Source organism: Pseudomonas indica NBRC 103045, from assembly GCF_002091635.1.
Classification (GTDB): Bacteria; Pseudomonadota; Gammaproteobacteria; order Pseudomonadales; family Pseudomonadaceae; genus Pseudomonas_M; species Pseudomonas_M indica.
Genome location: NZ_BDAC01000012.1, coordinates 1 through 57,671 on the forward strand (window position 1 = coordinate 1; position 57,671 = coordinate 57,671).

A 57,671-nucleotide genomic window follows, 5' to 3' on the forward strand; every position below is an offset into this window, starting at 1 on the left:
GTGAAGAATTCCATCTAATCACTGTTGGGCGTAAAAGCAGATGGCATCTAAGATTCCTGAAGTAAAAGAAATGCTCGATGCTGGTAGTCGTTATCTCACGGGGAGCTGTTCAATTCAAGAACTGAACGGCTATGCCAGCCAGCTAGCCACGGTAGTGCGTTTCTTTGAAGCTCATCCCAAGATAAAAGAAACAGCGGATGAATGGACGGCCATGATTTACCGGCGGTGGAACGAGTGGAATGATGTTAAGGAGCCCTTATCCGAAGAGGAATTTCGAAAGTGGCTGAAAGATCAATTGCTCAAGTAATGTGCAGGCTACGCCCAACAAGGCGCTCAAATCGCTCACTTCGTTCGCTGGGACGGGCTAAAGCCCGCCCTTTAGCTAATCGTTATGTGTGAGATCAGGTGCATGACGGAAGAAGAGATAAGGCAGCTTCTTGAAGAAAATCGGACCTATCATCTACCTGAAGCAATCTTGGTACGAGAGTTCTCGCTTGGCCTGATTCGGGCTGATGACCCGATGTTCCTTCTTAAGGTGCCACAGCCCTACCGAGGCCAAGTCATAGAGTTCGGCATGAGCGTCACAAGTGAGTGGTACGAAATCTCCAACAACGGCACGCGCGACTACTCCGAACATGCGCCAAAACTGCATGAGCTAGTTGAACGCTTTCTTAGGTTCTGTACGAAAAGTCTAAGCGGGTAGAATCGGCGCCATGACAGGCTGGAGGCCCGCATGGCGAAGCGTTACGAACTCCCGGATGCAGCTTGGGAGCTGATCGTTGATCTGGTTTCCCCCGAACAGAAAATGGGGCGACCCCGCAGTGATGACCGACTGATGCTCAATGGCATCTTCTGGCTTCTGTGCTCAGGAGCAGCTTGGCGCGACCTGCCCGAGCGGTTCGGCCCATGGTCGACGGTGTATCAGCGGTTTCGTGACTGGCGGGATGACGGCACGTTCGACCAGGTTCTTGAGCGTCTGCACGTTCGCCTGAATCAGGAGGGGTTGATCGATCTGGATACTTGGATGATTGATTCCACAGCGGTGCGAGCAACCCGAGCCTCTTCTGGCGCCGGGAAAAAGGGGGGCCAGAAGAGCCGTTAGATCATGCCTTGGGACGCAGCAGAGGTGGCCTGACCACCAAGATCCATATGGTTTGCGATGCCAACGGCGTGCCTCTGCGTTTTTTGCTGTCGCCGGGTCAGGCCAGCGATATATCGAATGCTCAGGCACTGTTGGATCAGGTGCGCATCCCCGGCAAGCAAGGCCGGCCTCGCAAGCGCTGCCGCTGGTTGCTAGCCGACAAGGGCTACGATGCCGAGCATCTGCGCCAGTACTGCGACCGTTACCGCATGCAGCCGGTGATTCCGCAGCGCACCATGAAGCGCAACCCCAAGCCAGGACTGCCCCGGCTGTTTGATCGTCCGAAATATCGGCAGCGCAACATCATCGAGCGGATGTTTGGCTGGCTGAAAGAGAGCCGGAGAATTGGCACCCGTTACGACAAGCTCGCCAGAAGTTTTGGTGCGATGGTCACGCTGGCTTGCACGCTGCGGTGCTTACGGCAGTACTTTTCGTACAGAACTTAAGTCTTCGATTTTTTCAATTTTTGCAGGTAGCTTCTTGCTGCCTGAAATTCTGTAGTCGAACCTAAAATAGTAAAACACTCCAAGAAGTAGAAGTGACAGCGACACCAATGGAATCCAATTCTTAGATAAGAGCAATTTCCAGCCAATAAATGAGCAGTTCTCCCCGAGACATATAGGGAAATCAGCAGTAATAACAATTATTAAGAAGAAGAGAAGCCATAGCGACAGTATATATAGCTCTTCAAATCTTCCCTCTGCTCAATTTTTGGGTTGCTCTAACGCTGGAGTTAAGCGGCCAGCTTTAGCTGGTCCGCTTGAATGACTAGTTAGACTGACTAAGATTCATGTATCGGTCTTCAAGGTAGCGAAGAAGATCGTGTGGATCTACTTCGGCACGCTTGGAACGATTGCAGCTACTATGTGCCAACTGAATGTTGGAACTTTCGTTTCCACCGCCATAGCAGAATGGAATCTTATGGTCGACGTCCATTTCACTAAGTTCTAATGGCTGATTACACAGTGCGCACAATCCACCTTGTTTTCTGTGCAGGTCTCTAACAACATCAATAATCCATGGGCGTCTCTTGGCAGGCGCCAGATTCTGCAAAATCTGTGAGCATTCAATAAGATTTATCCAGAACTCATCATAAGCATTGCGGGCAATTAATGCTGCCCGGCTTTCAAGATCTTTTGGCTCAGTCATGCTTTGTTTGCCTTTAGCTGCTTAGCAATTCTTGTTTGATTGTTTCTTAGTCTTCGAAGCAGGCCTTTGGCCCGTTCATTGCTTTGCTGATATTCGGCGGCAGAAATTAGGGACTCGATCGAGTTGATCATGCTCTCAATCTGCCCCTTCATCAGTTGGAGTTCTTGTTCGTTCCTATTTTTGTAATCTCCGAAGTTGTCAAGCGACGAGGAGATATGCTGCTCCAACGTGTCGACTCTGGAATCTAGTGCGTTGAGTCGATTCTCTATTTCAGCAAACTTCTTTTCAATTTCTTCAGGCGCCATATCAAAGTTCCTTGTTTCTTGATTGATACACAGCAGGTATTGTGATCTGTCTAACGTTTGACATGAGAGGCGCTGCCCGACTTGCCGGATAGCGTCCTCTCGATGGAAGGGTTAGGCTTCACGCAACCGTGCGCTTGGTAGCGGCGAGGACAGCTCTGCGGTCTTTACGAAACTGCGTAGGCCGTTGGATCGGGTATGCCCGCAAGACTGAAAGCATTTCTCCGCTCAACGCAAGCTGGACAAGCACCGCAGTGAAGTCTCGTTGGTTGACTACACGAGCGAGTAACTTCGAGCGGGACCCCGAGACTGCTCGCCAGCTGTAAAACTTCGGCTTTAGTCTTTTCTAGGAGAGGAAAGTTGAAGTCGAACTGAACGCTCTGCACCTCGCGAATTGCACTACCCCAAGTCTTCAGGTACGCCTTGGTCGCTTCAGGTCCCGGCGCATCCCCGCCATGCATACCAGTCACAAAGGTGTCAATTCCAGCAGACACACAATATGTGGCAGCGAGCCCGAATAATCCGTGCGGACAGTTTGCACCGCGGTCACCGCCAGCAAAGCTGATCGCGAGAGATGGCTCAGGCGTCAGGCCAAGAAACCAGTGCTTTAGCCCAGAAACATTAACCACCTCCAGTGGCACACCGATTGTGCGGCACACCTGTCGTGCAGAAGTGAGTTCGTAGTCAGCGCTGAGTTGGCCAATGTCAAAAAAGACTGCGCTAGTCTGAAAACTTTTGGCAGTCAGAAAGAGCGCTGTGGCCGAATCTGCTCCGCCAGAGAGCATTACCAAGGCTTTCTTCATTGAGGACCTCCTAAATCGCTAAGGGAAGAGCAGCTTAGCTCTGCTGTTCTCAAAATGAAGTAGCTAGAACATACAGGGGCTAACTCATTTTGAGGATGCCTTTGGCGCCCGCTTCTGACAAAGCGTCCGACCGTTGCTTCTTTGAACTCGATCGTGCATGACTGATGAAGCCTAACGTTTGGTTAAGGGGCGGGCTTTAGCCCGTCCCAGTGAGCGAAGCGAACGGTTTGAACCAGTTGTTAGCCGCTACTTCTCCTCAAGCTTGCCTGTCATTGCCTTTGCTATGAGCTCAGTAATGTAAGAGTCTCGCGCTCTGGTTCTGCCAGTACTTGGTCGATAGTCCCCATTCTCGTACATGCGCCATTCTGCATTCAGAAGACGCTCATCCAAGTGATTTAGGTTCAAATTGAGCCAATTGCATAGCTGCTGGAAACTGTCCGCGGTGGCTTCACCTTTGCGCTCTGTCAGCACCATTTGTAGATCAATAGGATAATTTCTATCTTCTGCCGCCATTATTGCGCTTCTAGCGGTTGCCAGAAGTTCTTGGCCAGTGAAAGTGAAAACATTGTCAATCACGTCATGCCGAAGGCCGTACTCAATTCTCGTGCGCTTGGAATGCGACCAGTATCTATCCTCAAGCAAATTTATTCTTTCTCGATAAGTCCTAAGGATCTCGCTCTCTGCAAACTCTCTTGTATCAGAGGCTAGCTCGTCGAATGTTTTAAGTTTTATGTTGGTTTTGTCCGCGGCTTCGATGGCACCTTTCTGAAAACCCGCCATAGAAACAATGAAGCCCCGATCAGCGCCGATATCATCAACAATTGCTCTGAGGGCCAGTACCTGATTTTTTTTAACTTTTTCTTTCCAGAATTTCGCCTCAATTAGCCATACCAGATCCTCCCCGAGATATCTGGTTTGCACATAGACATCGATATCGTGACATGTTCTGACACCTTGTATGCGAGCGTTTGTTCGAGCCTCTGCGCCCAAAGACACAAAGTGATCTTTTATCCGTTCCTGAAATTGGAACCATTCTTCTGACATCGCTAAATCTCAAGGTGTGGCTAACGTCTGACATAAGCGGACGACAAAAAGCGTAGCTTTTTGGCGGTCCGCTTGATGGAAAAGTTAGGCGTCACTGGCAGACGCTATCTCTCCAGCATACACATCGACTTCCTTCGCAGACCGGCCTGGAAGTGGAAGGGCAACACACGCCACCGGGGCCACTAGCACAACCTCCGCAAGGACCAACGTATCCAAGCCGATTTGCAAGAACCTTAGAAGGCTGGATTTCCGCAGCACCTTTGAATTCTAGCTTCTGTTCCTGCTTTGCCGGCTCCTTAGTACTTGAAACTGCTTGTTGGCCGTCCGCGGAAATGGCGGAGAAGGAGATGAAGAAAAATAATGACAGCAATACAGCTTGAATCAGTTTCATTTTTCACTCCGAAGAATTGTAGAAATCTATTCGAATTTGATGCAGATAAAGCTACCTGCAAGTATTAGTTGCAATCCATTCCGTCCTTCCAGTGGCAACACGACTTGCATCATCCTGCCCCCCGCCGTACCTGCATTGGTCTTTACTCTGAGCCTGTTGCTGAGCAGAGTTTCTCGCATCTGCGCATGATGACGTAGACGTTACTGTTAAATCTGTGTACGCACGATCGGACCCATTGTCACGATCTTTACAGTGGATGCGGAGCACTGCTGTGTAGCTTGGCTGCGCAAATGCGGGGCTCACCACGACGCTACAAAGGGCAATAGCTGCAATTAGCTTCATTATTGACACTCCTTCTTCTTGCAGTACCTCGAATTGAGGCGTCGAGTTTTCGCCTAACAGCGATTAGATGGAATTCTTCGCTAATCCAATAGTAGTGAATTCTGTAATAACGCCGCATCTCCCCATCCACCACGCAGAAAAATTTAACAGCCAATTAACGAGTTAGGTCAGCAGCTCCTACCGCAAGCCGTATTCGCTTGACTTCTGCATTTCTCCCGATCATTCCTGCTATATAAAAATCCAGCAGCTGAATAGGGTGGATTCTAAATAGGCTCACTGGCAACTCCTGACCGTCAGCGGCCAAGCACCCTCCATCACATCCCGTATATATCGAATATCCCAAAACACACCCCCGTGAATTAATTCCTCTCTTCGCCACCCACCTCACCAGGAAAATTTCACCGACCAGCCATTCAAACTGCTGCCAACTGATGCCATCCAGAGCCTTGCCAAGTTGAGCGGCATTAGCCACGCCCCTCCAGCACCGACGGCGAGTGCGGCCAACAACGGAGGCGGAAGCACCCATTAGGAAGAAAGGTGGCAACAGGCATTGCTCAAGCTGGGCGAAGGCGCGGAAAACCTGCCCGGTCACCAGCGAACTGAATGCGTGGGGGTTGCTGATGGGTGCCGGTTGGCTGATGGCGATGGAGTGGAAGATGAACCAGGCACCAGCAGCAATCAGCACGCTGGCCCACCAGGGCAGGCGGCTGGCGATAGGGGAAAGGTCTTCGGTGGGTGTTGTTTTGCGGTGTTTCGCCATCCCTGCGTTCCCTGACTGGCCATCCATTGCTTGGCATAGTGCCACTACGGGGACTATAGACGCTGATTCGGATCGGTAAAGTGCCGTTTGGCTGATCGAGCACAAGCCTCGTGGAGGGCGTACAAGCGAATCGCATTGCAATCATACGGGACGCGCTTCAAGCGACGTGCGTGACGGAGTGGCCGCCCATCGACTCCATGCCGGAATGTCTCTTGTTCTTCTCTCTACCCCGGCCTATCCTGCGCCGGCCACGGTTGTCCGTGGCCGGGTTTGGCGACCCGGAAAGAATAGGCGCGATCCGCGCCTGGTAATGCATGTCTCTACAGCGCTCTATGGCCGGAATCGCGTGGGTCTTCGTCGAACTACGCAGGAGTCTTTTGCCATGGAAAACGCTTTCTCTCCCCTCACTCTTCACCGCTACGACCGCCCCTTGCGCGGTGTGATGATCGACGGCCAGCCCTGGTTCGCCGCCTGGGATTTCGCCCGGCTGATCGGCCATCGCCACCCCGAGCGCATCGGCCGGATGATGGAGGACGACCAGATTCGCAGCGTGCGTTTCGCCCTGGTCAGCGGCGAGACGGAAGATGTCGAGGTCATCAGCGAATCCGGCGCTTACCGGGCGCTGTGGCGCTACAACCACCCGGAAAACCGCAGCCTGCGCCGCTGGCTGACGCTGGAGGCGGTGCCGCTGCTGCGCGATGCCCGCGGCACGGGCCCTGCCTGCCCCAAGCGCACATTGTTGCAGTGGGGTACGCAGCAGGTCGGGTTGCTGGAGTGGCAAGGGGTGTTGTGGGTGCCGTTCGATGCGCTGCCGAGGTTCGCGGCGCCGATAGCGGAACGACGGCCAATGCGGCGTGGGTTGTTGGGGCGTTGGGGACGGTGACGGGCTCTCGGCGATAAGGGTGCCAAGGGCTGGAGTCCATTCGTTCCAGCCCTTGGGGGCACATTTCAACGGGCTTCGGCGTGGGGCGAGTTCATTCGCCCAGCCCACCTTCGCCGGGCGAATGAATTCGCCCCTACATGGAGGTCCGGCTTTGTCTTTGGGAGTGAAACGGGGCCACGCAAAGCTTCGCCAGCAGAGCTGGCTCCTACAAAAGCCGCCGTGCCTCGGGGATCGTGGTCCGTGCAGGGGCGAATTCATTCGCCTGGCCCACCCTCGCCGGGCGAATGAGTTCGCCCCTACGTAGTCCGGCTTTGCCTTTGGGAGTGAAACGGGGCCACGCAAAGCTTCGCCAGCAGAGCTGGCTCCTACAAAAGCCGCCGTGCCTCGGGGATCGTGGTCCGTGCAGGAGCGAGTTCATTCGCCCAGCCCTCCCTCGCCGGGCGAATGAATTCGTCCCTACGTAGTCCGGCTTTGCTTTGCGGGAGTGAAATTGGGCTACGCAAAGCTTCGCCAGCAGCGCTGGCTCCTACAGGTGAGGGGCTACGGGCGGTCAAGGGTTGATCACCTCCGCGTGGTGACAGGCCACTTGGCGCGCATCGAGCAGGCGCAGTTCCGGCACTTCCACCGCGCAGCGCTCGGTCGCGTAGGGGCAGCGCTTGTGGAAGGCGCAGCCGGTCGGCGGGTCGAGCGGGTTGGGCAGTTCGCCCTGGATCTTGATCTTCGGTTTGGCCGGGTCGGGGTGGATGGTCGGGGTCGCGGAGAGCAGCGCCTGGGTGTAGGGGTGCAGCGGGCGGCTGTAGATGCGCTCCGCGTCGCCCATTTCCACCGGGCGGCCGAGGTACATCACCAGGATCTGGTCGGCGACGTGCTGCACCACCGACAGGTTGTGGGAGATGAACACGTAGGCGGTGTTGAACTGCTCCTGCAGGTCCATGAACAGGTTGAGCACCTGCGCCTGGATGGACACGTCCAGCGCCGAAGTAGGCTCGTCGGCGACCACGATCTTCGGGTTGAGCATCATCGCCCGGGCAATGGCGATGCGTTGGCGCTGGCCGCCGGAGAACATGTGCGGGTAGCGCTGGTAGTGCTCGGGGCGCAGGCCGACCTGCTGCATCATCGCCTGCACCCGCTCGCGGCGTTCGCTGCGGGACAGCGAGGTGTTGATCGCCAGCGGTTCGGCCAACTGGTCGCCGATTTTCTGCCGCGGGTTGAGTGAGGCGTAGGGGCTCTGGAAGACCATCTGCACGTCGCGGCGCAGTTGCTTGCGCTCGGCCTTGCCGGCGCCGGCGATTTCCTGGCCGGCGATCTGCAGCGAACCGGAGGTGGGTTCCTCGATCAGCGTCAGCGCGCGGGCCAGGGTGGATTTGCCGCAGCCGGACTCGCCGACCACCGCCAGGGTCTTGCCGGCGTCCAGTTCGAAGGACACGCCGTTGAGGGCGCGAACCGTGGCGTGGCCCTTGAACAGGCCGCGGGAGATTTCGTAGTGACGGGTCAGGTCGCGGGCGGTCAGGACGGCATTCATCAGGCCACCTCCGAAGACAGGTTGAGCGGATAGAAGCAGCGCACCGCGCCGCGCTCGTGGGCATCCAGCCCCGGCCGGCGCTCGCGGCAGTTCGCCTGGGCGTAGGGGCAGCGCGGCGACAGCAGGCAGCCATGCGGACGGTCGTAGCGGCCGGGGACGATGCCCGGCAGGGTGGCCAGCCGGCGCGCGCCCTGGCTGTGCTCGGGAATCGCCGCCAGCAGCGCCTCGGTGTAGGGATGGGTGGGCGCCTCGAACAGTGCCGGCACCTGGCCGACCTCCACCGCCTGGCCGGCGTACATCACGCAGACGCGGTCGGCGGTTTCCGCCACCACGGCGAGGTCGTGGGTGATCAGCACCAGGGCCATGCCCTGGTCGCGCTGCAGGTCGAGCAGCAGGTCCATGATCTGCGCCTGGATGGTCACGTCCAAGGCGGTGGTGGGTTCGTCGGCGATCAGCAGCTTGGGTTCGCCGGCGATGGCCATGGCGATCGCCACGCGCTGGCTCATGCCCCCGGAAAGCTGGTGCGGGTAGGCATCCAGGCGGCTGGCCGCGCCGGGGATTTCGACCCGTTCGAGCAGTTCCAGGGCCCGCTGGCGCGCGGCCTTGCCGGACAGGCCGAGGTGCTGGCGCAGCACTTCTTCGATCTGGAAGCCCACGGTGTAGCTGGGGTTGAGGGCGGTCATCGGGTCCTGGAAGACCATCGCCAGGTCCTTGCCGACGATGCGCCGACGCTGTCGGCCCTTGAGCTTGAGCATGTCGGTGCCGTCGAAGCTGAGGCTGTCGGCGCTGACGATGCCGGGAGCGTCGATCAGGCCCATCAGGGCCATCATGGTCACCGACTTGCCCGAGCCGGACTCGCCGACGATGGCCAGCACCTCGCCCTTGTCCACGCGAAGATCGAGGCCGTCCACCACCGGGACGGCGTTGGCGTCGCCGAAGCGCACGCTGAGGTTCTTGATGTCGAGGAGGCTCATGCGGCGGGCTCCAGGAGGCGTAGGGGCGAATTCATTCGCCCATGGGAGGCACGTCGGGCGAATGAATTCGTCCCTACGGGGGAGGGTTTGGTGTCGTGGGAGTGAGGGCGAACCCATGAGGTACGGGATTGAGCCGCGATCCCCTCACCCCAACCCTCTCCCCAAAGGGGCGAGGGGGCTGTCCGAGTGGGGCGAAGGATTTGCACGTATACCCCCTCTCCCGGCTGGGGAGACGACTGCATGGATGCAGGAGGTAGAGCGACGCAGGATGCCAAAGCCGAGGGGGCGGGGTTCCGGTCGAACACAAAAACCATCATCCACCTCACACCGCATTCTTCAGCTTCGGGTCCAGCGCATCGCGCAACCCGTCGCCCATCAGGTTGATCGCCAGCACGCTGAGCAGGATGGTCAGGCCGGGCAGGGAGACCACCCACCAGGCGCGCTCGATGTAGTCGCGGGCGGAGGCCAGCATGGTGCCCCATTCGGGCGTCGGCGGTTGCACGCCGAGGCCGAGGAAGCCCAGGGCGGCGGCGTCGAGGATCGCCGAGGAGAAGCTCATGGTGGCCTGGACGATCAGCGGCGCCATGCAGTTTGGCAGCACGGTGACGAACATCAGCCGTGGCAGGCCGGCGCCGGCGAGACGCGCGGCGGTCACGTAGTCGCGGTTGAGTTCGCCCATCACCGCGGCGCGGGTCAGGCGCACGTAGGCCGGCAGGTGCACGATGGCGATGGCGAACACCGTGTTGTTCAGCCCCGGGCCGAGGATGGCGACGATGGCCACCGCCAGCAGCAGCGAGGGCAGGGCCAGCATGATGTCCATCAGGCGCATGATCGACGGGCCGAGCAGGCGCGGGAAGAAGCCGGCGACCAGGCCGAGCAGGATGCCCGGCAGCAGCGACAGCAGCACCGAGGACAGGCCGATCAGCAGCGACAGCCGCGAGCCGTGGATCAGGCGCGAGAGCAGGTCGCGGCCGAGTTCGTCGGTGCCGAGGATGAACTGCGCCTGCCCGCCCTCCAGCCACATCGGCGGGGTGAGCAGGAAGTCGCGGTACTGCTCGCTGGGGTTGTGCGGCGCCACCCAGGGAGCGAACAGCGCGCAGAACACCACCAGCAGCATGAACAGCAGGCCGCCCACCGCGCCTTTGTTGCGCGAGAACGCCTGCCAGAATTCCTTCAGTGGGGACGGGTACAGCGCCACCGGTTCGGCCAAGGGGGCCTCGGCGCGCAGAGGTTGGGTCGTTGTGTTCATGTGGCTTCCTCAGAACCTGTTCATGGCCTCGCGAGCTAGCGCGAGACAAGGAAAAATCCGTCGAGAGAGCGCAGTTTGCTCCGGCAAATGAGCATCTCGAGAAGGGTTTTGACGTGGTATCGCCGACGCGCAGCAGGTCATGGTCGGGTTCTCAGCGTTGGTGGCGGATACGGGGGTTGGCCAGGCCATAAAGGATGTCCACCGTGAAGTTGACCAGGATGACCAGGCAGGCGATCAGCAGGATGCCGTTCTGCACCACCGGATAGTCGCGGGCGCCGATGGATTCGATCAGCCATTTGCCGATGCCCGGCCAGGAGAAGATGGTTTCGGTGAGCACCGCGCCGGCCAGCAGGGTGCCGATCTGCAGGCCGAACACCGTGAGTACCGGGATCAGCGCGTTGCGCAGGGCGTGCACGAACACCACACGTGCCGGCGACAGCCCTTTGGCCCGGGCGGTGCGCACGTAGTCCTCGCGCAGCACTTCGAGCATCGCCGAGCGGGTCATCCGGGCGATCACTGCCAACGGGATGGTGCCCAGTACGATGGCCGGCAGGATCAGGTGGCGCAGGGCATCGACGAAGGCGCCTTCCTCCTCGCTGAGCAGGGTGTCGATCAGCATGAAGCCGGTGACCGGCTCGATGTCGTAGAGCAGGTCGATGCGCCCGGACACCGGCGTCCAGCCGAGGCCCACGGAGAAGAACATGATGAGGATCAGGCCCCACCAGAAGATCGGCATCGAGTAGCCGGTGAGGGAAATGCCCATCACCCCGTGGTCGAACAGCGAGCCGCGTTTCAGCGCGGCGATCACCCCGGCGAGTACGCCGAGGGTGCCGGCGAACAGCAGGGCGGCCAGGGCCAGTTCGACGGTGGCCGGGAACAGGGTGAGGAATTCGCTCCACACGCTCTCGCGGGTGCGCAGCGACTCGCCGAGGTCGCCCTGGGCAAGCTTGCCGATGTAGTCGAGGTACTGGGCGTAGAGCGGCTTGTTCAGGCCGAGACGCTCCATGGCCTGGGCGTGCATTTCCGGGTCGACCCGGCGTTCGCCCATCATCACTTCCACCGGATCGCCGGGAATCAGGCGGATCAGCGCGAAGGTCAGCAGGGTGACGCCGAAGAAGGTGGGGATCAGCAGCCCCAGTCGGCGGGCGATGAAACTTAGCATCTTGGCGAGTTACTCCTCATCGTTCGGAGCACGCCCGCGGGCGGGGTGCTCCTTCTTGTCGGCCAGGGCGGCGACCTCTCGGACCGCCGCCCGTGCCACCGCTACTCCACCCGTGTGGTGGCGAAGTTGTTGTTGGTCATCGGGTTGATGACATAGCCCTGGACGTTCTTCCAGCGCACGTTGAACAGCTTGGGATGCGCCAGCGGCACCCAGGGCACCTGTTCGTGGAACACCTCGTTGGCCTGCTGGTAGAGCCGGGTCCGCTCGGCGTTGTCGGTGACGCCACGGGCCTTCTGGATCAGGTCCTCGAACTGCCGGTTGCACCAGCGCGCATGGTTTTCCCCGGACTCCGCCGCCGCGCAGCTCAGGTTCGGGCCGACGAAGTTGTCCGGGTCGCCGTTGTCGCCGGCCCAGCCGAGGATGACCATGTCGTGTTCGCCGTTCTTGGCGCGCTTGAGCAGCTCGCCCCACTCCAGGGAGCGGATGGTCATTTCGATGCCCACCTTGGCCAGGTCGGCCTGCATGATCTGTGCCGCCAGGGCCGGGTTGGGAATAGTGATGGAGGTCCCGTTGCGAATGAACATCGTGACCTTCAATCCCTCCACGCCGGCCTCTTTGAGCAGCGCCTTGGCCCGCGCCGGATCGTGCGGCCAATCGCGCACCGCGTGGTTGTATCCCAGCAGTGTAGGCGGATACGGCAGCACCGCCGGGGTCGCCGCGCCGGGCCCGAACACGCTGGCCAGCAGGGCCTGCTTGTCGATCGCCAGGTTGATGGCCTGGCGCACCCGCACGTCATCCAGCGGCTTGTGCTGGGTATTGATCGCCACGTAGGTGGTGAGCAGCGCCTCCATCTCGTCCACCGTGAGGCGTTCGTCCTGCCTCAAGGCCGGTACGTCCTCCGGCTTGGGATAGAGCGCCACCTGGCATTCCCGGGCGCGGACCTTCTGGATGCGCACGTTGGGATCGGTGGTGATGGCGAAGATCAGGTTGTCGATTGCCGGCTTGCCGAGGAAGTAATCCGGGTGCGCTTTGTAGCGGACCTGCGCGTCCTTGGCGTAGCGGGCGAAGACGAACGGACCGGTGCCGATGGGGCGGCTGTTGAGGTCGTTGGTCTTGCCGGCCTTGAGCAACTGGTCGGCGTACTCGGCCGAGTAGATCGAGGTGAAGCCCATGGCCAGGTCGGCGAGGAACGGCGCCTCCGGGCGGGTCAGGGTGAAGCGCACGGTGTGGTCGTCGACCTTCTCCACCGACCTGATCAGGTCGCCCATGCCCATGGACTCGAAGTACCCGTAGCCGCGCGGCGAGGACTCATGCCACGGGTGCTGGGGATCGAGCTGGCGCTGGAAGCTCCAGACCACGTCGTCCGCGTTGAACGCGCGGGTCGGCGTGAAGTAGTCGGTGGTGTGGAACTTCACGCCCCGGCGCAGGTGAAAGGTGTAGGTCAGGCCGTCTTCGCTGATGTCCCAGCGCTCGGCCAGGCTCGGCATCAGCTCGGCGGTGCCGGGCTTGAAAGCCAGCAGGCGGTTGAAGATCGCTTCGCCGGCGGCGTCGTTGGTCACCGCGCCGGTGTACTGCACGATATCGAAGCCTTCCGGCGCGGCCTCGGTGCATACCACCAGGTTCTTCGCCAGGGCCGGCGCGCTGCCGAGGGCCAGGAGCAGGGGCAGGTAACGCAGGGTCGGATTCATGCTCGTCTCCTCGTTACAGCAGGTTGAAGGGGAAGGTGCTGACGATGCGCAGCTCGTCGAGGCTGCCGTCGACCTGGTTGCGGCTGGAGCGATGGGACATATAGCTCACCTTGAAGGTGCTGTCCTTGATCGCGCCGCTCTGCACCGTATAGGCACCGACCAACCCATACTCGTGATGCTTCTCGCCGTCCTGGGCGCGGACCTCGGCGTAGTTGCCGTAGGCGCCGTTGCGGTCGCCGTCGTAGTGGGTACCGTCGATGTCCCAGCCCTTGGCATACCAGAAGGTGGTGCTGAAACCGGGCACGCCGAAGTGCGACCAGTCGGTGGCGTAGCGGATCTGCGCGGACTTCTCGTTGGGGCCGTTGAAGTCGGAGAGCAGCGAGTTGGCCAGGTAGATGGCGGCGGTCTCGTGCACGTAATCGAAATATTCGTCGCCGTCGACCTGCTGCCAGGCCAGGGTCAGCGAGTGCGCCTGGTGGGCGAGGGTGAATGCCAGGCTCCAGGTGTTGTTGTCGATGTAGCCGGCCTTGCGGTCGCCGGCGTCGCGGGTGGCGTAGCCGTTGAAGGCGGTGCGCAGGGCGAGGGTTTCCTTGTCGCCCAGGTCGTGGGTCAGGCTCAGGTAGTACTGCTTCCACACATCCTCGAACAGGCCGCCGTAGACGGAGACTTCCAGGTGATCCAGCGGCGTGTAGGTGCCGCCCAGGTAGCTCATGCGGTCGGCTTCCACCTCGCGGGTGCCGTATTCGGTGGTGAAGTCTTCGTCGCCGGCGCCGGTACGCGGGCTGACCCGGGTGAAGCTGCCGCCCTGCAGGACCAGGCCGTCCAGCTCTTCGCTGGTCAGCGCCGCGCCGGTGAAGCTGGAGGGCAGGGCGCGGTTGTCGATGTAGCCGAACACCGGCGTGTCGACCAGGAAGCGGCCGACCTTCAGCTCGGTGCTGGAGGCGCGCAGGCGGACGTCGGCGATGCCCAGCTTCGACCACTCGTCCACGCCATGGCCGTTGCTGTCCGCCAGGGTCCGGTTGCCGCCGCCGGCGATGCGGCCCTTGCCGCGCTCCAGGTTGATCGCGCTGAACGCGCCGACGTCCAGGCCGAAGCCCACGGTGCCCTGGGTGTAGCCGGAGCTGTACTTGAGGATGGTGCCCTGCACCCAGGTCTTGCGGGCGTGGGTGCGCTCCGCGCCGCCGTCCTTGGGAATGCGGAAGGCGAAGCTGTCTTCGGTGTGTTCACGCGCATAGAAGTTGCGGGTGGACAGGGTCAGGCTCTGGCCCTCGACGAAGCCGGTGGCGCCGGCCTGGCCCTTGGGCGGCTCGGCGACGTCCGTCACCCCCTCCACCTCGGTGGAGAACACCGGGTTGTTCGTCGGTGGCGACGCCGTTTCCTCTTCCGCCAGGGCCGGCGCGGCGAGGGCGAGCAATGCGAGGCCGACGGTGGCCGGTCGATTCAGTGTGGTTTTCATAGCAGTCGCTCCTGTTTCTTGTGGTTTTTTCCAGGACAAGGACGAACTACCCGTTGCTCTTGCGGACCGCCGAGCGCGACTGCCGGCCGATAGGCCCTGCATTTCTCTGCGATCCGCTCACCGAAGCGATGCGCGGGGAGCAGCATCCTTGCGAATCTTTTAGGGCAGGTATGAAAAAACACGCGGTACTCCGGTCTGCTGCCGGATGTCGATAACGCGGGAGATGGGGCGGCACCTGGCGCCGCCCCGTCGGGTCAGGGCGCGTTGCTCACGCCGTAGAAGGAGTTGCGTCCGAACGGGCTGATCAGGAAGCCCTGAACGCTGGTGCGCATCGGCTGGTACACCGTGGAATGCGCGATGGGAGTGATCGGCACCTGTTGCTGCAGTACGTGCTGGGCCTGTTTGTAGAGCGCGGTGCGCTGCTCCACGTCGGTGACGGCCTTGGCCTGCTTCACCAGCTTGTCGTAGTCGGCGTCGCACCACTTGGAGAAGTTATTGCCATCCACCGAGTCGCAGCCATAGAGCGTGCCCAGCCAGTTGTCCGGGTCGCCGTTGTCGCCGGTCCAGCCGATCAGCATGGCGTCGTGTTCGCCGTTGTGCGCACGCTTGATGTACTCGCCCCACTCGTAGCTGACGATGCGTGCCTTGATGCCGACCTTGGCCCAGTCGGACTGGATCATCTCGGCCATCAGCTTGGCGTTGGGGTTGTACGGACGCTGCACCGGCATGGCCCAGAGGGTGATCTCGCTGCCTTCGGCGATGCCAGCCTGCTTCAGCAGTGCCTTGGCTTTCTCCGGATCGTAGGCGCGGTCCTTGATGGTTTCATCGTAGGACCACTGGGTCGGCGGCATGCCGTTCACCGCCAGTTGCCCGGCACCCTGGTACACGGCATCGACGATGGCCTGCTTGTCCACCGCCATGTCCAGCGCCTGGCGCACTTCCAGCTTGTCGAAGGGCGCGCGGGTGACGTTGTAGGCGATATAGCCGAGGTTGTAGCCGGGTTGGCTGGGCACCGTCAGCTTCGGGTCGTCCTGCAGGGCCTTGAGGTCGGCCGGGCGCGGGTTGAGGGTGATCTGGCATTCGCCGGCCTTGAGCTTCTGCGCGCGCACCGAGGCGTCGGTGTTGATGGAGAAGATCAGGTTGTCGATCTTCACGTCCTCGGGCTTCCAGTAGTCCTTGTTGCCGGTGAAGCGGATCTGCGCGTCCTTCTGGTAGCGCTTGAACACGAAGGGACCGGTGCCGATGGGCTTCTGGTTGAGTTGCTGCGGCTTGCCGGCCTTGAGTAACTGGTCCGCGTATTCGGCGGAATGGATGGCGGCGAAGTTCATCGCCAGGTTCTGGATGAAGGCGGCGTCCACAGTGTTCAGGACGAAGCGCACGGTGTGCTCGTCGACCTTCTCCACCTTGGCGATGGTCTTGTCCAGGCCCATGTCGGTGAAGTAGGGGAACTCGGAGGGGTAGGCCTTGCGGAACGGATGGTCCTTGTCGAGCATCCGCTGGAAGGTGAACAGCACGTCATCCGCATTGAATTCGCGGGTCGGCTTGAAATAGTCGGTGCTGTGGAACTTCACGCCCTGGCGCAAGTGGAAGGTGTAGGTCAGGCCGTCATCGCTGACATCCCAACGCTCGGCCAGTGCCGGAACGGCGCGGGTGCTGCCGCGCTGGAACTGCGCCAGGCGGTTGAACAGGGGTTCCGAGGTCGCATCGAAATCGGTGCCGGTGGTGTACTGGCCGGGGTCGAAGCCGGCCGGGCTGCCTTCCGAGCAGAACACCAGGTTGCTGGCGGAAGCGAAGGGGGCGCTGAGGGCGAGACCGGCGGCGAGCCATGCCGGGAATCGGGAATTCTTGCGCATGCAAACCTCTTTTGTTCTTTTTCTACGGCCTTGTGGACCGGGTCGTTCGCTCATCCCAACGGCCGGGTCTGGCAGAGGGGGAGCGGCGGTAGAGTCGCCCAAAGGGGGCAACCGATCGCGCTCGAAATTAAGTGATACTGAAATAGCGGTCAACAGAAATTAAGCGCTACTAACATTTCTTCACGGTCCCGATGACAAAACTTAACGGCTGGGATCGTCGAACAGGGCCATGGTGGTAACGGTCAGCACCTCGGCCACATCGCTGCCGGTGTTGGCCAGGCAGTGCGGCTTGCCCGCGTCGAAGTGCACCGAATCGCCGGCACCCAGCGGGTACTGGCGGTCTTCGATGGTGTAGAGGATCTGCCCGGAGAGGACATAGGCGAACTCGGCACCTTCGTGGGAAATCAGCTCCGACTGGTAACCCACCGGCATGCTCATTTTCACCGCGTTGATCAGGTTGCCGGGGAAGCTGCTGGACAGTCGCTCATAGGTCAGCGGCTGGCCCTCGATGGCATAGCGCACCCGCTCGCCCTGGTGGGAGTCCGGCTGCGGCTGGGGCGGCTGGTCGAACAGCACGTTGAGCGGCACGCCAAGGGACTTGGCGATATTCGCCAGCGACGAAATGGAGATGCCGGTGAGATTGCGCTCGGCCTGGGACAGGAAACTGGCGGTCAGTCCGGCTTCCGCAGCGACCTGGTTGAGTGTCTTCTTGGCGGCTCGCCGATAGCGGCGCAGGCGTTCGCCGATGCGATCTACGGTCATGGGTACGGCTCGTAGGGGAAGGCGGCCAGTATACGCACAGCCGTCTCGCTGAAAAGCCAATAGGACTTAAGCACCACTGAAATTCCCTTTGACCTGAATTTAAGCTGCACTTAAATTCTGCGATCTCATCCTGTCAGACAAAAAGGAGCCCCCATGACGCTCGGAGTAGGTGGTTGCACGGCGGAGCAGGCCCTGGCCAGCCTCGACATCATGACCGACGGCGCCGAACCCATCGGCTTGGCCGAATACCAGGCCCGCATCGCCCATGCCCAGGCGCTCATGCGGCAACAGGGTATCGCGGCGGCCTTCATCAACGCCGGCAGCAACCTGCGCTATTTCACCGGGGTGCAATGGCGTCCGAGCGAGCGTCTGGTGGGGGCGCTGCTGCCGGCCACGGGAGCGCTGGAATACCTGGCGCCGGCCTTCGAGGAAGGCACCGTGCGGGACTTCCAGGTGGTGCCCGGCACGATTCACACCTGGGAGGAACACGAAGACCCGTACCGCCTGCTGCTGGATGCCTTCGCACGCCTGGGCGTCCGGGCCGGCGACCGGGTGGGGCTGTGTTCGACGCTGCCGTTCGGCATGTACGAGCGCCTGCGCCAGTTGGGCTCCGGTTTTGTGTTCGTCGATGCGGCGGCGGTCACCGACGCCTGCCGGCAGTGCAAGTCGCCCGCCGAACTGGCCCTGATGCAGCGCGCCAAGCGCATGACCCTCGACGTGCACAAGGCGGCCGCCAGCATCCTGCGTGAGGGCATCAGCACCACCGAAGTGGCCGAGTTCATCCACCAGGCGCACCGCAAAGTGGGCGCCTCCGGTTCCACCTTCTGCATCGTCCTGTTCGGCCCCGCCACCGCCTTCCCCCATGGCGTGAAAGACCCGCAAATCCTCAAAGCGGGCGACATGGTGCTGATCGACACCGGCTGCCAGTTGCACGGCTACCAGTCGGACATCACCCGCAGCTACGTCTTCGGCACACCGAACGAGCGCCAGCGGGCCCTGTGGAACATGGAGAAAGACGCCCAGCTCGCCGCGTTCGAAGCGGCCCGGCTCGGCGCGCCCTGCGAAACCGTCGACGCGGCGGCCCGCGCGTCCCTGGAAGCCAACGGCCTGGGCCCCGATTACCGCCTGCCCGGCCTGCCGCACCGTACCGGCCACGGCATCGGGTTGGACGTGCACGAAGGCCCGTACCTGGTGCGCGGCGACGAGACGCCCCTGGCGGAAGGGATGTGCTTCAGCAACGAACCGATGATCTGCGTGCCCGGCGAATTCGGCATCCGCCTGGAAGACCACTTCTACATGACGGCCAACGGACCGCGCTGGTTCACCGAGCCGAGCCATTCGGTGGATGACCCGTTCGGGTTGGGTTGCTGAGCAAAGAACCGTATCCCGGATAAGCGCTAGCGCAATCCGGGATGGACTTTAGGTCATGCACACGTTTGCTCCCCTCTCCCGTTTACGGGAGAGGGGCTACGGGAGAGGCCGAACTCTGGTGTAGGGGCGAATTCATTCGCCCGCTCTGGTGTGAGGCTGGCTCCGCTGGGCGAATAAATTCGCCCCTACGGGTCGTAGCCCGAATGAGCGAAGTGTAATCCGGGACTTCGCGGCCCCGGATTGCACCGGGGCTTATCCGGATCTACCTCAACCAGCGTCCCAGCCGGCCCCGGCGCGGTACCGCGCCTTCACTCACCAGCTCCGGCAGTGCCTTCAACGGCACCCACAACTCCCCCTGCCACTCCAGCAGGCTGACCCGCCGCGCCTCCCACGTCATCAACGTGCGCCGCGGCGCCATGGCCGGTAACGCCTGTTCATCGCGCAACAGCGGCACCACCTCTTGCGTCAGCCAGCGCCGCAGGTTGCGATGTTCCGGGTGATTGAACCGCCACAACGCCCGATATGCCCCGGACTCGCTGATTACCGGTACCGCCTCCTCGCCACCGTTCGCCAGGGCGAAGCGCACGCTGCGCAACTGGTCGTCGTCCACATACCGGCAAATCCGCTCTGGGTGCCGATGGCCCATCAACAGGCCGAAATCCTTGGCCGCAAACCACGGCTGGCCGTCGATCAGCACGGCTCGCAAGGGGCGGTTGAAGCGGTGGAAGGTGAGGGGAGTAAACGCTGTTTCCATGGTGAAACTCCTGCTAGTCGATGAAGGAGCTGCCACCAAACGTCGCCAAACAATGGGTGGCAGACCGCGCAGGGTTGGCGAACCGGCTAGCAGGAACCGGCAGACCCGAAGGTCTCCCCACGCGATCTGCCATAACAGAGAGGCATAGCCATGCTTGCAAGAACGAACGCCGTTCTCGCAAGCACGTTATGCGCTATCGCGCTGCTAAATCCGAGTCGCCAAACCCGGCCACGGGATTGACCGTGGCTGGCGCAGGATAGGTCGGGGGAGGGGGAAGGACAAGGGGACGGAGCGGTGCGTGGCACAGCGTTGCGTTTGATTTCTCAGTTCTGGCTGGTGTCTGCGCGAGATACCGAGTCCGAGCGTCGAAGTCCCATCGGCGATAAATCGCCTCATTCAGCCTGACAAAGCGACGCGGAGTGACTAAGGTTTGGATTAGCTCATTTGGTCCTATAGAGCTAGGGATTAGGTTGTGGCCAGCTTTGAAGTGCCTGTAGAGCTTGGTGAATATTTCGGTTTGTACAAGGAAAGTCCAATGCGAATCCTGACTTATAAAAGAACCCATACTGGTGATCCAGACAATCGTGGAGTATTTGGTATCAACGACTGTATGGGGGCTGTTCGAAACAGAGTGTTTGATGCTGTTGTTGGTATTGGGTCGAAGGCTCCATGGAGGGATGCCAAAGAAATTGCAGGTAAGGTTACATGGGTCGGCGTGGGGCCATTTAGGATGAAATCGCCAACTCATCGCGGAGATTTAATAGCCTTTGAAAAATTCGTTCTCCTTGATGGCAATGGCCCGGATTTCGAGCGGATGGCGCCTAATTTGGCAAAAAGGTTCTATGAGGGGAAAGCCAGATCAATTCTGAATTCATACAGTAAGATCGAAAAGGAAGAGCTTGAGAGACTTATTTTTGAAGTGTTAAAGAGCGATAAGTGTATCTCTAGTGAGGCGGTTTCTGCAGAGGATAAACTGGCGAAACGTCGTGGAAAGTGCGTAAAGAAGTACACCTGTCCAGGTAAGTGCTGATTTATTGCAGGGCTATCGTTTTTGGCTGGACTGTAGTCGAGTGTTGCCTGACCGGCGCTGCCTTCATCAGTCGCCGGAATCAACTGCTCCAGTAATTGGTTTCGGACCTGCTCAGCCGAAGCGCACTCTATACATGGATCAGTTTTCTCTGAAGCCAGGCAGCCCATTAGCTTGTCGCCACTCTTTAACTATTCGAGCTATCCCTTCGGCGGAGTTATCCGCTCCAAGCTCAGGGTAAGATCAGAGCCTGCAGGATGACCTATGAGATTTCAAATTGCTCCAATAGATCAGCCAGTTCATCATCTGGCGCTTCACCACAGGCATTGATCAGTCTCTCCAGGAGACTAATAAACTCGTGTTCGGTGTAATCGGAAACACTTTTGTCCATAGGATTTCGGCGTCGTCTCCCGTAGGTTATCTACGTCATACACCGCCCCACCTTGAACAACAGGTTCATCGTGACTCGAACGCCACCTCTATACCTGTCCCATTTAGAGCTTGATCCACCGCAGAGAAGAATTTTAACGCCTGCTCTGAAAGGGGGTATTTTCCCTCCACGAAGATTACGGGTGTTTTTCCTTCTGATGAGGGTATTGCAGAAGTAAGCTCGCCGCTTTTTATAAAAGCCAAGTAAGTATTTATTTTTTCTTGAAGAAGTTTCAGGTGTTGAGCTTCGTTTTCATTTCCCCATTTAAAGTGATCGGTGATTATGAGGTGGATTTTTCCAGGGGCTGATTCTGGTATTGCCCAAGTATCGATAGTACAGTCGTCTAGTATTGATGCTTTCTTGAATCCAGGCAGCCCGTTAGCCTTTCGCCATTCTTTTATTGTTCGGAGAACGCCTTCGGGGCTGTCTTCTACTCCTGGCGCTGGATAAAAAAGAATTTCGTTTCCTTTTGGATGCTGAGATATCTGTTCTACATGCTCAAGCAGGTCATGATATTCCTGCTCGGTAGAACACTGGCCGTTAAATAGCTTGTTGAGTATCTCTAGAAATTCTTTCTCGGTGTATTCGCTTATTGATGCTTTAAATTGCATGCTGCTTACTCCTCTCCGCTGTTAGAGTGTAATTCTATGTGTCTTTTCGGTGTTATAATGCGGAGGTTGTCCATATCATAAACCGCACCGCCTTGTGCGATAGGTTCAACATGGTGTAGTTCGAACACCTTTCTACCGCCTACTTGCTCAGCCGGTATAGGGAAGGGGGCAAAGCCGTTTTTCATGTTCGCTTGGTTTAGCCTACCAAACTGACTACTCAGCTCTGCATCATTCCCAACCTCGGTCCAAAACGCTTTACGAAACGCATCGAAACTGGAAAAAGCCTTCCCTCTTAGCTTATCCGCAATCTGCGCCGGAATCGGTGCTCCAAGCTCCCGGCTGGCTTGTTCCAGCCATATTCCTGTCACCACCTCGCCCCGTCCCGTGACTACGCCAGGATCAAGCCGGACGTTCATCACGACATACAGCGGCGGCACACCTGAGTCAGCCGGGAAGATCAGAATGGCGTCTTTGAAGTCGGGCGGATATACCGGATTGACCAGTATCCGGTCCACGGTCTCGGTAGGTGGATAAACCCATACCGCCGGCATTTCTGGAGAGGCTTCCAGGGCCGGGATTCCAAGGGTTTGGGACGTGTCTACGGCTGGCGTCCACGTCAGGTTCGCCCCATTCCCAAAGTCAGCGACAAAGGCATCTCCTTGGGGCTGGAATGGGATGACCGGCACCGTTTCCCATCGCAGAGCGCGTTTGTCGGGGGCGGTGTACCACGCATAGCCTTTCAGCGTTCCGTCTGGCTGCTCCTCTACGTGAATCCGTGCCCGTGTCCTCGCCGTGGTGCGTTCCCTCAGCTCGTCCTCGGTGTACATCGCCGAATCGCCTGTTTGCGTCGGCCATAGGAACGACACGAGCCCAAGCAGAAACCCGACCGTGACCCCTGTCGTGACGCCCGTTGCAATCCCGCCAGCGGTCTCGCCTATGGTAGTGGCGCCGATAGCGAGCGTTCCTGTGAGGGGAAGAGCGCTCCCGCCGATCTTTTTCAGGGGGATGCTTCCATCGGCGTTCCTCTCCCTGGAGCCAAGCAGGGCGAAGTTTCCGTAGTCTCTTAACGCGCTCGTTCTCACCCATCCGTCCCCGACTGGGGGATGGTCCATCAATCCCTCGGGGATGGTGCAGCATTTGACGAACGTCTTTGCCATTGGCGGCTGGGGCTCGTCCGGTGGCTGTGGAGGTGGAGCGGGACGGATGAGTTCGCGAGGCGGTTGTTTGTCGAATTCCCAGCCGCCGAGTTGCGGCTGTGGTGGGGCTGGTTCCTTGGGTGTTCGCCAGCTTTTCGGTGGGGTGTTCTTCAATGCCGGTTGGCAAACGCTGGGCATCGGCCCAGGTCCTTGATCGCTTGCCATGGTGTGCTCCCTGTCCAAGACAGGGGCGACCGTACTTGCCTCGAGTCAATTCCGATACGAGATGGGTCTCAAACGGGGCAAGCCGCTCTAGGGCACCTCTAAAAACTACCTGCGTTGTCATCACTGCGTTAAAAACAAGCTCGGATGCGAGCCCAGTCAAAATGCTCATTTACAGCCCGTAAACTGCGCTTTTTCGCTTGTTTTTGTGGGGCCGCCGAGGCCTTGTGCTGACTGCCTCGTCTACGTTTTTAGAGGTGCCCTCTAGTCCGAGGGCTGGGCTGGCTCGGGCTTCACACCCTCGGTCGAATGAATTCGACCCTCGCTCCCGGCCGATATGCGGCCGGGAGCGGTGGGGTTATTTCACGCCGACGCCGTAGAAGGAGTTCAACCCGAACGGGCTGACCTTGAAGTCTTGCACGGTCTTGCGCATGGGCTGGTTGACGGTGGAGTGGGCGATCGGGGTGATCGGTACCTGGCCCTTGAGGATGTGCTGGGCCTCTTTGTAAAGGGCGGTGCGCTTGTCCTGGTCGGTGACGCGCTTGCCGTCCTTGATTAGCTTGTCGTACTCGGGGTAGCACCACTTGGAGAAGTTGTTGCCGTTCACCGCGTCGCAGCCGTAGAGGGTGCCCAGCCAGTTGTCCGGGTCGCCGTTGTCGCCGGTCCAGCCGATCAGCATGGTGTCGTGCTCGCCGGCCTTGGAGCGCTTGAGGTACTCGCCCCATTCGTAGGTGACGATACGGGCCTTGATGCCGACCTTGGCCCAGTCGGACTGGATCATCTCGGCCATCAGCTTGGCGTTGGGGTTGTATGGACGCTGCACCGGCATGGCCCAGAGGGTGATTTCGGTACCTTCCTTGATGCCGGCCTTTTTCAGCAGTTCCTTGGCTTTTTCCGGGTCGTAGACGGTGTCCTGGATGCTGTCGTCATAGGACCACTGGGTCGGCGGCAGGGCGTTCTTGGCCAGTTGGCCGGCACCCTGGTACACGGCGCCGATGATCGCCTTCTTGTTCACCGCCATGTCCAGCGCCTGGCGCACTTCGAGCTGGTCGAGCGGCTTGTGGGTGACGTTGTAGGCGATGTAGCCGAGATTGAAGCCGGGCTGTTCGGCGACTTCGAGGTTCGGGTCCTTCTTCAGGCCTTCGAGGTCGGCCGGGCGCGGGTTGAGGGTGATCTGGCACTCGCCGGCCTTGAGCTTCTGGGCGCGCACCGAGGCGTCGGTGTTGATCGAGAAGATCAGGTTGTCCACCTTCACTTCGTCCGGGTTCCAGTAGTCCTTGTTGCCGGTGAAGCGGATCTGCGCGTCCTTCTGGTAACGCTTGAACACGAAGGGGCCGGTGCCGATGGGCTTCTGGTTGATGTCGGCGGGCTTGCCGGCCTTGAGCAACTGGTCGGCGTACTCGGCGGAGTGGATCGAGGCGAAGCTCATCGCCAGGTTCTGGATGAACGCGGCGTCGACCGCAGCCAGGGTGAACTTGACGGTGTGGTCGTCGAGTTTTTCCACGCTGGTGATGTTGGTGTCCATCCCCATGTCGGTGAAGTAGGGGAATTCGGTGGGGTAGGCCTTACGGAACGGGTGGTCCTTGTCGAGCATGCGCTGGAAGGTGAACAGCACGTCGTCCGCATTGAATTCGCGGGTCGGCTTGAAGAAGTCGGTGCTGTGGAATTTCACGCCCTTGCGGAGGTGGAAGGTGTAGGTCAGGCCGTCGTCGGAGACGTCCCAGCTTTCCGCCAGGCCCGGCACGACCTTGGTACCGCCGCGCTCGAACTGGCTCAGGCGGTTGTAGACGGTCTCGGCCGCGGCATCGAAATCGGTGCCGGTGGTGAACTGGCCCGGGTCGAAGCCGGCCGGGCTGCCTTCCGAGCAGAACACGAGGTTGCTGGCGGCCTGGGCGACGGGAGCGCCGGCGATCAGCCCTGCGCCGAGAAGAAACGGAATGACGGCGTTTTTGCGCATGATGTCCTCAATTTGTTGTCATTGTCGTCGAGGTACGGCCTCATGGGCCGACCCGGGTGAAGCTATGCAGGGCGTATGCCCGGTGCAAGTCACCCGGATTCTTTCGGGGCGAATCTGCTTCCAGTTCGTCCGTGAATGTCGCGTTTTTATAACTATCCTGACGGGCCGGTCAGCCGGCGGTGCGCCATACGGAGCACCGCCGCACCGGATCAGGGCATTTCCACTTCGATCACGCCATCGGCGTTCAGGGTGATCTGGCTGGTGCCGGCCTCGATGTCCTGGGCCGGAGCGCTGGCTTCCATCAAGGCCATGCCTTTCATGGCCATGCGCGGCATCGGTTGCGGGAAGCCGCCGCTGCTGAGGTTCAGGTTGACCAGTTTGTAGCCCTTGCCGCCGAGCGCTTCGGTGGCGAGCTGGGCGCGGGCCTTGAAGGCGGCCACGGCTTCCTTGAGCAGGGCGTCTTCATGTTGCTTGCGGGTGGCCTGGGAGATGGCGAAGTCCATGCCGCCCATCTTCATGCTGCTCATCAGGTCGGCGGTGAGCTGGGAGAGGGCGGCGAAGTCGGCGCTTTCCAGGCGCACCTCGGCGCGCTCGCGCCAGGCGGTGATCTTCTGGCCTTTCTCGTCGTAGACCGGATAGCTGTTGCGGCTGCCGAGGCTGACGGTCACGCCCTTGACCTTGCGCGCCTGGTCGACGGCGGCATTGAGGGTACGGGTGATGTCGCCGGCCAGCTTGGCCGGGTCGCTGCTCTGCGCTTCGCTGTAGAGCAGCACGTGCATACGGTCGTGGGCCACTTCCTGGCTGACTTCGGCGCGCAGGGCGATCTGGTTGTAGCGGGGTTCGTCGGCACCGGCCGGCAGGCTGGCGAGGGCCGCGAGGCTCAGGCTGAACAGCGCGGCGAGACGGGGGAGGGAAAGCATGGCAACTCCTTGTACAGGGTGGATTGCAAGAGAGTAGAGCGTTTTCGCCACCTTGCTAGCCGGAGCGCGGAGGTGGCAGTCGATCCTTTGGACGTAACGCGCAGGCAATCCGGGTTAAATCGGGTTTCACTGCGTCGCGTTGCCGCAGATCAGCAGTCAGCCGGCGAGGCTTGGTTATACTCGGGCCTCGCCCGATGCCGGTCCCCATGGAACACGCATGCTCGAACCCGTACAGCTTCTTTCCGCCAGCCGGCAGAATCTCTGGCGTCTCACGCTGATCCGCATCCTCGTGCTGGCCGCCCAGGCCGGCTCGGTAGGCATCGCCTACGTCTCCGACCTGCTGCCGCTGCCCTGGCTCGAGTTGAGCATGACCCTCTGTGTGTCCGCCGGGCTGTGCCTGCTCACCGCGCTGCGACTGCGCGGCCCGTGGCCGGTGACCGAGCTGGAGTATGCCGTCCAGCTCGCCTGCGACCTGATCATCCACAGCGTGCTGCTGTACTACTCGGGGGGCTCCACCAACCCCTTCGTTTCCTATTACCTGGTGCCGCTGACCATCGCCGCGGCGATCCTGCCGTGGTTCTATTCCATGGTGCTCAGCGGCCTGGCGCTGACCGGCTACACCGCACTGCTGATCTGGTATCACCCGCTGCACATGGCCAATGTCCAGCACGAGGCCATGCTGATCAGCCTGCACCTGTTCGGCATGTGGCTGAACTTCGCCCTGTCGGCGGCTTTCATCACCTTCTTCGTGGTCAAGATGGCCGGGGCGCTTCGTCGCCAGGACCAGCTCCAGGCCGAGCGCCGCGAAGAGATGCTGCGCGACCAGCAACTGCTCGCCGTGGCGACCCAGGCCGCCGGCGCCGCCCATGAGTTGGGCACGCCGCTGGCGACCATGAGCGTATTGATCAAGGAGCTGCGCCGCGAGCACCCCGACCCGCTGCTACAGGAGGATCTGGCGGTGCTGCAGGAGCAGGTCAAGCTGTGCAAGGACACCCTGCAGCATCTGGTTCGCGCGGCCGAGGCCGACCGTCGCCAGACCGTGGAAGAACAGAGCGCCGCTGCCTGGCTGGAGGCCGCGCTGAACCGCTGGCACCTGATGCGCCCGGAAGCCAGCTACCGCTACCAGCGCCTCGGCCAGGGCAGCGTGCCGCGCCTGGCGCCGCCGCCGGACCTGACCCAGGCACTGCTCAACCTGTTGAACAACGCCGCCGATGCTTGCCCGGACGACCTCGATATCTGCCTCGACTGGGACGCCTACGAGCTGTGCATCAGCATCCGCGACCACGGGGTCGGCGTGCCCCTGGCGATCGCCGAGCAACTCGGCAAACCCTTCTTCACCACCAAGGGCAAGGGCTTCGGCCTCGGCCTGTTCCTCAGCCAGGCCAGCGTGACCCGGGCCGGCGGGTCGGTGAAGCTCTACAATCACGAGGAGGGCGGAACGCTGACCGAGCTGCGCCTTCCGAGACTGGCAGCGAGAGACGACCATGAGTGAAAACCCCCAGATCGAAGGCGAAGAGCAGCCGCACCTGCTGCTGGTCGATGACGACGCCACCTTCACCCGCGTGATGGCGCGCGCCATGGACCGGCGCGGCCTGCGCGTGACCTGTGCCGGTTCGGCCGAAGAGGGCTTGAAGCTGGCGGAACAGGACCTGCCGGACTACGCCGTGCTGGACCTGAAGATGGAAGGCGACTCCGGGCTGGTCCTGCTGCCCAAGCTGCTGGCGCTGGACCCGGAAATGCGCGTGCTGATCCTCACCGGTTATTCGAGCATCGCCACCGCCGTGGAGGCGATCAAGCGTGGCGCCTGCAACTACCTGTGCAAGCCGGCCGACGCCGACGACGTGCTCACCGCGCTGCTCTCCGAGCATGCCGACCTGGACAGCCTGGTGCCGGAAAACCCGATGTCGGTGGATCGCCTGCAGTGGGAGCACATCCAGCGCGTCCTGGCCGAACACGACGGCAATATCTCCGCCACCGCCCGTGCCCTGGGCATGCACCGCCGCACCTTGCAGCGTAAGTTGCAGAAGCGCCCGGTCCGCCGCTGACTGGCTGAAACCTGCCCGGCCAGGCATGCGCCACGGCCGGGGAGACGCTTTTCCGCGTTCATATGGCTATGATTAGCAACCTAATCGATAGCCGGGTCGCGGTATGCTCCCTCTCGTCCTGCAGACGCTGAACATCACCCTTCCGGTCTTCGCGATGCTTTTCCTGGGCATCCTGCTGAAGCGCCTGGGGCTGATCGATGCCCATTTCGTCAACACCGCCTCCGGGCTGGTGTTCAACGTCAGCATGCCGGTCATGCTGTTCCTCGCCATTCTCCATGCCGACCTCAATACCGCGCTGCAACCGGCGGTGATCGGCTATTTCGTGGCGGCGACCCTGGCCGGCTTCCTGCTCAGTTGGGGCTGGGCGATCTGGCGCTGCCCGCGCGCCGACCGGGGTGTCTATGTGCAGGGCTCGTTCCGCGGCAACAACGGCATCGTCGGTCTGGCGCTGGCCACCAGCCTGTACGGCGACTATGGCCTGTCCCTCGGTGGCGTGCTGGGCGGGGTGGTGATCCTTAGCTACAACACCCTGTCCGTGCTGGTGCTGGAGGTCTACAACCCGAACGTCAAGACCAGCGTCCGCCACATCCTGCGCAGCATTTTCACCAACCCGCTGATCCTCGGCGTGCTGCTGGCCATTCCCTTCGCCTACTGGAAGATTCCGCTGCCGGGCGCGCTGATCGTTTCCGGCGAGTACCTGGCGAAACTGACCCTGCCGCTGGCGCTGATCTGCATTGGCGGCACCTTGTCGCTGGCCTCGCTGCGTGCCTCCAGCCACCTGGCCATCGGCGCCAGCCTGATCAAGATGGTCTGGATGCCGCTGTTCGCCACGCTGGGCGCGTTCTTCTGCGGCTTCCGCGGCGCCGAGCTGGGCATCCTGTTCCTCTATTTCGCCAGCCCGACGGCGGCGGCCAGTTTCGTCATGGCCAAGGCGGCGGGCGGCAACCACGACCTGGCGGCGGCGATCATCGTGATCACCACCCTGGCGGCGGTGGTGACCACCAATATCGGTCTGGCGGTGTTGCAGTGGGGCGGTTGGATTTGAATCCTAACTGTGACGGAATTCTTCTTTTCCAGTGAGCCCATTGCGGGCTTGATGGCGACTCGCTAGCCTTTGCCACCTTCGCGCCGTTAACGGATTAAACATGCGCATCCTCCCCTGTCTGCTCCTCGTCCTGGCTGCGTTCGTCGCAACGGCCCGGGCGGAACCTTCCGTGTCCCTGGAAGGCCCCACGGCAGGCTGGCGCTATAACGGACTCAACGAGCGCGACGGCGAAGCCCGCGTCGCCTATCCCACCCCACCCATCGACCGGGGCGCCCAGCGTGGGCGCAGCCTGATCGAGGGGCGCCTGAAAGACCTCGCCGACGCCCGCCAGCCGTACCGCCTGGTGGTCAACGGCAACCCGCTGCCGCTCTACACCGATGCCGAAGGGCGCTTCGTGCGGCCCTATAACTTCGGCGCCGGCTCCAACAGCGTGGCTCTCAGCGTCGACGGCAAGACGGTCAAGCGCGTGCAGTTCTACGAGGCCAACCAGAGCAAGACGCCCGCGCGCCTGCGCATTGCCCTCGGTTGGGACGATCCCAAGGCCGAACTCGACCTGCATGTCATTACCCCGGACGGCCAGCACGCCTTCTGGGCCCACCCGGTGCTGAGCAACGGCGGCGGCCTGGACGTGGACAGCGTCGACGGGCCCGGACCGGAGATGTTCACCCTGGCCGCGCCGCCCCACGGCACCTACCTGGTGTACGTCAACTACTGGGGCAACCTCGGCCCGCAGGGCTACAACTTCCAGGCCGGCAGTAACCAGAACGACCTCATCACCGCCCAGATCAACCTGGTGTTCAACGAGAACACCGTGAACGAGAAGCGCGAGACCTTCGTGGTGCCGCTGCGCGCCATCGGCGACCTGCTGCTCGTCAAATCCTTCAACCATTGAGTGTTTCCCGCCATGCGCGACTCTTCCTCCGCCTCCCAGAAAAGCGCCCGCTCCGGCCGCCTGCGCCTGCTGCTGATCGCCTTGGTCATTGCCCTGCCGGTGGCCTCCGGCGGCCTGTTCGCCTGGCTGCAGCAGCGGTCGGCGGGGGATCGCCATCTGGTCGAGCGCAATGCCCTGGGGCTCGACCTGGCGCGCCCCGACGTGCTGATCGAGAGTCAGTCCCTGAGCCGTCTGCCCCGGGACCTGCTGGCTGTCCCGTTGCTGCGCGACACCCTCACCGAGGACTTCGTCTTCTATTACGAGCAGAACGCCGACCGCCTGGGGCTGGCGGGCAGCCTGCGGCGCATCGTCTACGAACATGACCTCGAATGGCGCGACACCCTGCTCGACGAGTTGCTCGACCAGCCGGCCCAGGTCGCCCTCTGGCGCGACGCGGGCGGCCGGCTCCGGCATTTCCTCGTCGCCATCGAGCGTGGCGGGCTGGCCAGGCTGCTGGAACCGGTAGCCAAGCTGGCGCTGAACGACAGCCAACTGAGCGTGGCCGGCGAACTGAACGTGGACGGCATCGCCGTGCCGCTGTACCGCCTGCGCTACCAGAACCAGCGCTCGGTGCTTTTCGCCTCCCATGGCGACCGGCTGATCGTCGCGTCCAGCGCGGACATGCTGTTCGCCGAGATGCCGGCCAAGGCGTCGTCCAGTGGGGATGACAGCGCGCCGCTGGCCCAAGTCAGCGCCGAGACGGCGGAAAGCCTGCTCAGCGGCGGTCAGCCGTTCGATGCGCGTTTCGGCCTGGCGCCGCGCGAAGGGCTGGCACATCGCATCGCGCTCGGCTCGGAATACCTGGCGCTGGGCTATCAGCGCTTCATCCCCAGTTTCGCCGGGTTGCGCTTCGAGATGGGCGAGGGCGGCTGGCGCAGCTTCCTTGCCCTGCACGAGGTGGACGGCCAGCCGGCGTTCGACTTCGCTCCGGTGTGGCGCGCCATGCCGATGGGCGCCAGCGCTTGTGTCGCGCTGCCGGCGGCGCCGGCCATGGCGGAGCGGCTGCTGGATCGCGTCGGCGCCGGTGCGGAGGTGGCGACGCGGCTGTCGGCGCGGCTCAGCGGCACCGCCGGGTTGTGTTGGTATGCCGAATCCCGCTTGCATTCGCCGCTGCTGGTCGGCCAGTTGACGGCCGCCCCCGACGAGCAGACGGATGCCGACATCGGCGCCCTGTTCGGGTCGGTGATCGGCGCCTGGGAGACCTTCGCCGAGAACGGCAGCTTCCCCGTGCAGGAGGAGCAGCAGGGCGACCTGCATACCTGGCGACGCGAGGTCAGCTCCAACTTCGGCCAATACCCTGCCGACCAGGCGGAGCATGCCGACGCCATGGCCGCCCGTGGCTTCTTCCGCATCAGCCTGGCGCGGCGCGGCCAGACCCTGCTGTTCTCCCTCGACGACCAACTGGTGGACAAGGCCCTGGCCACCCTCGACAAGCGCTTCCCGCCGCTGGCCGAGGTGCTGCCGGGCGACGCCCTGGTGCCGGCCTTCCTGGCGCCGGAGGCCCTGGCCGCGCTGCTGGAGCGGGAAACGCTGGACAGCCTGCCCAAGGACATGGAGCCGGTCTTCCGTAACGCCGCGGAAACCCACCTGCTGCCCAAGCTGCGCGCCCTGGCCGGGCACAAGCGCTACGCCCTGGCGGTGCCGCAAACCGAACACGCCGACGGCCGTTGGCAATGGCTGCCCCTGGAGTGGCGCGCACTGTGAAACCCTTTCGTTCATGGCTCGCCGCCCTGTGCCTGCCGATGAGCCTGGCACTGCACGCGGAGGAAACGCCGCCCCTGGATGCCGGGCAATCCCAGGTGTTCCGCGCCTGGTTCGTGCGCATCGCCCAGGAACAATTGCGCCAGGGGCCGAGCCCGCGCTGGCACCAACAGGACTGTGCCGGGCTGGTGCGTTTCGCCGCCAACGAGGCGCTCAAGATCCACGACGGCAAGTGGTTGCGCGCCAACGGCCTGTCCAACCGCTACCTGCCGCCCGAGCTGTTTCTGAGCGATGCGCAGCGCCAGTTCGCCCAGCGCTGGAACCAGGGCAACGGCCAGACCGGCCCCTACGTCAATGCGATCAAGCTGATCCAGCACAACAGCCACTTCGTCGGCCGCGACCTGAACCAGGCGCAGCCGGGCGACCTGATCTTCTACGACCAGGGCGATGACCAGCACCTGATGATCTGGATGGGCCGCTACATCGCCTACCACACCGGCAGCTCCACCCCGACCGACAACGGCATGCGTGCGGTCAGCGTGCAACAACTCATGAAATGGAAGGACACCCGATGGATTCCCGACGCAACCAACCCCAACTTCATCGGCGTCTATCGACTGCACTTCCTCACGCGATGAGCGGCTTCGGTCGGGCGCTGGCGCTCTGCGCCCTGGTACTGTCGCCGCTCGCCGTCCAGGCCGAGGACGCGGTGGAGCCCAGCTACTACACGCCGGTCAGCGGCGAGTCCTTCTTTCTCCTGGCGGACAGCAGCTTCGCCGCCGACGAGGTGGCCCAGGTGCGCCTGGAAGCGCCCGGCCGCGACTATCGCCGCTACAGCATGGAGCCCTACGGCGGCGTGGACGTGCGCGTCTACCGCATCGACCAGCCGCTGGACTTCCTCAAGCGGCAGAAGAACCTGCACCGGGTGATGGTCGAGGGGCAGTTCCGGGGCGAGGGCTTGTCCAACACCCTGGCCTACCTGTGGGACAACTGGTACCGCAAGTCGCGGCGGGTGATGCAGCGGGCGTTCTCCTACGAATCGCGCAAGCAGGTCACCGACGAGGCGCCGGAGCTGCGCATGGGCGAGGCTATCAGCGCACCGACGCCGTTCGATCCGCAGCCGCAGTTCGCCCCCATGGCGGGCCTGCCGCTGGTCAGCCAGTTCCGCTACCCGCTGTGGGATGCGCAGCCGATCCAGCCGCCGAAGGACGTGACGCTGGCCGGCTCGTCCAGCCAGTTCACTAACGTCAATCCGGGCAACGTCTACATCCCGCTGGGCAAGCTGAAACCGGGCCTGTACCTGGCCGAGGCCATCGTCGGCAAGTACCGCGCCACCACAGTGGTGTTCGTGTCGAATACCGTCGCGGTGAGCAAGATTGCCGGCGACGAACTGCTGATCTGGACCGCCCGCAAGCATGAGGGCACCCCGGTGGCCGATGCCAGGCTACTGTGGACCGACGGCCTCGGCGTGATGAGCAGCGGCAACACCGGCGCCGATGGTCTGTTGCGGCTCGCCCACGCCAGCCCGGAGCGCTCCTACGTGATCGGCGAGGACGCCGAGGGCGGTGTGTTCGTCTCCGAGAACTTCTACTACGACAGCGAAATCTACGACACCAAGCTCTACGCCTTCACCGACCGGCCGCTGTACCGGCCGGGCGACTGGGTGGAGGTGAAGATCGTCGGTCGCGAATTCAAGAATTCCCGCGACTCGGTGGCCCCGGTGGCGGCGCCGATCCGCCTCAGCGTGCTGGACGCCGCTGGCACCGTCCTGCAGACCCTCGATCTGCAACTGGATGGCAAGGCCGGCAGCCAGGGCCGCTTCCAGTTGCCGGAGAACGCCGTGGCCGGCGGCTACGAGCTGCGTTTCAGCTACCGCGACCAGCTCTACAGCAGCGCCTTCCGCGTCGCCGAATACATCAAGCCGCACTTCGAAATCGCCCTGGAGCTGGCCAAGCCGGACTTTCGCACCGGCGAGGCGGTGACCGGCCAGCTCGTCCTGCTCTACCCGGACGGCAAGCCGGTGACCGATGCCCGCCTGCAGCTCAGCCTGCGCGCCCAGCAACTGTCCATGGTGGACAACGAACTGCAGTACCTCGGCCAGTTCCCGGTGGAACTGAGCAGCAGCGAGCTGACGACCGACGATCAGGGCCGCGCCACCCTCGAACTGCCGGCCGCGGAAAAGCCCAGCCGCTACCTGCTCACGGTGTTCGCCAGCGATGGCGCGGCCTATCGGGTCAAGACCAGCAAGGAAATCCTCATCGAGCGCGGCGCCGCGCGCTACCGCCTGGAAGCGCCACGGCGTTTCAGCGCGATGGGCGAGGCGGTGAAATTCGGCTACCGCAGCGAGCGTCCTACCGAGCTCAAGCCGACCCGCTACGAATGGATACGCCTGGAAGACCGTGCTCAGGGCGGCGGCGACCTCGCCGACGACGCCAAGGGTTTCGAACTGGCCTTCGAGCGGCCGGGTACCTATAGCCTGACGCTGAAGGATGCCCATGGACTGATCCTCGGCGGCACCGGCCATTCGGTGAGCGGCGAGGGCGTCAAGGCGGTGGCCGGGAGCGTGGAAATCGTGCTCGACAAGGCCGAATACCACGGCGGCGACGAGGCCCAGGCGCTGATCACCTTCCCCGAGCCGGTGGGCGATGCGCTGCTGACCCTGGAGCGCGACCGGGTGGAAGCCACGGCGCTGCTCTCCAAGGGCGGCGACTGGCTGACCCTGGAACGCCTCAACGATACCCAATACCGGGCGCGCATCCCGGTGCGCGAGCACTTCTCGCCGAACCTGACCTTCTCGGTGCTCTACACCAAGGGCGGCGACTACAGCTTCCAGAACGCCGGGATCAAGGTGGCGATGCCGCAGATCGACATCGACATCGCCGCCGACAAGGAGCGCTACCAGCCGGGCGAGACCGTGACCGTCGAACTGGCCACCCGCTTCGCCGGCAAGCCGGCGCCGACGCGCCTCACGGTGAGCGTGGTGGACGAGATGATCTACGCGCTGCAACCGGAGATCGCCCCCGGCATCGACCAGTTCTTCTACCACCCGCGGCGCAACAACGTGCGTACCAGCGCCAGCCTGTCGTTCATCGCCTACGACCTGGCCCTGCCCGGCAGCCCCAGCGCGCCCGGCCGGGCCAACCGCAGCGAGCGCGGAGTGAAGGTGCTGGAGCGGCCGCGCCGCGAGGACGTGGATACCGCCGCCTGGCAGCCGGACCTGGTCACCGACGCCGACGGCAAGGCGCGTTTCAGCTTCCGCATGCCGGACTCGCTGACGCGCTGGCGCATCACCGTGCGCGCCATCGACGAGGCGGGCCAGGTGGGGCAGAAGAAGCAGTTCATCCGTTCGGAAAAACCGCTGTACCTGAAATGGAGCGGACCGACCCGTTTCCGCGCCGGTGACAAACCCTCCCTGGGCATGTTCGCCTTCAACCAGGGCGAGACGACTGGCAAGGCCGTGCTGGTCGTGCGCTACGCCGGCCAGGAACAGCGCCGCGAGGTGAGCCTTGAGAAGGGGGTGAATTACCTGGCGCTGCCGGCCGTCGCCCTGGGTGCCGGGGAACTGGTGGCCGAGCTGGAAACCGATGGGCAGGTGGTGGACCGGCTTGCGGTCGACTTGCAAGTAGACGGCCAGGGCTGGGCCGATCGGCAGACGCTGCGCCTCGACCTGGCGGCTGGCGCCAACCCGCTGAACCTGCCGGCAGACGCCCGCGACATCCGCCTGAGCCTGGATAACAGCGCCGACGCGCTGTTCAGCAGCCGTCTCGACGACTTGCTGGCCTATCCCTACGGCTGCGTGGAGCAGACCGCCAGCCGCCTGCTGCCGCTGTCCCTGGCCTATCCGACCCTGGCCCGTGGCGAGGCGCGCATCGGCGACCGCCTGCGCCTGATCATGCAGAACAGCCGGTTGCGCCTCGTGCACATGGCCGGCCCGGAAGCCGCCTTCAGTTGGTGGGGCGACGGTGGTGTGGAGAATGCCTTCCTCACCGCCTACGCCTACTACGCCGACTGGCACGCCAGCCGCGCCCTGGCCATCGCGCTGCCGCCGGATCACTGGCAGCGCGTGCTCGACCTCTACGCCAAGCAGGCAGGTGCCACGCCGCTGTTGCAGCGGGCCCTGGTCCTCGGCTTCGCCCGCGACATGGAACTGCCGGTGACGAGCCTGGTGGAAGGGCTGCTGGCCGATCTGGCCAATGTGGGCGAGGGGCAGGGTGGCGAGGAGATGGACGATCCCCAGGGCAGCCTGATCATGGCGGCGCCGGATTCGCCCCTGGGCCTGGCTGTCGCGCGGGTGCTCGCCGCCGACCTGGCGCGCAAGGCCAAGGTTACGCTGCCGGCGGCCTTCAGCGCTCAGGTGGAGGGCGCGCGCCAACTGCTGGACGCCAGCGATTACCCGCTCGCCGAAGCCGTACGTCTCCAACAGGCGCCGGACGCTGCTCGGGCGCGCGACCTGCTGCAACGGCTGGCCCCCGAATATTCGACCCTGGAGCGGGCGCTGGCCCTGACCTGGCTGCGTCGGAGCCTGGAGCGCGCGCCCACGGCGACCGCCCTGGAGCCGGGCGAAGGCTGGCGCAAGGAGCAGGGGGCCACCGGCTCCACCTTCTGGCGCTGGCAGGGCGAAGGGCTCCCGGCCGCACTGGACATCGCCGATGCGCAGGCAAGCCCGCTGAGCGCGACCCTGAGCTTCGCCAGTGCCCAGCCGGCACAGGGTGGTCTGCCGGTTGCGCTCAAGCGTCGCCTCCTGCGGCTGGTGCCGGGCGAAGAAGCCTTCAGCTTCAGTGTCGAGGAAGTGGGCGACGAGCCGTTGTCCAGTGACGAGCTGTACCTGGATGAGCTGACCCTGACCACGGACGACGAGCGTGCGTTGCGCTACGGCCTGCTGGAAGTGCCGCTGCCGCCGGGCGCCGATGTCGAGCGGACCACCTGGGGCATCACCGTCAGCGGTCTGGGCGGCGCGGAAGCGGCGCCGTTGGAGAAGGCCCGCCATGAGCCCGGCCAATTGCGTTACGCGGTACCGCTGGACAGCCTGCAAGGCACGGTCACGCTGCGCCATCTGGTGCGCTTCTCGCAGAAAGGCGAGTTCGCCCTGCCGCCGGCGCGCTACTTCCGCATGTACGCGCCGCAGGAGCAGGCCCTGGAGGCACAACCGGCCCTTGCGGAACTGAAGGTGGAATGACGCCATGCCCCTGCGCTGGCTGCTGCCGTTGCTGATGTCCCTGCCTCTGCTCGCCGAGGCGGGGCCGGCGCCGTTGCAACTGGCGTGGCGCGGCGAGCAGGGGAATGAACTGCTGCAACTGGGGGCGAGCGGCGTCATGGCGCGCGGGCCGCTGCCGACGAACCTGCAGACGCCCCTGGGCAGCCTGTGGAAGCTGTTCGCCTTCGCCTATCTGGAAGACACCGGCCAGCCGGAGCGGGCCTACACCTGCACCGGCCAGGACCGCGACGAGGTGTACTGCTGCGATCCGGGCGAACGCATTGCGCGCGACGAGGCGCTGGTCAAGTCCTGCGGGCTCTACTTCCTGCCGCAGCGCCTGGGGTTGGATGGAGCGCTCTGGCGCGACTACTGGCATGCGCGCGGGGCACCGGATTGGCTGGCTGACCTGGGCCGCCTGCAACCGCAGACCCGTGTGTCCGTGGCGGAGCTGCTCGACAGTCTTGCCCACCTGCCGGCCCAGGCCGAGGCGCGTGCGGTGCTGCTCGACGTGACGCTGAACGGTAGCGACGGAGCGGCGGTTGCCGCACTGGGCGGACGCCTGCGGGTGAAGACCTGGAGCTGGCTGGCCGACGGCGATGCCCAGGCGCGCCAGGGTGGCTTCGCCGGTTGGCTGGCCGATGGTTCGCCGGTCTGGCTGGGCGGTTCCGGGACCAGCCAGAGCATCCTGAAACGTCATGCCGAACTGCTGGGGCAGGTCTTGCCGACCTCATGGCCGAGCGAGCCGGGCGGCTGTGTCGAGGTGAATCTGTTCAGTCGCTATCCGCTGCGCCAGTTGCGCACGGCGGAAGGTCGCGTGGCGGAACCCGGCCGCCTGCAAGGGCGTTACGAGGCGGAATTCGAGAACGGCAACCGGCTCGCCCTGGAAAGTGCCGGCGAGCTGGTGCTGAGCCGCGAGCAGGCGCGCTGGCGGCTCACCGCGCGTCTGTCGCGCGAGGAATATGTCGCCCGGGTCCTCGACCGCGAGGCCTCCGCGCAACCGGAAGAGGCGGCCAAGGCATTGGCCGTGGCGATCCGCAGCTACCTGCAACAGCAGGCCGAGCGCCGGGGCGAATGCCTGGCCATCGACGACAGCAGCGCCAGCCAGCGGGTCGCGCCGCGCCCGGCCAGCCCCGCGGCACGGGCCATCGCCGCCTGGACGGCCGATCTGGTGCTGGCCGGCGGCCCGATCACCTATCACCTGGATACGCCGGGGCCATCGCGCCTGGCCTGGACCGAGGCCGTGGCGCAGGCCGGTGCGGGGCTGCGCTACGACGCGATCCTGGCGCGGGCCTTCCCCTCCGCCAGCCTGAGCCGTTGGGACAACCCGGTCTCAGCCTGCCAGGCGCTGCCCGAGGCGGAGGATTGGCTGCGTCGCCAGCGGCGTGCCTGGCGCGAGCGCCTGGACGGCGAACCCGGCTATTTCGAACTCCCGCAGTTCGCGGTGTGCCGGCTGGCAGCGGGGCGCCCCCACGTCGACCGCGCCCGCCAGCGCATCTTCGTGCGTGGACTGCACAGCCTGCAGGATCGCCTGGACCTGACCCACGAATACCTACACCTCGCCTTCGAGGCCCACCCCAACGGCCAGGACGAGGACTACGTCGAACACCTCGCCCGCCAACTGCTTCTGGAATGACCCTATGCGTCGTCACCTTTTCTCCCCCGCGCTTCTGGCTTGCCTGCTGCCATTGAGTGCTTCGCAAGCCGCCGAGGGGATACGCCTCGATACCCCGCGCTCCGGCTGGCGCCAGGGCTCCGGGGATGGCGCGCACTTCATGCAGGAGGTGAACTATCCGGCGTCTTCGGTGAACAGCGCGGCCGACCAGGCGGAGACCGCGCGGATCAAGGGGGCGATGCTGGAGCGGCCGAAGGATGCGTCGAAGCCGGCCCGGCTGATCGTCAATGGTGTGGCGATGCCGCTGAAGGTCCAGGAGGACGGCAGCTTCGACCGCCCGTTCGTGTTCCCTTCCGGCAGCAACAACGTGGAAGTGCGCAGCCAGGACGGCCAGCAGCGCCGCCGCGTGCAGTTCTACAACCTGAGCAGCGGCGAGACGCCGGCCAAGCTGCGCGTGGTGCTGTCCTGGGACAGCGACAACACCGACCTCGACCTGCATCTGGTAACGCCCGACGGCGGGCACGTCTGGTACGGCGAGCGCTCCCTGGCCAACGGCGCCGCGCTGGATGTGGATGTCACCACCGGCTTCGGCCCTGAGATGATCGCCTCGCCGACGCCGCTCAAGGGCCAGTACCTGATCTACGTGAACTACTACGGCGGCGGCTACAACCGCGATGCGGACGGCGCGGAACAGGCCGGTCAGGCGCTGACCACCGCCCAGGTGACCCTGATCAGCGAAGAGGGCACGCCGGACGAGAAGCAGGAAACCTTCCTCATCCCCATGCGCGCCCCCGGTGAGCTGACCCTGGTCAAGCGCTTCAGCTATCCCTGAGCCTTGCTTCCCTCGGGCTTTAGCTACGAAGACTGGCCGGGCGCATGTCCAGCCAGTTCGCTTCGACGTAGGCCAGTGCCTCTTCCTTGGTCGAGGCCGGCAGGACGGTGCGCCAGCCTGCGGGCACTGCCAGATCGGCGGGCCACAGTGAGTATTGTTCCTCTTCGTTGATGAGGACGAGGTAGTGCGAGGGCGTCTCTTCGTGCATGTCGTGCTTTCCTTCAGTCGATCTTGCGGAATACCGGGCGCCCCGACGTCAGCCAGCGGTCGGTTCGGGCTGCGTTCGGCCCGGCCGTGGTGATAGCGGAAGTCATTCGTCGGGCTTTCCTCATTGTCGGAGTCTTTTCGCCAGCAGCTGTGCGATGCGTGCGAGCCATTCGGGGCGGGTCATCTCGTCGTGGTGGCAAGGCAACGCATGCGCTTCGATGTCCGAGGCGAAGGCCGCCCAGAGTCGGTGGAACGGGATTTCCCGGGGTGCTGTCGCGGTGGCCTCGAGGAAGCTCAGGCGTCCCCGGAGGTGGCCGAGATTCGGACGTCGCCAGAGTTTCAAGGTGTGTTTGAACGCTTCGAACAGCCATTCCACCTGCTCTGCGGGGAGCGTCGCCAGCCGCCCGCGGGTGGACCGTGCCAGGGCTTGGCGCGGATCGTCGGTGTCGCGCGGTGCGTCAATACCGACCATTTCGCAGAAGCGGCGCAACAACTCGGCTTCGGTCGGCATCTCGCTCTCCGGTCGATCCAGAGGATAGCTGTCCAGCAGGATCAGGTGCTCCACCTCATGGCCGAGCGCTTCGAGGCGTGTGGCAATGCGGTGGGCGATCACCCCGCCAATGGACCAGCCCAGCAAACGATACGGACCTTCCGCCTGGACCTGCCGCAAGGTGGCGATGTAGGCATCGATGAGGTCGTCCTGATCGGACGGTAGCCGGCTCCCGGCCTCCAGGTACGGCGTCTGCAGTACGTACAGCGGAATGCCTCCGGGCAGGGCGGCGGCCAACCCGGTGAAGGCCCAGCCGAGGCCGCTGGCGGTGTGCAGGCAGAACAGCGGTCGCATGCCACCGCCACGGCGCAACGGCAGCAGCGGGGCGAAGTCGCTGGCGCTGTCGCCGCTGTCCAGCCAGCGCGCGAGCCGTGCCACGCTGGGAGCCTCGAATAGCGCGCGGACCGGCAGCGCCACGTCCAGGGCGGTTCGGATATCGCTGACCAACCGGGTGGCCAGCAGCGAATGGCCGCCGAGTTCGAAGAAGTTGTCATCCATCCCGACCCTGTCGAGCCCGAGCGTGCGAGCGAACAGGGCGGCCAGCGTGCGCTCCCGGGGTGTCAGCGGTTCGCGTGTAGAGGTCTGCGCCGTGAAGTCCGGTGCGGGCAGCGCCTTGCGGTCGACCTTGCCGTTGGGTGTCAGCGGCAGGGCAGCGAGCCGCAGCACGGCGGAGGGGACCATGTGCTCGGGCAGGCGTTCGGCGAGGAAGCGGCGTAGAGCGGCCGGCTCCAGATCGGCTGTCGGGGCGGCGACCGCATAGGCGATCACGTGCTCGCGGCCGCTCCGGTCGTGGCGAACGGTGACCGCTGCCTGGGCCACCTGTGGATGCCGCTCCAGCGTTGCCTGGATTTCGCCGGGTTCGATGCGGAAGCCACGGATTTTCACCTGTTCGTCGATCCGCCCGAGGTATTCGAGCGTGCCGTCGTTGCACCAGCGACCGAGATCGCCGGAGCGGTAGAGGCGTGAACCGGGCGGGCCGAAGGGATCGGCGACGAAGCGTTCGGCGGTGAGGCCGGGACGCCTCAGGTAGCCGCGAGCGACGCCTGCGCCAGCGATATGGATTTCTCCTGGCGTTCCTGCGGGAACGGGTTGCAGGCGCTCATCCAGCACATACACGCGAGTGTTCGCGATCGGCCGGCCGAGCGGTTGCCAGGCGGTATTACCCGTGCAACGCCAGGCGGTCGAGTCGATGGTCGCTTCGGTGGGGCCGTAAAGGTTGACCACACCCTCGGTCGCCAGCGGTGCAGCCCGCTCCGCCAGGGCCGTGCTCAATGGCTCGCCGCCGCAGAACAGGTAGCGACAGCGGAAGGGTGTCGAACCGTCGTCCGGCAGCAGGGCATCCAGCAGGCTGGGCACGCACTGGACGATGCTTGCTTCCTGGCGGCGGATCGTTTCGGCGATGGCCAGCGGGTCGCGGTTGGCGCTGTTCGGCAGTAGAACCAGGCGGGCGCCGATGGCCAGGGGCGTCCAGAGCTCCCATACCGAGGCGTCGAAGGAGATCGGCGTGCGTTGCAGGAATCGATCTGCCGACGTGAGACCGAAGGTTTCGGTCTGCCAACCGATGTGGTTGGCCAGGCTGCGGTGTTCCACCATCACACCCTTGGGCTTGCCGGTGGAGCCCGAGGTGTAGATCAGATAGGCCAAATGATCCGGGGTCAGGTTTGGTACATCGGGGGCGGTGTCCGGCTGGTTGGCCCAGGCGGGGCGTTCCGCATCCAGCCGGCACAGCGGCAGGTCGTCCGGGAGAGCCAGTCCGTCCGGCAGGCTGCTGTCGGCCAGGAGTGCCAGCGGCTGGCTGTCCGCGAGCATGAAGGCCAGGCGCTCCAGGGGGTAGGCCGGGTCCAGCGGCACGTAGGCACCGCCCGCCTTGAGGATGGCCAGCAGGCCGACGAGCATGTCGAAACCGCGCTGGGCGCAGATCGCCACGCGGGCATCGGGACCGACGCCGAGCCCGCGCAGGTGATGAGCCAGGCGGTTGGCTCGGGCATCCAGCTCGGCGTAGCTCATCCGCGCTTCGTCCATGGCCAGGGCCACGGCATCGGGTGCGCGTCGGGCCTGGGCTTCAAACATCTTATGGATGCAGGGGCGGATCGGCGTGGCCTGGCCGTGGTCGAGCGCCAGCAGGGCGTCGCGCTCGAGGTCGCTCAGCAGATTGATGCGACCGAGTGCCTGCCACTCATCCTCCACCATGCCTCGCAGCAGGGTTTGCAGATAGCCGGCGTGACGCTCGATGGTGGTGGTATCGAACAGGGCCGTGGCGTAGTTGAGGTTGGCCTTGAAGCAATCACCGGAGCGGACGAAGGTCAGGGACAGGTCGAATTTCGCGGTGCTGCCGGAAAGGGCCACGGGTCGCGGGTTGAGCATGGCCCAAGGTCCTTCGGGGCTTTCCCCGGCTTCACCGTCCTCCCAGGCGAACAGCACCTGCACCAGCGGTGCGTGGGCGAGGCTGCGCGGCGGTTGCAGCAATTCCACGACCTGTTCGAAGGGCAGCTCCTGATGGTCCTGGGCGTCCAGGGCGACCTGCCGGACCCGGCTCAGCAGCTCAGGGACGGTCAGGCGGCCGGGCTGGTCGATGCGCAGGGCCAGGGTGTTGACGAAGAAGCCGATCAGCGGCTCCAGTTCGGTGCGGGTACGTCCGGCCACCGGAGTGCCGATCAGTACCGTCGGCTGGCGGGTGAGCCGGCCGAGCAGGGCCCCCCAGGCGGCCAGCAGGGTCATGAACGGGGTGCAGCCATGGCGGCGGCCGAGGGCTTCGAGGTCGCGGCTGAGAGCCGGGTCCAGCTCGAAGCCGAGGTTGGCACCGGCGAAGTCCTGGGTGGGCGGGCGTGGCCGGTCCAGGGGCAGGTCGATCAGCGTCGGCGCGTCGGCGAGTTGGATGCGCCAGTAGTCGGCCTGCCGTTGCAGGTGTTCGCCGGTCAGCCAGCGGCGTTGCCAGGCGGCGTAGTCCGGGTACTGGATCGGCAGGGCCGGCAGTGGATCGTCGAGGCCCTGGGCGAAGGCGTCGTAGAACGCGGCGAGTTCGCGACGCAGCACGCCGGCGGACCAGCCGTCGGAGACGATGTGGTGTTGGACGATCAGCAGCAGGTGTTCGCGTTCGGCGATGCATAGCAGGTGGAAGCGGACCGGCAGTTCGCTGTCGAGACGGAACGCGCGGCGGGTCTCCTTCTCCAGCCAATGCCGGATGGCAGATGTCCGATCCTGCTCCGGGGGCAAGTCATGCCGTTCGAGCAGTTCCGGAATCGATCCGGGCGGCAGGATGTCGAGGCAGGGTTCGCCCCCATGGGCGATGAAGCGGCTTCTGAAAACGTCATGGCGATCCACCAGCGCCTGAATGGCGCGCCGCAGCGCTCCAAGGTGCAAATCCCCTTCCAGGCGCAGTGCCATCGGGATCAGGTAGGTGGGACTGGGGCCTTCCATCTGGTCGAGGAACCACAGGCGCTGCTGGGCGAAGGACAGCGGCAACGGTGCTTCCCGCGAAACGGGCTCGACGGGCGGCACGACGGCTTGCCGGGATTGTGCCACGAGAGTGGCCTGCTCGTGCAGCACGGGGTGCTCGAACAGGACGGCCAGGCGGAGCTGGCACTGGAAGGCGTCCTGCAGGCGGGCGAGGAGCTGCATCATCAGCAGCGAATGGCCGCCGAGTTCGAAGAAATGATCGTGACGGCCGACCCGGTCGAGGTTCAACAGCGCGGTCCAGATACCGGCGATGCGGGTTTCCACGGGGCCCTGGGGCGGCTCGTAGGTGCGGCTGGCCACGGCGTCGGTGCCGGGTGCAGGCAGGGCGCGGCGGTCGAGCTTGCCGTTAGCGGTGAGCGGCAGAGCGTCGAGGCGGACAAAGGCGGCTGGCAGCATGTAGTCGGGCAGCTGGCTGGCCAAGACTTCGCGCAGCGCGGCCGGTGTTGGCGCCTGCGCTACGGGCCGGGCGGTGAAGTAGGCCACCAGTTGTTTGTCCCCGGCTCCGGTTTCGCGAGTGAGGACGACCGCCTCGCGAACACCGGGGCAACTGGCGAGACGGGCTTCGATCTCGCCCAGCTCGATGCGGAAACCCCGGATTTTCACCTGTTCGTCGATCCGTCCGAGGTATTCGAGGCTGCCGTCGTTGCGCCAGCGACCGAGGTCGCCAGAGCGGTAGAGCCGTGCGCCGGGCGGGCCGAAGGGATCGGTAATGAAGCGCTCGGCGGTGAGATCGGGGCGGTTGAGGTAGCCTCGGGCCAAGCCTGCGCCGCCCACATGCAGCTCTCCGGCAACGCCCAGCGGAGCCGGTTGGCCGTATTCGTCGAGGACATAGAGGCGCAAGTCCGGGATGCGTTCGCCGATGGGGCTGGCACCGGCCCGCTCGGCGTCGGCCGGCTCCAGCGCACGGTAGGTCACGTGCACCGTGGTTTCGGTGATGCCGTACATGTTCACCAGGCGCGTCCCGGCATTGGCCGGATGGGCGTACCAGGGCCTGAGCCAGGCGGTGTCCAGGGCCTCGCCGCCGAACACGATGCAGCGAAGCGCATGGCGGCGATCGCTGCCCGCCTGGGTGGTGCACAGTTGGCGGAAGGCGCTCGGGGTCTGGTTCAGGACGGTCACGCCGATGTCGCAGAGCAGCGCATAGAAGTCTTGCGGCGAACGGCTGGCCGCGTGCGGCACGATCAGCAGTTTCCCGCCATGGAGCAGCGCCCCCCAGATTTCCCACACCGAGAAGTCGAAGGCGAAGGAGTGGAACAGCGACCAGGTGTCCTGCGGGCCGAAGCCGAACCACGCCTGGGTGGCGGCGAACAGTCGGGTCACTTGGCGATGCTCGATCATCACGCCCTTGGGCTTGCCGGTGGAGCCGGAGGTGTAGATGAGATAGGCCAGGTGGTCCGGGGTCAGGTCCGGCACTTCGGGGGCGGTGTCCGGCTGGCCGGCCCAGGCGGGGCGTTCCGCATCCAGTCGGCACAGCGGCAGGTCGTCTGGGAGAGCCAGCCCGTCCGGCAGGCTGCTGTCGGCCAGGAGGACCAGCGGCTGGCTGTCGTCGAGCATGAAGGCCAGGCGCTCCAGGGGGTAGGCCGGGTCCAGCGGTACGTAGGCACCGCCCGCCTTGAGGATGGCCAGCAGGCCGACGAGCATGTCGAAACCGCGCTGGACGCAGATCGCCACGCGGGCATCGGGACCGACACCGAGCCCGCGCAGGTGATGGGCCAGGCGGTTGGCGCGGGCGTCCAGCTCGGCGTAGCTCATCCGCGCTTCGTCCATGACCAGGGCCACGGCATCGGGCGAGTGCCGGACCTGGGCCTCGAACAGCCGGTGGATGCAGGGCTGGGGCGGCGTGGCCTGGGTGCGGTTGAGCCCGTGCAGCAGGTGGTCGCGTTCGGCGGCGCTCAGCAGATCGATGCGGCCGAGTACCTGCCGTTCGTTCTCCACCATGCCGCGCAGCAGGGCCTGCAAATGGCCGGCGTGGCGCTCGATGGTGGTGGCATCGAACAGGGCGGTGGCGTAGTTGAGGTTGCCCTTGAGACGGTTGCCGGAGCGGCTGAAGGTCAGGGACAGGTCGAACTTGGCGGTGGTGCCGGGCAGTCCGAGAGACTGCGGTGACAGTGAAGCCCAGGGGCCGCTGTCGACAGCGATGGGCTCATGGTCTTCCCAGGCGAACATCACTTGCACCAGCGGAGCATGGGCGAGGCTGCGCGGCGGTTGCAGCAATTCCACGACCTGTTCGAAGGGCAGCTCCTGATGGTCCTGGGCTTCCAAGGCGACCTGCCGGACCCGGCTCAGCAGCTCAGGGACGGTCAGGCGGCCGGGCTGGTCGATGCGCAGGGCCAGGGTGTTGACGAAGAAGCCGATCAGCGGCTCCAACTCGGTGCGGGTACGCCCGGCCACCGGAGTGCCGATCAGTACCGTCGGCTGGCGGGTGAGCCGGCCGAGCAGGGCGCCCCAGGCGGCCAGCAGGGTCATGTACGGGGTGCAGCCATGGCGGCGGCCGAGGGCTTCGAGGTCGCGGCTGAGAGCCGGGTCCAGCTCGAAGCCGAGGTTGGCGCCGGCGAAGTCTTGGATGGGCGGGCGTGGCCGGTCCAGGGGCAGGTCGATCAGCGTCGGCGCGTCGGCGAGTTGGGTGCGCCAGTAGTCGGCCTGCCGTTGCAGGTGTTCGCCGGTCAGCCAGCGGCGTTGCCAGGCGGCGTAGTCCGGGTACTGGATCGGCAGGGCCGGCAGCGGATCGTCGAGGCCCTGGGCGAAAGCATCGTAGAGCGCGGCGAGTTCGCGGCGCAGCACACCGGCGGACCAGCCATCGGAGACGATGTGGTGTTGGACGATCAGCAATACGTGTTCGCGCTCGGCGAGACGCAGCAGGCGGAAGCGGATCGGTGCTTCTTCTTCGAGCCGGAAAAACGAGTGGGCTTCCCGTTCGAGCCGAGAAGCCAACTGGCTCGGATCGTCAAGGACTTCCTCATCCAGGCGGAAAGTCTGCTCGACGGGCAGGATATCCACCTGGGATTCGCCGTTGCGCTCCGCGAACCGACTGCGCAGTACCTCATGCCGGCTAACCAGTGCTTGCAGCGCTCGACGCAGGGCCATCGTATCCAGTGCCCCATCCAGGCGCAGCGCCAGAGGAATCAGGTAGGTAGAGTTGGGACCCTCCAGCCGGTCGAGGAACCACAGGCGCTGCTGGGCGAAGGACAGCGGCAGCGGAACTTGCCGCGAAGCGGGCTCGATGGGCGGCAGGGTCGTGTGCTGAGCCTGCGTCACGAGACGCCCCTGCTCGTGCAGCATGGGGTGCTCGAAGAGGTCGGCCAGATGCAACTGGCAGTGGAAGGCAGCCTGCAGGCGGGCGAGGAGCTGCATCACCAGTAGCGAATGGCCGCCGAGTTCGAAGAAGTGATCGTGACGGCCGACCCGGTCGAGGCCCAGCAGCGCGGCCCAGATACCGGCGATGCGGGTTTCCACGGGGCCCTGGGGCGGCTCGTAGGCACGGCTGGCCACGGCGTCGGTGCCGGGTGCGGGCAGGGCGCGGCGGTCGAGCTTGCCGTTGGCGGTGAGCGGCAGTGTGTCGAGGCGGACGAAGGCGGCCGGTAGCATGTAGTCGGGCAGTTGGCTGGCCAGGGCTTCGCGCAGCGCGGCCGGTGTTGGCGCCTGCGCTTCGGGCCGGACGGTGAAGTAGGCCACCAGTTGCTTGCCATCCGAACCGGTGTCGCGGACGATGACGGCCGTTTCGCGGACACCGGGGCAGGCGGCGAGACGGGCTTCGATCTCGCCCAGTTCGATGCGGAAGCCACGGATCTTCACCTGTTCGTCGATCCGGCCGAAGTATTCGAGGCTGCCGTCGGCGCGCCAGCGGCCGAGGTCGCCGGAGCGGTAGAGGCGTGCGCCGGGCGGGCCGAACGGGTCGGCGACGAAGCGTTCGGCGGTGAGGCCGGGGCGGTTCAGGTAGCCGCGTGCCACACCCGGTCCGCCGATGCAGATTTCGCCGGCGACGCCGATGGGGACTTCCCGCAGCCGCTCATCCAGCAGGTGGACACGCGCGTTGTCGATGGGCGTGCCGAGGGACAGGTCGGAGGAGTTCAGCGTGGCGTTCATCGTGGCCAGCACGGTCGTTTCCGTCGGGCCGTAGGCGTTGATCATTGACCGGCCAGGGCTCCAGCGGCCCACCAGGGCCGGCGGGCAGGCTTCGCCGGCGACGATGAGATGGCGGACCGAAGCCAGGCTGCCTTCCGGCATGACCGCCAGGGCGGCGGGTGGCAAGGTCAGGTGAGTGATGCCTTCGCGCTCCACCAGCGCGGCGAGTGGGATGCCTGGCGTCAGTGCATCGGGCTCGGCCGCTACCAGCGTCGCGCCCGAAAGCAACGGGCGCAGCAATTCGGAAATGGCCGCATCGAAACTGGGGGAGGCGAACTGCAGCACACGGCTGCCTGGTCCGAGCGCGCAACGGCGCCGATGGGTGCTGACCAGGTGCGGCAGGCCCTGGTGCGTCACCACTACGCCTTTCGGTCGGCCGGTAGAGCCGGAGGTGTAGATGAGGTAGGCCGCCTGCCGTGGCGACAGGGCGAAGCCGCGTGCCGTGTCGTCCGGATCGCTGTCGGACTGGCATGCCAGGCTGGCGAGGCAGTCCGGATCGTCGAGCCGCAGGAGCGGACCCTGGATGTGCGGAAGGTCCTGTTGCAGGGCGACGGTGGTCAACAGTGCCATGGGGCGCGCGTCTGTCACCATGTAGGCGAGGCGTTCGCGCGGATAGCCGGGATCGAGCGGCAAATAGGTGGCGCCGGCCTTGAAGATCGCCAGCAGGGCGATCGCCAGGTCTGCCCCACGGGGCAAGGCGACGGCCACATGATCCTCGTGGCCCACACCCAGGGCCAGCAGTCGATGGGCCAGCCGGTTGGCGCGGGCGTTCAGTTCGGCGTAGCTCAGCGCCTCGCTGGCGTCGACGAGGGCGATGGCTTTCGGAGAGCGCCTGACCTGGCGTTCGAACAGCACGGACACCGGGGCTTCCTCGACCGGGTGGTAGCTGTTGTTCCAGAGGTCGAGCTGATGCCGGTCATGGCGGTCCAGCAGATCGATATCGCCGATCCGGCGGTCGGAGTCCGCCAGCATGCCATCGAGGATGTGCCGCCAGTGTCGGGCCAGGCGCTCTGCGCTGGTGCGGTCGAACAGCTCCATGGCGTATTCCAGGCTGCCCTGCAGTCGAACTGGCTGGCCTTGGTCATCCAGCGTTTCGCGCAGGTTGAAGACCAGGTCGAACTTGACCGATGACAGACATGCCGGCTGCGGTGTGGCGACAAGGTCTGCCAGGGCGAGGCCTGTTTGCGTGCCGTGCTGAAGCCCCAGCATGACCTGGAACAGTGGGTGGGCGGACAAGGTGCGTGATGGATTCAGTGCTTCGACCAACCGCTCGAACGGCAGGTCCTGGTGGGCGTAGGCCGCCAGGTTCCGTTCGCGGACACGGCTGAGCAATTCCGCGATGCCGGGATCGCCGCTGGTGTCGGTACGCAGGGCGAGAGTGTTGACGAAGAAGCCGACCAGCGGGGCGAGCGCTTCGTCGGTGCGTCCGGCGATCGGGGCGCCGATGACGATGTCAGTACCTGCGCCATGGCGGGTGAGAAGAATGGCCAGGGCAGCCTGCAGCACCATGAACAGGGTGGCGCCATGTCGTTGGCCGAGGGCGGTCAGCTCCGCATGCAGATGCTCCGGCAGGTCCAGGGGGACCGAGTCGCCCCGATGATTCGGCCGGGCCGGCCGGGGACGGTCGGGTTGTGGCCCGCACAGCTCCGGTACACCGTGGAGCGCTTCGCGCCAGTAGGCAAGCTGGCGTTCGGCCAGGGTGGCGTTGCCTATGGGCTGTTCCAGCAGGGCGTGCTGCCACAGCGTGTAGTCGGCGTATTGGACAGGCAGGGGCGGCCAGGCCGGCGCCTGGCCGCGACGCCGGGCCGCGTAGGCGGTTGCCAGGTCCGCCGATAGTGGGGGAATGGAGAAGCCGTCGGCGGCGATGTGATGCAGCACCAGCAGCAGGACATGCTGCGTCGGGCCTAGCTCGAACAGGATGGCGCGTAGCGGGATTTCCCGTGTCAGGTCGAAGCGATGGTGGACCGCCTGGTTCAGGGCATTACGCACTGCGGGGGGCAGCGGAGCATCCGGTCGTTCGCCCAGGCCGAGGGCGATGCGCTCCAGGACCGGACGGGCCTGATCGGCAGAGAGGATGCGCTGGCAGGCACCGTCGGCGGTTTCGGCGAACAGCGTCCGCAGGCTTTCGTGGCGTTCGACGAGGTCGGCCAGGGCGTGATCCAGCGCGACATGGTCCAGCTCGCCGTGCAGGCTCCAGCAGACGGGGATGTTGTAGGTCGGGCTCGGGCCTTCGAGGCGGTGAATGAACCACAGCCGTTGTTGAGCGGGCGACAGCGGAAGCGAATCGGGGCGTGGCTGGGGACGCAGGACGGGGCGGGTTTCGCCGGCGTCGTCGTCGAGCCGTTGAAGGAGTTGGGCAACGCTGGGCGCCTCGAAGAGCGTACGCAGCGGGAGGTCCAGACTCAATGCCGAGCGAACCCGGCTGACCAGTTGGGTGGCGAGGAGCGAGTGGCCGCCCAGGTCGAAGAAGTTGTCGTCGAGGCCGACCCGGGGCAACCCGAGCGTATCGGCGAAGAGTGAGGCGAGGGCGCGTTCGCGGGGTGTCCGGGGTTCGCGAATGGCGGACGAGGCGGTGAAGTCGGGTGCGGGCAGGGCCTTGCGGTCGATCTTGCCGTTCGCGGTCAGCGGAAGTGCGTCGAGCATGACCACGGCGGCCGGGACCATGTAGTCCGGCAGGCGCTCGGCGAGATGGCGCCGCAAGACGGCGGGATCGGGGCATGCCTTATCACAGGGGACCGTATAGGCGACCAACTGCTTGCCGCCGGCCGGCGCTTCGCGGACAAGCACGACGGCCTGGGCGACGCCGGGGTGCTGCTCCAATACGGCCTGGATTTCGCCGGGCTCGATGCGGAAACCGCGAATCTTCACCTGATCGTCGATGCGGCCGAGGAATTCGAGGATGCCGTCGTGGCGCCACCGGCCGAGGTCGCCGGAGCGATAGAGACGTGAGCCGGGTGGGCCGAAGGGATCGGCGACGAATCGCTCGGCGGTGAGGCCGGGGCGGTTCAGGTAGCCGCGCGCAACGCCCGGCCCGCCGATGCAGATTTCTCCGGCGACGCCGATGGGCTGCCGCCGGAGCCGATGGTCGAGGATGTGCACCTGGGTATTGCCCAGCGGCAGGCCGAGGGGGACGTTTTCCGCCACCGGGGCGGCGGTGGGCAGGGCATGCGCCACGGCGAAGGTGGTGGTTTCCGTGGGGCCGTAGACGTGTACCGTCCGGGTCGCCGGACAGGCATCGAGCATGCGTCGGAAGGCCGCGGGCGAGGCGCGCTCGCCGCCGGTCCATACGGTGCGCAGGCTGGAGAGACTGGATGGAGCGCTGTCCATGATCAGGCGAAACAGCGCGGTGGTCAGGAACAGCGCCGTGATGCCGCCTTCGACGAGCGTCCGCTCCAGGGTGGTCGGGTCCAGCTCACCCCCGGGCGCAGCCACCACCGTTCCCCCGGTCAGCAGGGGAACCCAGATTTCGTAGGTGGACGCATCGAAGGCATGGGACGAGTGCGCCAGTACGCAGGCATGGTCGCCGTCCTGCCAGCGCCGGTCGCCGACGAAGCTGGCGATGTTACGGTGGCTGACGGCGACGCCTTTCGGCTTTCCGGTCGAGCCGGAGGTGTAGATGACGTAGGCCAGTTGGTCCGCCGAGCAGGGAACGTCCGGGATGGTGGCGGGTCCGTGCGCTATTTCGGCCTCGTCGAGGGTGACGATGCAGCCGGCGAGCCCTTCGCCGTGGGCTCTGTCGCGAACCAGCAGCACCTTCGTGGCGGCGTCTTCGACGATCCAGCGCTTGCGCTCTTCGGGATAGCGGGACGACAGCGGGACATAGACGCCGCCGGCCTTGAGCACCGCGAGGATCGACACGACGAAATCGAGGGTGTCTTCGAGCAGCACGGCGACGGCGTCTTCCCGGGCGACACCGGAGGCCAGCAGGCGGTGGGCGAGCCGGTTGGAGCGATTGTCGAGTTCCGCATAGGACAGCCGGGTGGCGCCGGCGACCAGGGCCGTGGCGTCGGGATGCTCCAGCACACGCCGCGCGAACAGCGCCGGGATGGGCCATTCGTCCACTGCTTGCCGGGTATCGTTCCACTGTTCCAACCGGTGGGTTTCTTCGGCATCGAGCAGGGCGATGTCGTCGATTCGTTCTCTGGGGGCGGCGGCCATGGCCTCCAGTATCCGCTGCCAGCGTTCCGCCAGGTGTTCGGCGGTGGGGCGGTCGAACAGATCGGCGGCATATTCGAGGCGGCCCCACAGGCCGGCCGGCTCGCCACCGGGGCTTGTTTCTTCGCGCAGATTGAAGACCAGGTCGCACTTGATCGACGGCTGTTCCACTGGCTTCGGCGTGACTTGCAGGCCGGCCAGGGCGAGCCGGGGGAGTGCCATGTTCTGCAGCCCCAGCATCACCTGGAACACCGGATGCGCCGAGGGAGTGCGGAGCGGATTCAACGCCTCGACCACTTGCTCGAAAGGCACGTCCTGGTTCGCATAGGCGGCCAGGCTCTGGTCGCGGACCCGCTTCAACAGGTCCGCCACCGTGGGATTGCCGCGGGTGTCGGTGCGCAAGGCCAGGGTATTGACGAAGAAGCCGACCAGCGGGGCGAGGGCTTGGTCGTCGCGTCCGGCCACCGGTGAGCCGATCACGATGTCCTGGCCCGCGCCATGCCGGCTGAGGAGGATCGCCAGGGCGGCCTGTAGCACCATGAACAGGCTGGCGCCATGGCGCTGACCTAGTCCGATCAGGGCGCCGTGCAGTGCCGACGGGATCTACAAGGCCAGCAAGCCGCCTCGTTGGCTGAGCAGGGCGGGGCGTGGACGGTCGGGCAGCGGCGTGCAGAGATCGGGCAGGCCCGACAAGGCGTCTCGCCAATGGGCGAGTTGGCGGGCGGAGAGGCTGTCGGGGTTTTCCGGCGAGCCCAGCATGGCGTGCTGCCAGAGGGTGTAGTCGGCGTACTGGAGCGGCAACGCTGCCCACTCCGGGGCCCTGCCGTTCCGGCGGGCGGCGTAGGCGGTCGACAGATCGGCCATCAGGGGGGCGATGGACCAGCCGTCGGCGGCGATGTGGTGCAGGACCAGCACCAGCAGGTGACGTTCCGGTGCGAGCCGCAGCAGGGTGGCGCGCAGGGGAATCTGCGTGGCCAGGTCGAACGGCCGGCTCGCTGCCTGTTCCAGCGCGGCCCGCGGGTCGCCCGCCACATCGACCCGTTCGAGGGACGGACGGGCCTGGGTTGGTGGCAGGATGTGCTGGTGTGGGCCGGTTTCCGCCTCGGGAAATATCGTGCGCAGGCTTTCGTGGCGATCGGTCAGGTCGCCCAGGGAGGCCTCCAGCGCATCGGTATCGAGCGGGCCTTCGAGCAGCCAGCCGGACGGGAGGTTGTAGGTTGCGCCCGGGCCTTCGAGCTTTTGCAGGAACCAGAGGCGCTGCTGGGCCGGAGACAGCGGCAGGCGCTCGGGCCGTAGCGCCGACGCCAGGCGTGGACGGTCGGCAGCCGTCGGGCTGCTGTCCAGTCGAGCGGCCAGCTCCGCGACGCTGGGCGCTTCGAAGAGCGTGCGGACCGACAAGTCCAAGCCCAGGGATTCACGAACGCGGCCCGCCAACTGGATGGCCAGCAGTGAGTGGCCGCCGAGATCGAAGAAGCTGTCGTCGATGCCGATATCCGGTACGCCGAGGGTGTCGGCGAAGAGCGTCGCCAGGGTGCGCTCGCGGGGTGTGCGTGGCGCGCGGGAGTCTGCGCGGGCGGCGAAGGTCGGGGCGGGTAGAGCCTGGCGGTCGATCTTGCCATGGGCGGTCAATGGCAGCGCCGGGAGCATCAGCACGGCGGCGGGAACCATATGGTCCGGCAGGCGCTCGGCGAGGAAGCGGCGCAGCGTCTCGGGCTGGGGATGCTGGCCGTCGGTGGGAACGGCATAGGCGACCAGTCGTTTGCTGCCGGGCGGGTTCTCATGCAGATGGACGAGGGCTTGGGCCACACCGGGATGCTGCTCCAGCAGGGCCTGAATCTCGCCGGGCTCGATACGGAAGCCGCGAATCTTCACTTGGTCATCGATGCGTCCGAGGAACTCCAGGCTGCCGTCGTCTCGCCAGCGGCCGAGATCGCCGGAGCGGTAGAGACGTGCGCCGGGCGGGCCGAAAGGATCGGCGACGAAGCGTTCGGCGGTGAGGCCTGAGCGGTTCAGGTAACCCCGGGCGATGCCGGCACCGCCGATGCAGATTTCCCCAGGGGTACCGAGGGGGACCTGCCGGAGTCCGGCATCGAGGAGGTGGATGCGGACGTTATCGATGGGGGTGCCGATGGACAGGTCCGAGGGGCTCAGCGTGGCGTTCATCGTCGCCAGTACGGTCGCTTCCGTCGGGCCATAGGCGTTGACCAACCGCCGCTGGCGACTTTCCCAGCGCTCCACCAGGGCGGGGGAAAAGGCTTCGCCGGCGACGATGAGGCAGCGGACCGATGCGAGGCTGTCGTCCGGCATGACGGCGAGGACTGCGGGTGTCAGGGTGAGGTGCGTGATGCTTGTGCGTTCGACCAGCGCGGCCAGGGGAGCACCGGGGGCCAATTGTTCAGGGGACGCCATCACCAGGGTGGCGCCGGACAACAGCGGCCGCAGCATCTCCGAAATCGCCGCGTCGAAGCCAGGCGAGGCGAACTGCAGCACCCGGCAGCCGGGCCCCAGTTCGCAACGCCGTTGGTGGGTGCTGACCAGGTGCGGCAGGCCGCGATGAGGCACCACCACACCTTTCGGTTGCCCCGTGGAGCCCGAGGTGTAGATGATGTAGGCGCTCTGATGGGGCACCAGCGTGAAGCCCCGCTCGCTGTCGCTGGGCGCGTGGGAAGGCTGTTGGGCGAGATCGGCCTGGCACTGGGCATCGTCGAGCAGCAGCGTACCGGCGGCGTCGAAGGCGGGAAGAGTCTTCTGGTTTTCGCGGGTAGTCAGCAGCAACGCCGGCTGGGCGTCGCCGATCATATAAGCCAGGCGCGTGGACGGGTAATCCGCATCGAGCGGCAAGTAAGTGCCGCCCGCCTTGAGGATGGCGAGCAGGGCGATGGGAAGTTCCGGCGAACGGGGCAAGGCGACGGCAACCCGGCTTTCCCGGCCGATTCCCAATTCGATGAGCCGATGGGCCAGCCGGTTGGCTCGTTCGTCCAGCTCCGCATAAGTCAGATGCGTATCGCCGAAGACGATGGCTTGCGCATTGGCATGTTTGGTCACCTGCCGCTCGAAGAGTTGAGGAACCGGTAGTTCGTCGAGCGTATGCGTGGTGTCGTTCCAGGTATTCAGCGGGCGCTTCTCGTCAGCACTGAGCATTGTCGAGATCCGGTCGGGAAGAAAGGTGGGTGTGGAGAGCGTCTAGGATGCGAGCGGTACAGGTCTGCACGTCGAACCGGCCGGTATCGACCGGCAGCGCTTCCTCTCCCGGTGGTTCGTAGGGCGCGGCGATCCCGGTCATGCCGGACAGCAGGCCGTCTTCCACCTGGCGGTAGAGGCCTTTGGGGTCGCGGGCGCGGCAGGTTTCCAGCGACGCACAAACCCAGACTTCCAGCATGTTCGCGGGGCCGATGATGGTGCGGGCGAGTTGCCGGTCGGCGCGGTAGGGCGAGACAAGCGCGACGATGACATCCACCCCGGCGTCGTTGAGTATCCGTGCGACGTGGGCGACCCGGCGTACCTGCTCCTTGCGGTCTTCGCGGCCGTATCCCAAGTCGCTGCTCAAGCCTTGGCGAAGCGTGTCGCCATCCAGGATGGCGCAGCGCTGACCGCATCGTTCCAGCCGCTCCTTCAGGTGGCCGGCAAGGGTGGTCTTGCCTGCTCCGGACAGACCGGTCATCCAGAGCGTGGCGGGATTGCGGATGTCCGCACGCGGGGTATGTGAGCTGTCAGCCGTTCGCATGCTATGCCTGCTTCGTGGTCGATTCGCCGGGGCGGCGCGGCGGTGGACGGAGGTTCGGTCAGGAATGGACCAGGCCGGTATTGAGGCGGTTGGGCGTTGCGGTGCCGCCCAGCGGTTGGATGGCCAACCGGTTGTCCGCCGGGTCGAGGCGGATGATGTTCGCCTCGCTGTAGTTCGGCTCGCGCCAGAAATTCAGGTATTCGGCGTGTTCGAACAGGTCCGGGGGTAGGACCGTGGGCCGGGCCACGGCCTCGGTGTTGCGCTTGACGAAGTGCAGGCCGGGAGTGGACAGACCGTTGTCGAAATGAGGCTCGTCGTAAGTCAGGCTGTCGAAGCTGTGCTCGAAGGGCGACGCCCCTAGGAATTCATAGATCAGTCGAAGGGTGTCCTTCGGGAAGCGAGTCAGGTGGTCGTATTCCACCAGCAGGAGGGCACGTGAATAGTTGCCATAAACGGCCTCCTTGAGTGCGTTCAGTGCATAGCCGACGGTTCGGTTCGGCAAAAGCAATGCCTGGGAACGCGAATAGACGGTGGCGCGTTCTTCCTCGTTGTGGAACAGGCCGGAACGCTCGAAGACATTGCGCTGTACCAGCGTTTCGAAGCTGTCCAGTACGCCGGCTACGCTTCTGACCAGGCAAATCACCCGGACGTCGTCGAACAGTTCATGAAGCAAGGGCAGGCGCGCACACCAGCCTCGGTTGGTATCGAAGATGATGCCGCGCTCTTCGTCCGCGTAGAACGAGTCGAATACACCCCGGAGGATGCGGCGGCGCCTTTCCGGTGTCACCAGGGGCCCATCCTCTCCGTTCGTCTCCACCAGGATGGACGAAAGAATCCGTGCCAGCGGGCTGCTCATGCGGGCATAGACGTTCGGATTCTGCCGCAGGATTGCGGCCAGTAATGTCGAGCCGGAACGGGGAAGGCCCGCGATGAAGTGGAATGTCTTGTTCATGATTGAGCACGCGAGGAGAAATGGACGGCGAGGCCGGAGGGGAATGGTACGGGACGCTCTAGGTGGCTATTTGCCGCCTTTTTCCAGAGTGGCCTGACGGAAAAGTCGGTGAGGATTCCACCATTCTGGAACCCCTGGGTCAGCGGGACTTTTCGCGCTTCTATTGAGAGGTAAGTCGCGAATTGCAGTGCTTGTGAAGAGCGTTTGCCTTGTTTTCCCGGCTTCTAGTAGGTAAGGAGCCGTTGCTATCGATGCTGAATCGCCGGAGGAGGGGCGTTTTCCGATGTACCGGAAAGCAGAGCAGGGCGGGTAATGGAGCGGCCGGGCGGCCGCTCGCTCGAGGGGCTCAGGCTCTCTGCTCGGCCTGCCAGGCTTCGACGACTTCCTGGGCGGCGCGGAAGGCGTCGATGGCGGCCGGTACGCCGGCGTAGACGGCGCAGTGCAGCAGGGCTTCGCGGATTTCTTCCGGCGTGCAGCCATTGTTCAGCGCGCCGCGCACGTGGCCTTTCAGTTCCTGCGGGCATTTCAGGGCGGTGAGCGCGGCCAGGGTGATCAGGCTGCGGGTCTTGCGCGGTAACCCTTCACGGGTCCAGACGCCGCCCCAGGCATGCTCGTTGACGAAGTCCTGCAACGGTTGGGTGAACGCGGTGGCCGAGCCCATGGCGCGCTCGACGAAGGCCTCGCCCATCACCTCGCGGCGGACTTGCAGACCCTGTTCGCGGTTTTCGCTCATTTCATGCTCCTTCGGAATCAACGACGTTGCAAATGCCAGGACCGCGCGGCGATCACGGCCAGGGTCAGGGCGGTCAGCGGCAGGACGAAGCCGATCATGCCGGCGCGGAATTCGCTCATCAACGGCGCGCCGGTGGCGAACAGCACCAAGTACAGCGTATAGGCCAGGTAGTAGCCGAAGAACAGCAGGCCTTCCCAGCGGTTGATCCGGTAGCCGGAGAAGAAGATCGGCAGGCAGGCCACGGCCACCGCGATCATCACCGGGAAGTCGAAGGCCAGGGCATTCGGCGAAACGGAAATCGCCTTCGGCGAGACCAGCGAGGCAAGGCCGAGCACGCAGAGCAGGTTGAAGATGTTGCTGCCGACCACGTTGCCCACGGCGATGTCGCGCTCGCCCTTGAGGGCAGCGAGGATGGAGGTCGCCAGCTCCGGCAGCGAGGTGCCGATTGCGATCACCGTCAGGCCGATCACCAGTTCGGATAGGCCCAGGGCGCGAGCCAGGGA

39 protein-coding genes and 1 pseudogene (1 of these 40 running past the window's edge) are annotated in these 57,671 nt (G+C 64.4%); 14 read left to right on the forward strand and 26 right to left on the reverse strand.

Features of this window, described 5'->3' with window-relative positions; genetic code table 11:
• Positions 1–40 precede the first annotated feature (40 nt).
• Together PIN01S_RS14975 and PIN01S_RS14985 are read left to right on the forward strand one after the other, a co-directional pair.
• Positions 41–307, forward strand: a complete 267-nt coding sequence (locus PIN01S_RS14975; protein WP_139809703.1) for a hypothetical protein — start codon at positions 41–43, stop codon at positions 305–307.
• Positions 308–733: 426 nt separating this feature from the next.
• Positions 734–1,587 (forward strand): IS5 family transposase gene (locus PIN01S_RS14985; protein WP_139809704.1). Its coding sequence is split into 2 segments (ribosomal slippage): positions 734–1,076 and positions 1,076–1,587, totalling 855 coding nucleotides; the frame shifts between segments, so codons are not numbered across the junction.
• Positions 1,588–1,909: 322 nt separating this feature from the next.
• On the opposite strand, the gene PIN01S_RS14990 is transcribed toward PIN01S_RS14985, so the two are convergent.
• The 5 genes from PIN01S_RS14990 to PIN01S_RS15010 all read right to left on the reverse strand — a co-directional run bounded on the left by PIN01S_RS14990 (position 1,910) and on the right by PIN01S_RS15010 (position 5,932).
• The gene (locus tag PIN01S_RS14990) at positions 1,910–2,290 is read right to left on the reverse strand and encodes an HNH endonuclease (protein WP_084336490.1); all 381 of its coding nucleotides are present in this window, start codon (positions 2,288–2,290) and stop codon (positions 1,910–1,912) included.
• Positions 2,287–2,595 (reverse strand): hypothetical protein, encoded by a 309-nt coding sequence (locus PIN01S_RS14995; protein ID WP_084336491.1) that lies wholly within the window; start codon positions 2,593–2,595, stop codon positions 2,287–2,289. The genes PIN01S_RS14990 and PIN01S_RS14995 overlap by 4 nt, the downstream gene beginning before the upstream one ends.
• A gap of 164 nt (positions 2,596–2,759) precedes the next feature.
• Positions 2,760–3,395, reverse strand: a complete 636-nt coding sequence (locus PIN01S_RS15000; RefSeq protein WP_084336492.1) for a 7-cyano-7-deazaguanine synthase — start codon at positions 3,393–3,395, stop codon at positions 2,760–2,762.
• 246 nt (positions 3,396–3,641) lie between these two features.
• Complete coding sequence (locus tag PIN01S_RS15005) at positions 3,642–4,439, reverse strand: restriction endonuclease (RefSeq protein WP_084336493.1); 798 nt, start codon at positions 4,437–4,439, stop codon at positions 3,642–3,644.
• Between the two features lie 887 nt (positions 4,440–5,326).
• Positions 5,327–5,932 (reverse strand): hypothetical protein, encoded by a 606-nt coding sequence (locus PIN01S_RS15010; protein WP_084336494.1) that lies wholly within the window; start codon positions 5,930–5,932, stop codon positions 5,327–5,329.
• 382 nt (positions 5,933–6,314) lie between these two features.
• Here PIN01S_RS15010 and PIN01S_RS15015 point away from each other — a divergent pair, with 382 nt between their 5' ends.
• A complete protein-coding gene (locus PIN01S_RS15015; protein WP_169715834.1) occupies positions 6,315–6,815 on the forward strand; it encodes a BRO-N domain-containing protein in 501 nt (166 codons plus the stop codon).
• A 550-nt stretch (positions 6,816–7,365) separates the two neighbouring features.
• Here the strand turns inward: PIN01S_RS15015 and PIN01S_RS15020 are convergent.
• The 8 genes from PIN01S_RS15020 to PIN01S_RS15055 all read right to left on the reverse strand — a co-directional run bounded on the left by PIN01S_RS15020 (position 7,366) and on the right by PIN01S_RS15055 (position 17,481).
• Positions 7,366–8,337 (reverse strand): peptide ABC transporter ATP-binding protein, encoded by a 972-nt coding sequence (locus PIN01S_RS15020; protein WP_084336496.1) that lies wholly within the window; start codon positions 8,335–8,337, stop codon positions 7,366–7,368.
• A complete protein-coding gene (locus tag PIN01S_RS15025; protein ID WP_084336497.1) occupies positions 8,337–9,311 on the reverse strand; it encodes an ABC transporter ATP-binding protein in 975 nt (324 codons plus the stop codon). The genes PIN01S_RS15020 and PIN01S_RS15025 overlap by 1 nt, the downstream gene beginning before the upstream one ends.
• A 322-nt stretch (positions 9,312–9,633) precedes the next feature.
• A complete protein-coding gene (locus PIN01S_RS15030; protein WP_084336498.1) occupies positions 9,634–10,560 on the reverse strand; it encodes an ABC transporter permease subunit in 927 nt (308 codons plus the stop codon).
• A 151-nt stretch (positions 10,561–10,711) separates the two neighbouring features.
• Positions 10,712–11,722: an ABC transporter permease subunit gene (locus PIN01S_RS15035; RefSeq protein WP_084336499.1), complete on the reverse strand. Its 1,011-nt coding sequence runs from the start codon at positions 11,720–11,722 to the stop codon at positions 10,712–10,714.
• 101 nt (positions 11,723–11,823) lie between these two features.
• A complete protein-coding gene (locus PIN01S_RS15040; RefSeq protein WP_090257252.1) occupies positions 11,824–13,410 on the reverse strand; it encodes an ABC transporter substrate-binding protein in 1,587 nt (528 codons plus the stop codon).
• A 13-nt stretch (positions 13,411–13,423) separates the two neighbouring features.
• A complete protein-coding gene (locus PIN01S_RS15045; protein ID WP_084336500.1) occupies positions 13,424–14,866 on the reverse strand; it encodes an OprD family porin in 1,443 nt (480 codons plus the stop codon).
• 254 nt (positions 14,867–15,120) lie between these two features.
• Positions 15,121–16,719, reverse strand: a complete 1,599-nt coding sequence (locus PIN01S_RS15050) for an ABC transporter substrate-binding protein (RefSeq protein WP_084336501.1) — start codon at positions 16,717–16,719, stop codon at positions 15,121–15,123.
• 201 nt (positions 16,720–16,920) lie between these two features.
• Positions 16,921–17,481, reverse strand: a complete 561-nt coding sequence (locus PIN01S_RS15055) for a helix-turn-helix domain-containing protein (RefSeq protein WP_084336502.1) — start codon at positions 17,479–17,481, stop codon at positions 16,921–16,923.
• A gap of 153 nt (positions 17,482–17,634) precedes the next feature.
• Here PIN01S_RS15055 and PIN01S_RS15060 point away from each other — a divergent pair, with 153 nt between their 5' ends.
• On the forward strand, positions 17,635–18,852 hold the full coding sequence (locus PIN01S_RS15060) for a M24 family metallopeptidase (RefSeq protein WP_084336503.1): 1,218 nt from the start codon (positions 17,635–17,637) through the stop codon (positions 18,850–18,852).
• A gap of 262 nt (positions 18,853–19,114) precedes the next feature.
• Here the strand turns inward: PIN01S_RS15060 and PIN01S_RS15065 are convergent, their stop codons facing one another.
• Entirely contained in the window at positions 19,115–19,606 is a 492-nt protein-coding gene (locus tag PIN01S_RS15065; protein ID WP_084336504.1) for a BRO-N domain-containing protein, read from the reverse strand.
• A gap of 472 nt (positions 19,607–20,078) precedes the next feature.
• Between PIN01S_RS15065 and PIN01S_RS26415 the strand changes: the two genes are divergently transcribed.
• Positions 20,079–20,636 carry a hypothetical protein gene (locus PIN01S_RS26415; RefSeq protein WP_139198569.1) on the forward strand — a complete coding sequence of 186 codons (558 nt, stop codon included), beginning with the start codon at positions 20,079–20,081 and terminating at the stop codon, positions 20,634–20,636.
• 259 nt (positions 20,637–20,895) lie between these two features.
• Here PIN01S_RS26415 and PIN01S_RS27455 read toward each other — a convergent pair whose 3' ends face one another.
• From PIN01S_RS27455 to PIN01S_RS15090, 5 genes are all read right to left on the reverse strand, one after another.
• Positions 20,896–21,024: a bacteriocin immunity protein gene (locus PIN01S_RS27455; protein WP_342029062.1), complete on the reverse strand. Its 129-nt coding sequence runs from the start codon at positions 21,022–21,024 to the stop codon at positions 20,896–20,898.
• 65 nt (positions 21,025–21,089) lie between these two features.
• Positions 21,090–21,674 (reverse strand): bacteriocin immunity protein, encoded by a 585-nt coding sequence (locus PIN01S_RS15075; RefSeq protein ID WP_084336505.1) that lies wholly within the window; start codon positions 21,672–21,674, stop codon positions 21,090–21,092.
• Between the two features lie 5 nt (positions 21,675–21,679).
• Entirely contained in the window at positions 21,680–22,831 is a 1,152-nt protein-coding gene (locus PIN01S_RS15080) for a pyocin-S2/colicin E7-DNase domain-containing protein (protein WP_244505993.1), read from the reverse strand.
• Between the two features lie 559 nt (positions 22,832–23,390).
• Positions 23,391–24,989, reverse strand: coding sequence for an ABC transporter substrate-binding protein (locus PIN01S_RS15085; RefSeq protein WP_084336507.1), 1,599 nt, complete (start codon positions 24,987–24,989; stop codon positions 23,391–23,393).
• A 209-nt stretch (positions 24,990–25,198) separates the two neighbouring features.
• Positions 25,199–25,909, reverse strand: coding sequence for an SIMPL domain-containing protein (locus PIN01S_RS15090; protein ID WP_084336508.1), 711 nt, complete (start codon positions 25,907–25,909; stop codon positions 25,199–25,201).
• 217 nt (positions 25,910–26,126) lie between these two features.
• On the opposite strand from PIN01S_RS15090, the gene PIN01S_RS15095 reads away from it, so the two are divergent.
• The 9 genes from PIN01S_RS15095 (at position 26,127) to PIN01S_RS15135 (ending at position 39,269) form a co-directional block, all read left to right on the forward strand.
• A complete protein-coding gene (locus PIN01S_RS15095; protein ID WP_084336509.1) occupies positions 26,127–27,401 on the forward strand; it encodes an ATP-binding protein in 1,275 nt (424 codons plus the stop codon).
• Positions 27,394–27,954: a response regulator transcription factor gene (locus PIN01S_RS15100; RefSeq protein ID WP_084336510.1), complete on the forward strand. Its 561-nt coding sequence runs from the start codon at positions 27,394–27,396 to the stop codon at positions 27,952–27,954. Before PIN01S_RS15095 ends, PIN01S_RS15100 begins: the two co-directional genes overlap by 8 nt.
• Before the next feature lie 103 nt (positions 27,955–28,057).
• Entirely contained in the window at positions 28,058–28,999 is a 942-nt protein-coding gene (locus tag PIN01S_RS15105) for an AEC family transporter (RefSeq protein WP_084336511.1), read from the forward strand.
• A 100-nt stretch (positions 29,000–29,099) separates the two neighbouring features.
• Positions 29,100–29,891: a YfaP family protein gene (locus tag PIN01S_RS15110; protein WP_084336512.1), complete on the forward strand. Its 792-nt coding sequence runs from the start codon at positions 29,100–29,102 to the stop codon at positions 29,889–29,891.
• 12 nt (positions 29,892–29,903) lie between these two features.
• A complete protein-coding gene (locus PIN01S_RS15115; RefSeq protein ID WP_084336513.1) occupies positions 29,904–31,634 on the forward strand; it encodes a DUF2138 domain-containing protein in 1,731 nt (576 codons plus the stop codon).
• Positions 31,635–31,672: 38 nt separating this feature from the next.
• Positions 31,673–32,269: a DUF1175 domain-containing protein gene (locus PIN01S_RS15120; RefSeq protein WP_090257259.1), complete on the forward strand. Its 597-nt coding sequence runs from the start codon at positions 31,673–31,675 to the stop codon at positions 32,267–32,269.
• Positions 32,266–36,807 (forward strand): alpha-2-macroglobulin family protein, encoded by a 4,542-nt coding sequence (locus tag PIN01S_RS15125; RefSeq protein WP_084336515.1) that lies wholly within the window; start codon positions 32,266–32,268, stop codon positions 36,805–36,807. Before PIN01S_RS15120 ends, PIN01S_RS15125 begins: the two co-directional genes overlap by 4 nt.
• A 4-nt stretch (positions 36,808–36,811) precedes the next feature.
• On the forward strand, positions 36,812–38,458 hold the full coding sequence (locus tag PIN01S_RS15130) for a DUF2300 domain-containing protein (protein ID WP_084336516.1): 1,647 nt from the start codon (positions 36,812–36,814) through the stop codon (positions 38,456–38,458).
• Between the two features lie 4 nt (positions 38,459–38,462).
• The gene (locus tag PIN01S_RS15135; protein WP_084336517.1) at positions 38,463–39,269 is read left to right on the forward strand and encodes a YfaP family protein; all 807 of its coding nucleotides are present in this window, start codon (positions 38,463–38,465) and stop codon (positions 39,267–39,269) included.
• Positions 39,270–39,288: 19 nt separating this feature from the next.
• Here PIN01S_RS15135 and PIN01S_RS15140 read toward each other — a convergent pair whose 3' ends face one another.
• From PIN01S_RS15140 to PIN01S_RS15165, 7 genes and pseudogenes are all read right to left on the reverse strand, one after another.
• The gene (locus PIN01S_RS15140; RefSeq protein WP_084336518.1) at positions 39,289–39,477 is read right to left on the reverse strand and encodes an MbtH family protein; all 189 of its coding nucleotides are present in this window, start codon (positions 39,475–39,477) and stop codon (positions 39,289–39,291) included.
• Positions 39,478–39,597: 120 nt separating this feature from the next.
• Positions 39,598–46,761, reverse strand: a complete 7,164-nt coding sequence (locus PIN01S_RS27335) for a non-ribosomal peptide synthetase (protein WP_280522868.1) — start codon at positions 46,759–46,761, stop codon at positions 39,598–39,600.
• Positions 46,762–54,900: pseudogene (locus PIN01S_RS27340) on the reverse strand (non-ribosomal peptide synthetase); the annotation flags it as partial.
• The gene (gene cysC, locus PIN01S_RS15150; protein WP_084336519.1) at positions 54,887–55,483 is read right to left on the reverse strand and encodes an adenylyl-sulfate kinase; all 597 of its coding nucleotides are present in this window, start codon (positions 55,481–55,483) and stop codon (positions 54,887–54,889) included. The pseudogene PIN01S_RS27340 and the gene cysC, both read right to left, overlap by 14 nt.
• Positions 55,484–55,541: 58 nt before the next feature.
• Positions 55,542–56,435: a sulfotransferase family protein gene (locus tag PIN01S_RS15155; protein WP_084336520.1), complete on the reverse strand. Its 894-nt coding sequence runs from the start codon at positions 56,433–56,435 to the stop codon at positions 55,542–55,544.
• A 346-nt stretch (positions 56,436–56,781) separates the two neighbouring features.
• A complete protein-coding gene (locus PIN01S_RS15160) occupies positions 56,782–57,168 on the reverse strand; it encodes a carboxymuconolactone decarboxylase family protein (RefSeq protein WP_084336521.1) in 387 nt (128 codons plus the stop codon).
• 17 nt (positions 57,169–57,185) lie between these two features.
• Positions 57,186–57,671: the final stretch of a calcium/sodium antiporter gene (locus PIN01S_RS15165; RefSeq protein WP_084336522.1), read on the reverse strand. Its footprint extends 603 nt past the window's final position; only the last 486 of its 1,089 coding nucleotides appear in the window; its start codon lies beyond the right edge, outside the window — the gene reads right to left on this strand; its stop codon occupies positions 57,186–57,188.

What these genes read in the sequence shown, in the direction of transcription:
- PIN01S_RS14975 (WP_139809703.1), top strand. Translation starts at nt 41, where the DNA reads ATGGCATCTAAGATTCCTGAAGTAAAAGAAATGCTCGATGCTGGTAGT.
- PIN01S_RS14990 (WP_084336490.1), bottom strand. Translation starts at nt 2,290, where the DNA reads ATGACTGAGCCAAAAGATCTTGAAAGCCGGGCAGCATTAATTGCCCGC.
- PIN01S_RS14995 (WP_084336491.1), bottom strand. Translation starts at nt 2,595, where the DNA reads ATGGCGCCTGAAGAAATTGAAAAGAAGTTTGCTGAAATAGAGAATCGA.
- PIN01S_RS15000 (WP_084336492.1), bottom strand. Translation starts at nt 3,395, where the DNA reads ATGAAGAAAGCCTTGGTAATGCTCTCTGGCGGAGCAGATTCGGCCACA.
- PIN01S_RS15005 (WP_084336493.1), bottom strand. Translation starts at nt 4,439, where the DNA reads ATGTCAGAAGAATGGTTCCAATTTCAGGAACGGATAAAAGATCACTTT.
- PIN01S_RS15010 (WP_084336494.1), bottom strand. Translation starts at nt 5,932, where the DNA reads ATGGCGAAACACCGCAAAACAACACCCACCGAAGACCTTTCCCCTATC.
- PIN01S_RS15015 (WP_169715834.1), top strand. Translation starts at nt 6,315, where the DNA reads ATGGAAAACGCTTTCTCTCCCCTCACTCTTCACCGCTACGACCGCCCC.
- PIN01S_RS15020 (WP_084336496.1), bottom strand. Translation starts at nt 8,337, where the DNA reads ATGAATGCCGTCCTGACCGCCCGCGACCTGACCCGTCACTACGAAATC.
- PIN01S_RS15025 (WP_084336497.1), bottom strand. Translation starts at nt 9,311, where the DNA reads ATGAGCCTCCTCGACATCAAGAACCTCAGCGTGCGCTTCGGCGACGCC.
- PIN01S_RS15030 (WP_084336498.1), bottom strand. Translation starts at nt 10,560, where the DNA reads ATGAACACAACGACCCAACCTCTGCGCGCCGAGGCCCCCTTGGCCGAA.
- PIN01S_RS15035 (WP_084336499.1), bottom strand. Translation starts at nt 11,722, where the DNA reads ATGCTAAGTTTCATCGCCCGCCGACTGGGGCTGCTGATCCCCACCTTC.
- PIN01S_RS15040 (WP_090257252.1), bottom strand. Translation starts at nt 13,410, where the DNA reads ATGAATCCGACCCTGCGTTACCTGCCCCTGCTCCTGGCCCTCGGCAGC.
- PIN01S_RS15045 (WP_084336500.1), bottom strand. Translation starts at nt 14,866, where the DNA reads ATGAAAACCACACTGAATCGACCGGCCACCGTCGGCCTCGCATTGCTC.
- PIN01S_RS15050 (WP_084336501.1), bottom strand. Translation starts at nt 16,719, where the DNA reads ATGCGCAAGAATTCCCGATTCCCGGCATGGCTCGCCGCCGGTCTCGCC.
- PIN01S_RS15055 (WP_084336502.1), bottom strand. Translation starts at nt 17,481, where the DNA reads ATGACCGTAGATCGCATCGGCGAACGCCTGCGCCGCTATCGGCGAGCC.
- PIN01S_RS15060 (WP_084336503.1), top strand. Translation starts at nt 17,635, where the DNA reads ATGACGCTCGGAGTAGGTGGTTGCACGGCGGAGCAGGCCCTGGCCAGC.
- PIN01S_RS15065 (WP_084336504.1), bottom strand. Translation starts at nt 19,606, where the DNA reads ATGGAAACAGCGTTTACTCCCCTCACCTTCCACCGCTTCAACCGCCCC.
- PIN01S_RS27455 (WP_342029062.1), bottom strand. Translation starts at nt 21,024, where the DNA reads ATGGACAAAAGTGTTTCCGATTACACCGAACACGAGTTTATTAGTCTC.
- PIN01S_RS15075 (WP_084336505.1), bottom strand. Translation starts at nt 21,674, where the DNA reads ATGCAATTTAAAGCATCAATAAGCGAATACACCGAGAAAGAATTTCTA.
- PIN01S_RS15080 (WP_244505993.1), bottom strand. Translation starts at nt 22,831, where the DNA reads ATGGCAAAGACGTTCGTCAAATGCTGCACCATCCCCGAGGGATTGATG.
- PIN01S_RS15085 (WP_084336507.1), bottom strand. Translation starts at nt 24,989, where the DNA reads ATGCGCAAAAACGCCGTCATTCCGTTTCTTCTCGGCGCAGGGCTGATC.
- PIN01S_RS15090 (WP_084336508.1), bottom strand. Translation starts at nt 25,909, where the DNA reads ATGCTTTCCCTCCCCCGTCTCGCCGCGCTGTTCAGCCTGAGCCTCGCG.
- PIN01S_RS15095 (WP_084336509.1), top strand. Translation starts at nt 26,127, where the DNA reads ATGCTCGAACCCGTACAGCTTCTTTCCGCCAGCCGGCAGAATCTCTGG.
- PIN01S_RS15100 (WP_084336510.1), top strand. Translation starts at nt 27,394, where the DNA reads ATGAGTGAAAACCCCCAGATCGAAGGCGAAGAGCAGCCGCACCTGCTG.
- PIN01S_RS15105 (WP_084336511.1), top strand. Translation starts at nt 28,058, where the DNA reads ATGCTCCCTCTCGTCCTGCAGACGCTGAACATCACCCTTCCGGTCTTC.
- PIN01S_RS15110 (WP_084336512.1), top strand. Translation starts at nt 29,100, where the DNA reads ATGCGCATCCTCCCCTGTCTGCTCCTCGTCCTGGCTGCGTTCGTCGCA.
- PIN01S_RS15115 (WP_084336513.1), top strand. Translation starts at nt 29,904, where the DNA reads ATGCGCGACTCTTCCTCCGCCTCCCAGAAAAGCGCCCGCTCCGGCCGC.
- PIN01S_RS15120 (WP_090257259.1), top strand. Translation starts at nt 31,673, where the DNA reads ATGAGCCTGGCACTGCACGCGGAGGAAACGCCGCCCCTGGATGCCGGG.
- PIN01S_RS15125 (WP_084336515.1), top strand. Translation starts at nt 32,266, where the DNA reads ATGAGCGGCTTCGGTCGGGCGCTGGCGCTCTGCGCCCTGGTACTGTCG.
- PIN01S_RS15130 (WP_084336516.1), top strand. Translation starts at nt 36,812, where the DNA reads ATGCCCCTGCGCTGGCTGCTGCCGTTGCTGATGTCCCTGCCTCTGCTC.
- PIN01S_RS15135 (WP_084336517.1), top strand. Translation starts at nt 38,463, where the DNA reads ATGCGTCGTCACCTTTTCTCCCCCGCGCTTCTGGCTTGCCTGCTGCCA.
- PIN01S_RS15140 (WP_084336518.1), bottom strand. Translation starts at nt 39,477, where the DNA reads ATGCACGAAGAGACGCCCTCGCACTACCTCGTCCTCATCAACGAAGAG.
- PIN01S_RS27335 (WP_280522868.1), bottom strand. Translation starts at nt 46,761, where the DNA reads ATGCTGCACGAGCAGGGGCGTCTCGTGACGCAGGCTCAGCACACGACC.
- cysC (WP_084336519.1), bottom strand. Translation starts at nt 55,483, where the DNA reads ATGCGAACGGCTGACAGCTCACATACCCCGCGTGCGGACATCCGCAAT.
- PIN01S_RS15155 (WP_084336520.1), bottom strand. Translation starts at nt 56,435, where the DNA reads ATGAACAAGACATTCCACTTCATCGCGGGCCTTCCCCGTTCCGGCTCG.
- PIN01S_RS15160 (WP_084336521.1), bottom strand. Translation starts at nt 57,168, where the DNA reads ATGAGCGAAAACCGCGAACAGGGTCTGCAAGTCCGCCGCGAGGTGATG.